Annotated in this window: 53 protein-coding genes and 1 pseudogene (1 of these 54 running past the window's edge); 22 read left to right on the top strand and 32 right to left on the bottom strand. The window is 59.0% G+C overall.

What is annotated here, in order from left to right; all coding sequences use genetic code 11:
* On the top strand, window positions 1-10 hold the end of the coding sequence (locus NKJ75_RS30005; RefSeq protein ID WP_023687765.1) for a GGDEF domain-containing protein. 743 nt of this gene lie to the left of the window's left edge; only the last 10 of its 753 coding nucleotides appear in the window; its start codon lies beyond the left edge, outside the window; it ends in the stop codon at window positions 8-10.
* 102 nt (window positions 11-112) lie between these two features.
* Entirely contained in the window at window positions 113-352 is a 240-nt protein-coding gene (locus NKJ75_RS30000) for a hypothetical protein (protein ID WP_023696398.1), read from the top strand.
* Here NKJ75_RS30000 and NKJ75_RS29995 read toward each other — a convergent pair.
* The 3 genes from NKJ75_RS29995 to NKJ75_RS29985 form a co-directional block, all read right to left on the bottom strand.
* Window positions 251-595, bottom strand: a complete 345-nt coding sequence (locus NKJ75_RS29995) for a hypothetical protein (protein ID WP_352500545.1) — start codon at window positions 593-595, stop codon at window positions 251-253. The genes NKJ75_RS30000 and NKJ75_RS29995 overlap by 102 nt on opposite strands.
* Before the next feature lie 52 nt (window positions 596-647).
* Window positions 648-998, bottom strand: coding sequence for a hypothetical protein (locus NKJ75_RS29990; RefSeq protein ID WP_352500542.1), 351 nt, complete (start codon window positions 996-998; stop codon window positions 648-650).
* Window positions 999-1,930: 932 nt separating this feature from the next.
* Window positions 1,931-2,152, bottom strand: a complete 222-nt coding sequence (locus NKJ75_RS29985; RefSeq protein WP_023744445.1) for a hypothetical protein — start codon at window positions 2,150-2,152, stop codon at window positions 1,931-1,933.
* A gap of 73 nt (window positions 2,153-2,225) precedes the next feature.
* On the opposite strand from NKJ75_RS29985, the gene NKJ75_RS29980 reads away from it, so the two are divergent.
* Both NKJ75_RS29980 and NKJ75_RS32905 read left to right on the top strand, forming a co-directional pair.
* The gene (locus NKJ75_RS29980; protein ID WP_245265753.1) at window positions 2,226-2,501 is read left to right on the top strand and encodes an SOS response-associated peptidase family protein; all 276 of its coding nucleotides are present in this window, start codon (window positions 2,226-2,228) and stop codon (window positions 2,499-2,501) included.
* A gap of 704 nt (window positions 2,502-3,205) precedes the next feature.
* Window positions 3,206-3,368, top strand: a pseudogene (locus NKJ75_RS32905) (sunset domain-containing protein); the annotation flags it as partial.
* Here the strand turns inward: NKJ75_RS32905 and NKJ75_RS29975 are convergent.
* The 4 genes from NKJ75_RS29975 to NKJ75_RS29960 all read right to left on the bottom strand — a co-directional run bounded on the left by NKJ75_RS29975 (window position 3,296) and on the right by NKJ75_RS29960 (window position 5,470).
* Window positions 3,296-3,472, bottom strand: coding sequence for a hypothetical protein (locus tag NKJ75_RS29975; protein ID WP_155929682.1), 177 nt, complete (start codon window positions 3,470-3,472; stop codon window positions 3,296-3,298). The pseudogene NKJ75_RS32905 and the gene NKJ75_RS29975 overlap by 73 nt on opposite strands.
* A gap of 1,161 nt (window positions 3,473-4,633) precedes the next feature.
* Window positions 4,634-4,879 carry a hypothetical protein gene (locus tag NKJ75_RS29970; protein ID WP_023714697.1) on the bottom strand — a complete coding sequence of 82 codons (246 nt, stop codon included), beginning with the start codon at window positions 4,877-4,879 and terminating at the stop codon, window positions 4,634-4,636.
* Between the two features lie 37 nt (window positions 4,880-4,916).
* Window positions 4,917-5,066 carry a hypothetical protein gene (locus NKJ75_RS29965; protein WP_023815062.1) on the bottom strand — a complete coding sequence of 50 codons (150 nt, stop codon included), beginning with the start codon at window positions 5,064-5,066 and terminating at the stop codon, window positions 4,917-4,919.
* Window positions 5,067-5,173: 107 nt separating this feature from the next.
* Window positions 5,174-5,470: an ATP-dependent DNA ligase gene (locus NKJ75_RS29960; protein ID WP_023701099.1), complete on the bottom strand. Its 297-nt coding sequence runs from the start codon at window positions 5,468-5,470 to the stop codon at window positions 5,174-5,176.
* Window positions 5,471-5,649: 179 nt separating this feature from the next.
* On the opposite strand from NKJ75_RS29960, the gene NKJ75_RS29955 reads away from it, so the two are divergent.
* Window positions 5,650-6,162, top strand: coding sequence for a response regulator (locus NKJ75_RS29955; protein WP_023753040.1), 513 nt, complete (start codon window positions 5,650-5,652; stop codon window positions 6,160-6,162).
* A 1,129-nt stretch (window positions 6,163-7,291) separates the two neighbouring features.
* Here the strand turns inward: NKJ75_RS29955 and NKJ75_RS29950 are convergent.
* Window positions 7,292-7,762: a pyridoxal phosphate-dependent aminotransferase gene (locus NKJ75_RS29950; RefSeq protein ID WP_081726094.1), complete on the bottom strand. Its 471-nt coding sequence runs from the start codon at window positions 7,760-7,762 to the stop codon at window positions 7,292-7,294.
* A 481-nt stretch (window positions 7,763-8,243) separates the two neighbouring features.
* Here NKJ75_RS29950 and NKJ75_RS29945 point away from each other — a divergent pair, with 481 nt between their 5' ends.
* A complete protein-coding gene (locus NKJ75_RS29945; protein WP_023821907.1) occupies window positions 8,244-9,674 on the top strand; it encodes a coiled-coil domain-containing protein in 1,431 nt (476 codons plus the stop codon).
* Between the two features lie 289 nt (window positions 9,675-9,963).
* Here the strand turns inward: NKJ75_RS29945 and NKJ75_RS29940 are convergent, their stop codons facing one another.
* The 9 genes from NKJ75_RS29940 to NKJ75_RS29900 form a co-directional block, all read right to left on the bottom strand.
* The gene (locus NKJ75_RS29940) at window positions 9,964-11,301 is read right to left on the bottom strand and encodes an HlyD family type I secretion periplasmic adaptor subunit (RefSeq protein WP_023701101.1); all 1,338 of its coding nucleotides are present in this window, start codon (window positions 11,299-11,301) and stop codon (window positions 9,964-9,966) included.
* A gap of 26 nt (window positions 11,302-11,327) precedes the next feature.
* The gene (locus NKJ75_RS29935; RefSeq protein WP_352500541.1) at window positions 11,328-13,040 is read right to left on the bottom strand and encodes a type I secretion system permease/ATPase; all 1,713 of its coding nucleotides are present in this window, start codon (window positions 13,038-13,040) and stop codon (window positions 11,328-11,330) included.
* Window positions 13,041-13,375: 335 nt separating this feature from the next.
* Window positions 13,376-14,290: a class I SAM-dependent methyltransferase gene (locus tag NKJ75_RS29930; RefSeq protein WP_023805942.1), complete on the bottom strand. Its 915-nt coding sequence runs from the start codon at window positions 14,288-14,290 to the stop codon at window positions 13,376-13,378.
* A gap of 70 nt (window positions 14,291-14,360) precedes the next feature.
* Window positions 14,361-15,620 (bottom strand): polysaccharide biosynthesis/export family protein, encoded by a 1,260-nt coding sequence (locus tag NKJ75_RS29925; RefSeq protein WP_023701104.1) that lies wholly within the window; start codon window positions 15,618-15,620, stop codon window positions 14,361-14,363.
* A complete protein-coding gene (locus NKJ75_RS29920; protein WP_023753035.1) occupies window positions 15,607-16,884 on the bottom strand; it encodes a hypothetical protein in 1,278 nt (425 codons plus the stop codon). The genes NKJ75_RS29925 and NKJ75_RS29920 overlap by 14 nt, the downstream gene beginning before the upstream one ends.
* Window positions 16,881-17,885, bottom strand: coding sequence for an SDR family NAD(P)-dependent oxidoreductase (locus NKJ75_RS29915; protein WP_023681044.1), 1,005 nt, complete (start codon window positions 17,883-17,885; stop codon window positions 16,881-16,883). Before NKJ75_RS29915 ends, NKJ75_RS29920 begins: the two co-directional genes overlap by 4 nt.
* Before the next feature lie 44 nt (window positions 17,886-17,929).
* Window positions 17,930-18,574, bottom strand: coding sequence for a sugar transferase (locus NKJ75_RS29910; protein ID WP_352500540.1), 645 nt, complete (start codon window positions 18,572-18,574; stop codon window positions 17,930-17,932).
* A gap of 26 nt (window positions 18,575-18,600) precedes the next feature.
* Window positions 18,601-19,752 (bottom strand): DegT/DnrJ/EryC1/StrS family aminotransferase, encoded by a 1,152-nt coding sequence (locus NKJ75_RS29905; protein WP_023670904.1) that lies wholly within the window; start codon window positions 19,750-19,752, stop codon window positions 18,601-18,603.
* A gap of 49 nt (window positions 19,753-19,801) precedes the next feature.
* Window positions 19,802-20,530, bottom strand: a complete 729-nt coding sequence (locus tag NKJ75_RS29900) for a nucleotidyltransferase family protein (RefSeq protein ID WP_023681041.1) — start codon at window positions 20,528-20,530, stop codon at window positions 19,802-19,804.
* 634 nt (window positions 20,531-21,164) lie between these two features.
* Between NKJ75_RS29900 and NKJ75_RS29895 the strand changes: the two genes are divergently transcribed.
* Window positions 21,165-21,842, top strand: coding sequence for a LuxR C-terminal-related transcriptional regulator (locus NKJ75_RS29895; RefSeq protein WP_023670902.1), 678 nt, complete (start codon window positions 21,165-21,167; stop codon window positions 21,840-21,842).
* Window positions 21,843-21,943: 101 nt separating this feature from the next.
* Here the strand turns inward: NKJ75_RS29895 and NKJ75_RS29890 are convergent, their stop codons facing one another.
* A complete protein-coding gene (locus tag NKJ75_RS29890) occupies window positions 21,944-23,662 on the bottom strand; it encodes a PAS domain S-box protein (protein WP_023824741.1) in 1,719 nt (572 codons plus the stop codon).
* 254 nt (window positions 23,663-23,916) lie between these two features.
* On the opposite strand from NKJ75_RS29890, the gene NKJ75_RS29885 reads away from it, so the two are divergent.
* Together NKJ75_RS29885 and NKJ75_RS29880 are read left to right on the top strand one after the other, a co-directional pair.
* Entirely contained in the window at window positions 23,917-24,594 is a 678-nt protein-coding gene (locus tag NKJ75_RS29885; protein WP_023689781.1) for a helix-turn-helix transcriptional regulator, read from the top strand.
* 159 nt (window positions 24,595-24,753) lie between these two features.
* Window positions 24,754-25,890 carry an NAD-dependent epimerase/dehydratase family protein gene (locus tag NKJ75_RS29880; RefSeq protein ID WP_023830092.1) on the top strand — a complete coding sequence of 379 codons (1,137 nt, stop codon included), beginning with the start codon at window positions 24,754-24,756 and terminating at the stop codon, window positions 25,888-25,890.
* Between the two features lie 49 nt (window positions 25,891-25,939).
* Here NKJ75_RS29880 and NKJ75_RS29875 read toward each other — a convergent pair whose 3' ends face one another.
* From NKJ75_RS29875 to NKJ75_RS29850, 6 genes are all read right to left on the bottom strand, one after another.
* Window positions 25,940-27,145 carry an acyltransferase family protein gene (locus tag NKJ75_RS29875; protein WP_352500539.1) on the bottom strand — a complete coding sequence of 402 codons (1,206 nt, stop codon included), beginning with the start codon at window positions 27,143-27,145 and terminating at the stop codon, window positions 25,940-25,942.
* Between the two features lie 220 nt (window positions 27,146-27,365).
* Entirely contained in the window at window positions 27,366-29,534 is a 2,169-nt protein-coding gene (locus tag NKJ75_RS29870; RefSeq protein ID WP_352500538.1) for a polysaccharide biosynthesis C-terminal domain-containing protein, read from the bottom strand.
* 69 nt (window positions 29,535-29,603) lie between these two features.
* Window positions 29,604-31,799, bottom strand: a complete 2,196-nt coding sequence (locus NKJ75_RS29865) for a GumC family protein (RefSeq protein WP_352500537.1) — start codon at window positions 31,797-31,799, stop codon at window positions 29,604-29,606.
* Between the two features lies 1 nt (window position 31,800).
* Entirely contained in the window at window positions 31,801-33,798 is a 1,998-nt protein-coding gene (gene asnB, locus NKJ75_RS29860; RefSeq protein ID WP_023821914.1) for an asparagine synthase (glutamine-hydrolyzing), read from the bottom strand.
* A 1-nt stretch (window position 33,799) separates the two neighbouring features.
* The gene (locus NKJ75_RS29855) at window positions 33,800-35,056 is read right to left on the bottom strand and encodes an O-antigen ligase family protein (RefSeq protein WP_245260328.1); all 1,257 of its coding nucleotides are present in this window, start codon (window positions 35,054-35,056) and stop codon (window positions 33,800-33,802) included.
* Window positions 35,056-36,282: a glycosyltransferase family 4 protein gene (locus NKJ75_RS29850; RefSeq protein WP_023834090.1), complete on the bottom strand. Its 1,227-nt coding sequence runs from the start codon at window positions 36,280-36,282 to the stop codon at window positions 35,056-35,058. Before NKJ75_RS29850 ends, NKJ75_RS29855 begins: the two co-directional genes overlap by 1 nt.
* A 999-nt stretch (window positions 36,283-37,281) precedes the next feature.
* Between NKJ75_RS29850 and NKJ75_RS29845 the strand changes: the two genes are divergently transcribed.
* Both NKJ75_RS29845 and NKJ75_RS29840 read left to right on the top strand, forming a co-directional pair.
* A complete protein-coding gene (locus tag NKJ75_RS29845; protein ID WP_023701115.1) occupies window positions 37,282-38,760 on the top strand; it encodes a M10 family metallopeptidase C-terminal domain-containing protein in 1,479 nt (492 codons plus the stop codon).
* A gap of 87 nt (window positions 38,761-38,847) precedes the next feature.
* The gene (locus NKJ75_RS29840; RefSeq protein ID WP_023670889.1) at window positions 38,848-39,060 is read left to right on the top strand and encodes a DUF768 domain-containing protein; all 213 of its coding nucleotides are present in this window, start codon (window positions 38,848-38,850) and stop codon (window positions 39,058-39,060) included.
* A gap of 79 nt (window positions 39,061-39,139) precedes the next feature.
* On the opposite strand, the gene NKJ75_RS29835 is transcribed toward NKJ75_RS29840, so the two are convergent.
* A complete protein-coding gene (locus NKJ75_RS29835; protein WP_023670888.1) occupies window positions 39,140-39,865 on the bottom strand; it encodes an AAA family ATPase in 726 nt (241 codons plus the stop codon).
* Window positions 39,866-40,207: 342 nt separating this feature from the next.
* On the opposite strand from NKJ75_RS29835, the gene NKJ75_RS29830 reads away from it, so the two are divergent.
* The 5 genes from NKJ75_RS29830 to NKJ75_RS29810 are packed head-to-tail and all read left to right on the top strand — an operon-like array spanning window position 40,208 to window position 47,837.
* Window positions 40,208-42,958: a non-ribosomal peptide synthetase gene (locus tag NKJ75_RS29830; RefSeq protein ID WP_023744430.1), complete on the top strand. Its 2,751-nt coding sequence runs from the start codon at window positions 40,208-40,210 to the stop codon at window positions 42,956-42,958.
* Window positions 42,955-43,935 (top strand): NAD(+) synthase, encoded by a 981-nt coding sequence (gene nadE, locus NKJ75_RS29825; protein WP_280790677.1) that lies wholly within the window; start codon window positions 42,955-42,957, stop codon window positions 43,933-43,935. Before NKJ75_RS29830 ends, nadE begins: the two co-directional genes overlap by 4 nt.
* A gap of 6 nt (window positions 43,936-43,941) precedes the next feature.
* Window positions 43,942-45,969, top strand: a complete 2,028-nt coding sequence (asnB, locus tag NKJ75_RS29820; protein ID WP_023744429.1) for an asparagine synthase (glutamine-hydrolyzing) — start codon at window positions 43,942-43,944, stop codon at window positions 45,967-45,969.
* Window positions 45,959-47,515, top strand: coding sequence for a class I adenylate-forming enzyme family protein (locus NKJ75_RS29815; RefSeq protein ID WP_031247038.1), 1,557 nt, complete (start codon window positions 45,959-45,961; stop codon window positions 47,513-47,515). Before asnB (NKJ75_RS29820) ends, NKJ75_RS29815 begins: the two co-directional genes overlap by 11 nt.
* 55 nt (window positions 47,516-47,570) lie before the next feature.
* A complete protein-coding gene (locus NKJ75_RS29810; protein ID WP_023670883.1) occupies window positions 47,571-47,837 on the top strand; it encodes an acyl carrier protein in 267 nt (88 codons plus the stop codon).
* A gap of 54 nt (window positions 47,838-47,891) precedes the next feature.
* Here the strand turns inward: NKJ75_RS29810 and NKJ75_RS29805 are convergent, their stop codons facing one another.
* Window positions 47,892-48,584, bottom strand: coding sequence for a N5-glutamine methyltransferase family protein (locus NKJ75_RS29805; protein ID WP_023689767.1), 693 nt, complete (start codon window positions 48,582-48,584; stop codon window positions 47,892-47,894).
* A 509-nt stretch (window positions 48,585-49,093) separates the two neighbouring features.
* Between NKJ75_RS29805 and NKJ75_RS29800 the strand changes: the two genes are divergently transcribed.
* Together NKJ75_RS29800 and NKJ75_RS29795 are read left to right on the top strand one after the other, a co-directional pair.
* A complete protein-coding gene (locus NKJ75_RS29800; protein WP_023670881.1) occupies window positions 49,094-49,465 on the top strand; it encodes a response regulator in 372 nt (123 codons plus the stop codon).
* Between the two features lie 370 nt (window positions 49,466-49,835).
* A complete protein-coding gene (locus NKJ75_RS29795; protein ID WP_155921622.1) occupies window positions 49,836-50,039 on the top strand; it encodes a hypothetical protein in 204 nt (67 codons plus the stop codon).
* A 173-nt stretch (window positions 50,040-50,212) separates the two neighbouring features.
* On the opposite strand, the gene NKJ75_RS29790 is transcribed toward NKJ75_RS29795, so the two are convergent.
* Entirely contained in the window at window positions 50,213-50,398 is a 186-nt protein-coding gene (locus NKJ75_RS29790) for a hypothetical protein (RefSeq protein WP_023681021.1), read from the bottom strand.
* A 188-nt stretch (window positions 50,399-50,586) separates the two neighbouring features.
* Window positions 50,587-50,781, bottom strand: coding sequence for a hypothetical protein (locus tag NKJ75_RS29785; RefSeq protein WP_352500536.1), 195 nt, complete (start codon window positions 50,779-50,781; stop codon window positions 50,587-50,589).
* A gap of 597 nt (window positions 50,782-51,378) precedes the next feature.
* On the opposite strand from NKJ75_RS29785, the gene NKJ75_RS29780 reads away from it, so the two are divergent.
* On the top strand, window positions 51,379-51,615 hold the full coding sequence (locus NKJ75_RS29780; RefSeq protein ID WP_031247035.1) for a hypothetical protein: 237 nt from the start codon (window positions 51,379-51,381) through the stop codon (window positions 51,613-51,615).
* A gap of 1,051 nt (window positions 51,616-52,666) precedes the next feature.
* Here the strand turns inward: NKJ75_RS29780 and NKJ75_RS29775 are convergent.
* A complete protein-coding gene (locus NKJ75_RS29775) occupies window positions 52,667-52,798 on the bottom strand; it encodes a hypothetical protein (protein WP_023707393.1) in 132 nt (43 codons plus the stop codon).
* 313 nt (window positions 52,799-53,111) lie between these two features.
* Between NKJ75_RS29775 and NKJ75_RS29770 the strand changes: the two genes are divergently transcribed.
* Window positions 53,112-53,267, top strand: coding sequence for a hypothetical protein (locus tag NKJ75_RS29770; protein WP_023744425.1), 156 nt, complete (start codon window positions 53,112-53,114; stop codon window positions 53,265-53,267).
* Between the two features lie 205 nt (window positions 53,268-53,472).
* Here the strand turns inward: NKJ75_RS29770 and NKJ75_RS29765 are convergent, their stop codons facing one another.
* The 3 genes from NKJ75_RS29765 to NKJ75_RS29755 all read right to left on the bottom strand — a co-directional run bounded on the left by NKJ75_RS29765 (window position 53,473) and on the right by NKJ75_RS29755 (window position 54,742).
* Window positions 53,473-53,685: a site-specific integrase gene (locus NKJ75_RS29765; protein WP_245265752.1), complete on the bottom strand. Its 213-nt coding sequence runs from the start codon at window positions 53,683-53,685 to the stop codon at window positions 53,473-53,475.
* A complete protein-coding gene (locus tag NKJ75_RS29760; RefSeq protein WP_245265751.1) occupies window positions 53,682-54,227 on the bottom strand; it encodes a hypothetical protein in 546 nt (181 codons plus the stop codon). The genes NKJ75_RS29765 and NKJ75_RS29760 overlap by 4 nt, the downstream gene beginning before the upstream one ends.
* Window positions 54,228-54,514: 287 nt before the next feature.
* Window positions 54,515-54,742, bottom strand: a complete 228-nt coding sequence (locus NKJ75_RS29755) for a hypothetical protein (protein WP_155923509.1) — start codon at window positions 54,740-54,742, stop codon at window positions 54,515-54,517.
* A 518-nt stretch (window positions 54,743-55,260) separates the two neighbouring features.
* Between NKJ75_RS29755 and NKJ75_RS29750 the strand changes: the two genes are divergently transcribed.
* Both NKJ75_RS29750 and NKJ75_RS29745 read left to right on the top strand, forming a co-directional pair.
* Window positions 55,261-55,734 (top strand): hypothetical protein, encoded by a 474-nt coding sequence (locus NKJ75_RS29750; protein WP_155923510.1) that lies wholly within the window; start codon window positions 55,261-55,263, stop codon window positions 55,732-55,734.
* A gap of 10 nt (window positions 55,735-55,744) precedes the next feature.
* On the top strand, window positions 55,745-56,630 hold an 886-nt coding region (locus NKJ75_RS29745; RefSeq protein WP_352500535.1), incomplete at its 3' end, for an Ig-like domain-containing protein.

Below are 56,630 nucleotides of genomic sequence, written 5' to 3'. Positions count from 1 at the left end.
CCACAACTAGCTGAAACAAGTCGTTGCCGGAGGAACACCGCCGCAAATGTCTTGCCGCACGGCTGCGGCAGCGATCATCTTGGCCCTTGTTGCCAAACCGGACGATTGACCCATGGGCGGTTTCAACCCGTGGGAGGTCTGGTTCCTGACGGTGCTGACGGCATCGCCGCGCATCGCTGGCAGTATTTGCCGGACCGACCAAGTTCTGGTTGCCGCTGGTTGCAGCAACCTTGATCGCCTTGATGGCCGGCTATCGGACCATGCTGCTGCCGCCGAACTCCTGACAGGTCGAGACACCCGCCGCGCGAGTAGCATCAGGTTCGGCGCTCAGGGTACGAGCGACAAAGCTTGAGGCACACAGATGCTGGATCCCCACGGCTCTCTCTTCATCGGTGGGGATCACAAGCGCGTCGACGTCGGAACCAGCAAGGCTGATGACCTCGTCGCCTCGCCCATTCAGCTTGTGGTCGATATTAACCGCAAGCCAGCCGGCCACAGCCCCGGCCCTCTCTCGAATATATGGCGCGTTTTGGCGTATGCCTGCCTTGAACACCAGCGTGTCCAGTCCGCCTATCGCAGCGGCCAGCGACCCGATCTCGCGTGCGATACGATAGACGAAGAGATCGACTGCTTCGGCGGCAAGAGGATCATCGGAGTCGATTAGCGTCGCATATCACCGGATATCCCCGACACTCCGAGCAGGCCGGATTGCTCGTAGAGAAGGGTGACCAATCGTCCGTCTGCAGCTTCCGGTCATTCAGCAAATGGAGGGTGACGCCAGGATTGAGCGCGCCGCAACGCGTGCTCATGACGAGGCCGTCCAATGTCGAAAACCCAACACTTATTCCAGCATTCATGGCGCACAGACTGGCACCGCTGCCGAGATGGGCGACGATCACCTTGCCGCCAGCTGCGGGTCCGTAGCGGGTCCGAAGCTGCGAAGCGATATGGCTATAGGTAAGCCCGTGAAACCCATAGGAAATGCCGGCATCGGTCATCGCATGCGGAAGGCCATAGATCTTGGCGATCCGAGGCCGAGCGTATTCTTATGGATGACGATCTGGATGCGCCCAGGTAGTCGTCTTCATACGTGTCCTCGCCATACGGAGTTCAGAACCCGCCTAATTGCACGTGGTTGCCGCCGATTACCGCACGCATCGTTGCAGGTTCTTTCGAGACCGGGAGGCTTAGCTACTGTGACAGGCGCCAACGAAAGACCGACAAATTGACGAACAGGCCCAAAGCCATTTCACTCTAGCGGAAAGACTTAGCCAATAACGCTCAATTCAAACTTTGAGAATTAAGCGTAATCCATTGATGTAGTAAGTTTGTGGGCCCGGAGGGTCAGCGTTTTCTACAGGAAATCAGTACGTTAGTGGATGGTTCGCCAAGCCGTTTCTCTCGTATTCTCTCGTATGGTCTGGCGAACCAAAGGCCCAAGAAGACAACTAGTTCCATGCGAGCTGTATTTGAGCATGGTAGTATGAGCGCTGCCGCATTTGGCCGGAAGCTGACTGGCCGCTTCTGGCGCAAAACGATAACGGACGTTTAACCTGGTCTGGTTCAAGTACCGTTGTCGGGTTCAAATCGCGTGACCACGCCAATGGTACTCCAGTATGGCGCTTCGGAACCTCCAGGTTGCGGGGCCTTGTGATCGCAAGTAAACAGTCGCGGAATTTGGTCACACGAAATGCCAACCGCCGGTTTCGAACGTCCGCAATTCGTGGCGTCAACGATATATTGCACACCGACGGGACCTTACTGACCGATGCCGGCCTGCTCGCCTGGAGGCTGGGGAGGAGCGGCCCGGGGAGTCTCTGGGCCGGCGTCGGTCACCGCTGGCATTACGCTGTTGCCGGCGGAAGCTGACAGTCATTGTGATAAGGGCAATTCGCCCACCTCGTGGTCAAACTGCGCGGCCGTGAATGACCTACTGCATTCCGCGGAGGGAATTCACGTCGGCGCAGAACTCGGCGTAGGGCTTGCTCATTGCCGCGTCATTGCATTCGCGCATGATCATTTCGCGCATGGCCTTAGGCTTGGCCATGAAGACCGCCTTGAACTCGGGCATGGACTTCAGTGTCTTCATCGAGGCATCGGTGTAGAATGGCACGATATTGTCGACGACATCAACCGCGCCGGCAACTGCCATGCTCCCCAGATTGCCGGCCGAGCACCCGCCGCGTGAACGTGCTGCTCAGGGAGAACAATAGCGAACGCGCTCATTGCCTCTCCCTTCGCTGCCCCAGCCAGGCCACGCGCCTTTCTCGTTCGCCGGGCTTTGGGCTTACAATTCCAATCTCGACATAACCAGCTGCACCATCATCACAGAGCCTGCCGCAGAACCGATGAAGCAGTTGCATGATCAACAGCCTCTCATTCTCTACCAGGCATACTATGACGTCTGGCTGGACCCGGGGACCAAAGGACCAGCCTCAAGGACATTCTCAGCCACGACATCGACGGTCAGCTGCAGTTCAACCGCGTTGGACGTGAGGTGAACACGAGCGCCGTCAACAAATTTCCCAACGACCATCCCGGCCTGGTCGGGCGGAGCCGGCGACTTTTTCTGTTCGCCGAAATCGTCAAGCACGCCCCTGCTGGGGCGAAGCTTTCTAAAGCACGCTCCGACCACATATTTTAGGAGGGCGGGATGACAGAGCGTGAGCAAGAGATCGTCGCGAATGCATGGGCACTGGCTACGGGCGCACAACAAATCCTAGAGGCGCTTCTCATCATGCTGAAAAAGTCGGGAACGTCGCGCGAGCTTCGATTGCCGGGTAGCCGGGAAGTGGACCATCAGTTAGGGGTCCGTAGCTAGAGCGTGATAAAGCAGCAAACACACTATCATAGAAACGGCGCTGCCTAGCAGCTGGTCTGCCGTCAGGCCGGAAAAATAGACAAGATGAAACGCCACCAACGCTCTACCAATCACGGTTCGGAACACTGCCGAAATAACCGTTAGTCGGCGCTAATGTTCCGGTCGGGACTCGCTACCGCTTTGGAAGCATTCTGCACTCGGGGGAGAGGGCGTGGGCAAAGTCCAGCGTCATCAAGGTGCGGATCAGGCCGACCGCTGGCGCAAGAACGCAAAGCGGCGGTGGATGTGGCGACGGCAATATCTGCCGGCGCTGGTGATGGTTCCCTGACCGGCTCATCCCAGCTGGCTGGCTGAGTGGCACCCGCACGGCCGGCGCGGGGAGCCTGCGATATCAAGGGCAACATTTCCACCAGTACCGATGAGCGATTTATCACGTTCCAGGGCAGGAGCATTACTGGAAGACGACGATCAGTTTCAGTACAGCGAGCGCTGGCTGTGCAGCGAGGCAGAGGCATGGGCCGCCGGCTGGCGCAAAGCAAGGCGGTAGCGCGGTAGCCACCACCATGTGCAGGCCCACCAGCCCGTCATCATGGTCCGAACCTGATCGCACCCGCCGACCTTGGTCTCAACGTCGTTGATTGGCACTGCCACGCGGCTTTCCTTCATTCGCATGGTTCGCAGAGATTAGCACGATCGCATACTCTCATCATCCGGCGTCGTCTCCCTCACAAAGCAGCGCCGGTAAGGCTCGGCGCCCTTCTTGTTTGTCCCGTGTGCCAAAGGAGGTCGCCGGGCCTGCCGTTGCTCATCTTTGCGGGTTGCTCCTGATGGCTCCGCTTGGCGCCGTGGCCCTGCGTCTTCCTTCGGGTAAGGCCGGCGAGGCGCTTGTCAGACGGCCTGGCATGTAGAATTATGGTCCTCGTTGCGGCGACGCCCTCAATGGAGAGCGCCAATGGCCAGAACAAACCTTCCGAACAGCTTTCCCGGGCTGAAATCGAGCGCTTCCTGGCGGCAGCCGAAGCGCTGCACAAGAGCATCGCCGGGCCGCTCCTGGCGTACCACAGGGAGCACTGCCAAGCTCTACCTGAGGCCCATGGACCCCTGTTGAAGTCGATTGAGACGGTCACCGGTCAGAAGGCGCAGTTCATCCGCTGGAACGGGACAGGACCGGCACAGCCCCGGAGAAGCCTCCGGGCTGGTTCTCCTCGCGCAACTCTCGCGCCGCATCACCTCTAAGAGCAGTTCGAAGACGCTTTCGATTTCGCCGTTGATTTGGTCGGCAGGGATGCCAGGCTTCTCGGCCGCTGTCGTCAATTGGTCTGCTAAGTCGCTGGCGGCGATCGGATCGCCCTGCGCCACAATCGCGGCGCGGAGGGGTTTTATTAGCTCCCCCTCATCTTGACGCCGGCGCCGGCTGCTCCAAAGTCTTGGGCATGGCTCGGGGAAGTATCAAAGTTGGCGACGAGGTCGCAGTCACGGCGATTGTGCGCGGCCGGGTGACGCCCGATCGCATAAGCGTGACGATCCCCTCCTACGACTTCCCGCATTCTGTTGTCGATTCGACTTGGAAGGCTGTGATTGGCCAGCATATGGAATTGATCGGCCCTGTCACACGCATCGACGGGGACAAGGTAACCGTCAGCCTCCGGCCATTGGTGACTGTCGACGCCGAGCACGTGCGCCTGGTCGAAAGCAACGTGGCGCTTCCGCGAGCGCGAAAAAGGCCGCTCGTTGACAAAGTTTAACTTGCCTGCCCACCCAAGGAACGGCCAGTGAAACTTTCCCCATCACATCGGCTCTGGTCGCCTCCCGCTAGCTGCCGGCGCGTTGCGATATCGGCGCAGTAGACGGGTCGGCATTTTCCGAACTTTCCGACATCTCGTCGCGATGACGTTGGCGAAGGCGCTTCAGCAGTTCGCGTGAGGCTTGGATCGCCCTGCGCGATTGATCCATGTTCTGGCGAAACGTGGCGCGTTCCTCCATGGACTTCTGCCACTTCAGCAAGGTAGCCGTAGTCGCAGTGGCCGCTTGAGCGATATCTATGGGCGTTGCAACCATCGCATCCTCCCAAAAAAGGCAATGGTAAACGCAATCTTTATAGGCCCGCCGAAACCCTTTCTTCAATCAAAAACGACCGTACAGATTCATACACCAAATGGTATTCGTCGGGGCGCTCGACGGCGGCTTCGTCGACCTCGGCCTCCATCTCGTCGTTGACGGTTTTGGTCTTGCCAAAACCGTCCATCGCCACACCGTCAAGCCCTGCAGCCAGCTGGCACCTCACGCTCCTTGCCATCCTTGCGCGCTTGGGCGCCGTACATCCAAGCGTAGGTGGCGCGTTCCTGATCTTTCTTAGGCATGGCCATTTGCATCATCCTCCCGGAAATCCAGCAGCCTTGCGTGCCCCAGCTTCTCTTCGCCTTTGAGGGTCTTGACCCAGCCAACCAGTCCGGGCTTCAGCCACTCGGCCTTGTCCTTTTTATGCCCCTTCGGGACCGGGCCGCCAACCTTGCCCTGGACGCGATCCCAAAGCGCTTGCCGCTCATCGGCACTGAAGTTGACGAGTGCGCCGCCTTTATAGAGGCCCTTTTCAGCGATGATCACCTGGGTAGCTTTGCCGCGCTCGCGCTGTGCACCGATGATTTGCATTTCCTTTTCCTCAAAGCACTTGATCTTGCGCCAAGCGCTCGTTTGCCGCTGCGATATGGGCTGCCCTTGAGCTTCGAGACCATGTCTTCTAGCCCGTCTCGTCGACCAGGTGGTAGACGGCGTCACCAGTGCGGCATCGCTCCGCTGAATTGAATGCGCCCGCCGGCAGGGATCATTTCGTGCAGGATCTCGCCGCGATCTTCGGTCGGCATCCCGCGCAGGTCATGATGCGTGGAACCCTGCCGGTTGCTGACCGTTCTCCGTCAATGGAAGCCCCGAACCAACAGAGCCAAACGATCCTCGTGGTTGACGGCGACGTCATCGCCCGATGCGTCATCGCGGACTATCTCCGCCACTGTGGCTACAGGGTGATTGAGGCCCATTTCGCACGTGAGGCGCAACAAGCGTTGAACTATGCGGAGTTCGGTGTCGACACCGTCTTGTGTGACGTTGACCTGCCGGGCAACATGAACGGGTTCCAACTGTCGAAGTGGGTTCGCGAGAACAAGCCCGAGGTCAAAATAGTGCTTTCCGCCGCAGTAGAACGAACTGCGATCGCGGCGGGCGACCTTTGTCAGGAAGGCCCGCACCTTGCGAAGCCGTATGAGCCGGCCAACGTAGTGGACCATATCAGGCGACTGCAGCGTGTTTGGAGCTTACGATCCAGGAACCCTGGTGCAAAGCGCAATTGATCTCTGTCCAGACGCCGAGAGGCTCGTCTGCATACCAATGGTGATTTAGCCCTGCGAACTGGACGCCGCTCAAAGGAAGAACGGCGTATAAGCCGCAGTCCTGCGTGCGGCCGCAACAGTGGACGGTTGTCGCGCGCAGGACGGAGGAAATTCGCCCTCCTGCGCGGGCGGTGAACGGGATACCGTAGGAGCGTCAGCATAGCGCCGGCCACAGGATGGGACGCGGCACCGACTGTCCCCGTCCGGTAGTCCGCATGTTTTGGTCGAAGCCGACCGGCTGAGATCGTGCGCATTTTGGTTCTCGACGGTACGGCCGCTGATCGGCGATGATGCGAGGACCGAGTTGCCTGGAAGAAATCGATCTGGTCTTGCACCTTTTTTGCTTCCTCATTCGCGGGGCAGCTTGTGATTTTCCAGCCTGACAGACCCTCCCCTGTCTATAAGAAATTTCCCGACGCATGAGCGCACGTCCAACACAGTGCGGGCTCCAATGCTCACCGGCTGCGCGAGAATGGTAACCACCTACCTTGAGGGGAGCGCCACGTGCGTAGTCAACGATGCAGGCGCTGCCAACCTCGGCATCCCCGGGAATAGCAGGCTTATAAATGAATATATCGTTGATCAACGCTATCGGCGCAGCCGCCGGGAGATGGACAGACCGCGTTCCAGCTAGGGGTATCGATGTTCCAGGCTAAAGGCATTGGCATGCCCGAATTAGAAAAAAGACCTGAATCCCGTAAAGCAGCAACAAAATGCCGAAAGCTATCCAGAAGCCGGGTCGCGTAAGCAATGCCAGATCTTTTCTTAGCTGCTCCATTCACATCAACTAACATGGCCAAGCGTCGTTCCCGTCCGCTGGGGACAAATTTCAACTAAGCTGATCGTCGCATAATGGCCGCGCCACTGCGGATCGAGACACCTCAGCGCCCCGCATGAGCACGCGCAACTCGATCGGAGGCGCAAGGAGAAAGTTCGGAACGGTTCCAAGAACCCCAAGCAAATTGAGCGCCGCAGCGGACGATAAGGTTCACGCATATCCCCGGCGAACATCCGCACAGCATTGGTCAACATCAACGGCAGAAGGGCGTCCGAAAAGAAACGCATCTCTGCGTCACCGCCTCATCGAGAGTCACCGCTGCGGCATCCTGAATACGGTCGGCGATCCGAAGAGCATGCATTGCGCAAGATTTTCCAGATGAACTGATGCCGAGACCGGCCCAAGCGTCCACCCTAGCCTCCAGCCGGTCATTGCATGAGACTTCGACAGGCTGTTCACAATTATCGTCCGCTCTCTCATTCCGGGACTGAATGCTATTGAGAGGAACTCGCCGTCGAACACTGTGCTGCGGTAAACCTCATCGCTGATGATCCATAGATTGTGCCGCTCGGCAAATGTGGCAATGGTTTCCAGATCCTCCTTGCCGAACACATATCCGCCGGGATTGTTTGGGGAGTTCAGCAAGATCGCCCGCGTTCGATCTCCTACCGCTGAACGGAGAATATCCTCGGATGCCTTCCGCCGCGCATTTTGCAGCGATAGTTTGACGGGTCGGACCACTGCTCCATCGGCGCGTATTGCCGCTTCGTATGTAGATACCAAGGCTCAAGGCAAAGCACCTCGTCGCCAGCTCCGGCAACGGAAGCTTAGTGCGATTGAGCGGCCAGGCGGCCGGTCCCCAATTCGTTCGAATGATGCGCTTGCCTCGCCAATGTCGCATGGTGAGTCAGCCGGCAAACCAAAACACTCAACCGCCGGTTAGGCCCGGCCGCCTGATGCGCCCCACAAGAGGCTGTGCCGGGCCGTTCGTCGGGGCTTCTGCACCTGAGTTGTTAATGTGCCCAGGCAACACACCATTGACGCCAAGACGATGGCAAGAAGGGGAGCCGCGCAGTCCTCAAGAATAAGTCAGCAGGCACCTAGACCGATGTAGGGCCTTCCGATCGCAGCTCTCGGCTCCTCGCGGCGCCGGCGCCCTGGCATCGTTTGATTGAACGAAGACGCTGAGTTGAGCTCTCGATACAAAAGCATCTCAGTCCTCGTGCCTCAATGGTCCGGGCATGCGGCTGCAGGGGATGAAGTCATGAAGTTCAGGGATTTGATCAGACGCGCCGAGGACAATGTGGAGAGGTCGTTCGACGATCTCGAAGCTGACTTGGCTAACGCTGTCGACCAGTGCCTCGATTTGGAGGATGTCGCCGACGTGCCAAACATGGCAGGCGAAAACAACGAACAGGATGACAGCGTACCAAGCGAGGACGGTGCCGGCGACGACGATGATAGCTCGCCGATACCAGCGCATCGGATGACCTCACATACGCAGAGCCGAATTGCTGCCGTGAGCTCGTTTAACGGCTTGTTCCACGATGCCAAGCTCCATTTCGAGGAGATCAACGCAAAAATCTCCGAAATTACAAGCACATGTCAACTGACGTCCGAGTTTTTTCACATCCTTCACGCGGACATTCTCCGTGCCAACGAACTGGAGTTGGCGAATCAAAATCTGATCGCAGATCAAAGGAACTTGTCGGAAACACTCAATGACCTGAACAGACGGTACTGTGAGCGTCAAGGCACCGTCGAGACATTGCAGCAGCGCCAGGCAAGCCTTGTTCAGGAGTGTGAAGTGCTCCGTGGCGCGTTGGCCGCGGCAAGGCTGGAGCTGGTCGAAGCGGCGAACACCACCACAAAGAACGAAGCGGAATTTGGCGACCTCACGAACATGCTTGCCGCCGCAAATGTCGAGGCCGACAGGCGCTCCCGAGAGAACAAACAGCTGCGTGAAAAGAATGTGAGCCTGTCTATTGACCTGGAAAAGGCCATGAAGCGGGAGGAAGAGGCACGGCATAGGCTGGATGCCTTCTCCACGATCCATGCCAACGAAGCTGCGCGAAATTCCGAAATGCTGAGTGCGCTCGGCAAGAGCGAAAAAGAGGCAATCAAATTGCACACCTCACTCGAGGTTGCGCAGGCGAAGCTATGGGAGGTGACCGAAGCAGCCAGGATTATGCAGGCGGACATGGATGGCGAGCTTAAACGCTGCCAGGCTGAGAACCGAGGATTGCGCTCAGAAATTCAAAGTCTCCAATCGCGCTTCGAACTCGCCTCAAACGCAAACAACGAGGCCGCGGCCGAGATCGCCAGGCTCCAGCTACAATGGAGCGACGCCCTGGCCGAAAAACAGGTGACCGACGAAAGGTTGGCCGCACTCACCGAGGAGGCCGAAACCAACAAGGTGAACCTTTCCAAGATCGCCGCAGATTTTGCACAGCTGTCCATGCAGCAGGCGTCCGATCAGATTGAACTCGATGTGAGACGGCAGGAATGCGAGGACTTGCGGGTCGAGATTGCCTCGGTCAATGCTCGGGTCAGGGAATTGCTGCCCTACAAGAGGTCGCATGGAAGCGCGAACGCCTTGCCGCATACATCTGACGTGGCAAATGTAGCGGTGACTGCAGACCGAACGGTGCATGCCGCACGCCGTGTCCGCCGCAGGGCCCTCGCCGCGTCGTAGGAGCAAAGAACCTCTCCTCGTGAGGCAATTGCCCATGTCGATGATCGTGGAACGGTATGCGCTGTTTGTTGCGCAAAAGATGACAGGACACTAACGCTGTTGTCGGGGCAGGACTTGGTGAGGCGGCCAGGAAAATCCTGTTGGGGCATCCTTGTAGCCGGGACAATGTCCCAGACGAGCCTCGCGCGTCGGCCGCAGGCGTCACCCCTGTGGCATCACGTCGCCTACCCTAATATGTCAGCAAGCACGCCTGCCGTGTTCCCGCGGTCGACCGCTCACAGCCGCCATGTCATTCCCGGAAAGCCCTCGACATCTGGTCGGTAAGCGGCTTCAGCAGATAAGACCAGACGCTGTGTTCGTCCGTACTTATGTGAACCTCCGCTGGCATACCGGGTTTGAGCACTTTGGCATCGGTCAGACAGGTGGACTTGTCTTCGACATTGATGCGCGCCGAGAAATAAGAAAGCTGGCGCTGTTGATCTTTTATCAGGTCCGCCGAGATGCGCTTGACAGACCCTTGGCAGGCAGGCGTAGTGCCGGCGTCGAAAGCCGGAAACCGGATCGAGACCCGCTGACCTGGACGAACGTCATCTATGCGCGACGGCGCAATCAGCGCGTCGACGACAAGGTTGCCGGTGTCAGGGACAATCATCATGAGAACCTCGCCCGCGGCAATCACGCCGCCGATCGTGTGAATGGAAGATTCCTGTACCGTTCCCGATTGCGGAGCGCGGATGGTGGTTTTGGCCAGTTCGTCCTGTGCCACAACCTTGCGCTCGCTGAGTTCGGTTTGCTTGGCTTCCGTTTCACGAAGTTCGCTCGTTACGTCACTACGCCTTTGTTCATCGAGCTGAAGAATCTGCAATTCGGTCTCGCTGATCCGGGCCTGCGCCTCGGCAACTGCCGCCGCGAGGCGCCCTGATTCTCCGTGCGCCCGGGTGGCATCCAGTCTGATGTTGCTAAGTCGCTCTTTGGACACCAGTTTCTTTGTAAAAAGCGCCTGTACATCGACAAGATCGCCATCCAGCAGGACCACGGATTGTTCTTCCGCGGTCTGTTGCGCCTTGAGGCCCTCAACTTGGCGTTCGAGTTGCTTTGAGCGGCTTTGCAATTGTGCCTTCTGCCCGTTGAGGGCCGTAGCGCGGCTGTCGAACAGCGTGCGCTCGCCGTTCACCAGCGCAGCCAGCTCCGGCTCGCCCATTCGCGCTTGAAGGCTGAACGGAAGCTGCATCTCCGACAGGCCTTGCCGCTCTGCCTCCAGCCGCACAAGCCGAACCGTTGCCCGATCAAGATCCTTGCTAATTATCTGCAGATTGGCCCGTGTCAGTGTGTCGTCCAACCGTGCCATCACATCGCCGGCCCGTACATGATCCCCATCTTGCGCGAAGATGCCACCTATCGTGCCGCCCGTCAGATGCTGCACCTTCTTTATGTTGCTCTCGACCACCACGGTCGCCGGCGCAATTACCGCGCCAGCAATCTTGGTCAGACCGAGCCAGAGCCCGCCGCCGGCAAGCAACATAACCGTGACCGCCGCACCCAGGATCAGGTTGGCCCCGATTCCATCGCGCGTGCCCGAAATCGCGTTGCGCCGGCTCCCATTGCCGATCGGGGCCGATGGAGCCATCGTCGCCTCAGACAAAAAAATATTCCTCATGCGTGACCGCTCACCCCTTTGTGCATCGCGACGGCCGCTGCCGGGCGTTCAACCGGCGCAGCAAAGGGGCGGATGACGTTGGCCAGGACCTCCTCGCGTGAGCCGAAGGCGTGAAGCATCCCATTGGACATTACGAGTACCCTGTCGATGTTGGTAAGGGCAGAAGGACGGTGCGCAACTACGATGACGATGCCTCCACGTCTGCGCACTGCCAGGATCGCGCCGGCCAAGGCGGTATCGCCATCGACGTCCAGATTTGAATTCGGCTCGTCCAGAACGACAAGAAACGGATCGCCGTAAAGTGCCCTTGCAAGCCCTACGAGTTGCCGCTGTCCAGCCGACAAGGCTGTTCCTCCCTCGCCCATGCGTGTTTGAAAACCGTTCGGCAATCGCATGATCATTTTGTCGACGCCCGCTGCCTTGGCAGCTGCCAGCACGCCCTTGGCGTCGCCCTTCCCGCCAAATCGCGAAATGTTATCGGCAACCGTTCCATCAAACAGTTCGACGTCCTGGGGCAGGTAGCCAATATGTGCGCCAAGACGTTCTTGGTCCCATTGGTCAAGCGAGGCGTCGTCCAGCCTCACCGTGCCGCGAAGTGGCTGCCAGACGCCCACCAGCGCGCGCACAAGCGTGCTTTTGCCAGAGCCGCTCGGGCCGACAACGGCCATTCCCGTCCCTGCAGCCAGGCGGAAGTTGACATTGGCTACCGTCGGTTTTTGCTGGCCCGGTGGCGCTATGGTCAGGTCCTCGACCGCAAGCTCCGCTTGGGGGCGCGGAAGTTGCATATGTTCGTCCCGGTCAGGAAAAGCGGCCAGCGCCGTTGCCAGTTGCGAATAGCTTTGCCGGAACGCGGCGAAGCCTCGCCAGTTCGCGATAGCGGCGTCAACAGGAGCCAATGAGCGACCCAGCAAGATGGAGGATGCGATGATCACACCTGGCGAGGCTTCGCCTCCTATCACCAGGTAGGCACCCAGTCCAAGAACGCAGGACTGCAAGGCCAAACGCAGTGCCCTAGAGAGTGCCCCGGTGGCGCCGACGACGTCGGAAAGCCTCTCTTGGTGCCGCAGATATGCGTTATTGATCTCGCCCCAGCGGTGGGCAAGCCGTGCGGAAAGGCCCATCGCGCGTACGACTTCCGCGTTGCGGCGTCCGGATTCGGCGAGATTGCGTTGCGACACCAGCGTCTCGGACGCGCGTGTCACCGATGTGCGGCCAAGAACTTCCGCCATGACCGTGAGCAGCACGACAATGATCGCACCGCTTGTGGACAACAGACCGAGCGCAGGATGCAGGAAATAGATGATCAGCAGGTAAAATGGAATCCACGGAGCGTCGAATATAACAGTCGGCCCCATTCCGGAAAGGAAGCCGCGTAACTGATCGAGATCACGGAGGGGCTGTATCCGGTTCGCATCCTGCCCGCCAATGAGCGGCAAGGACAGCGAGAGGCCGAACACCCTCTGCTTCAAATTCCTATGGACACGATTGCCCACTCGAACCAGCAGGCGCAGCCGCACGAAATCCAGCAGCCCGTAGACAGCGTAAAGACCCAGCATTCCGATCGTGAACCCGACAAGCGTCGGAACGCTCTGCGAAGGTAAAACGCGATCGTAAATTTGCAGCATATAGACCGAGCCGGTCAGGGCGAGAAGGTTTATGACTGCCGAGAAGACGGCGACGCCTACCAGGCCAGGCACGGTCCCAAGCATTGCGCCTCGCAAATCCGACGAACTCCTTCCACCAGGGTTCATAGGCTTCGACCTCCCGTGAGAGATCGTTGCGCAAGCTCACTGGCCCCACTGGGCACCGACAATCTCTTGCTGTTCAGGAGCGTATCCCCTTAGCCTTCTAATATTACGCCCCACTAACATGCTTGGACTTTAGTCAAAATGTAGCAAAATCGTGGCGCTGCCCTCAGAAACCCGGAACCCACATGTCAAATCGGGGGAAAACTGCCGTTCCATGGTATTTGGGCGGGGCTTCATGCCGGGCGGAGCGGCCCAAGAAAACCACCCCCTGCCCTTTTTCGGGGCATTTTCGCGCTTTAGCGCTTCCTCGCAACAACCAGGAAGTGTTGCGCCAGCTGGCCAGGAACGCAAAGCCTTCTGCAGGCCTTCTCGACAGGCTGCATCATCATTTCACAGAACCCTGGCAACAGGTTTCCCGGCCGAGGCAGGTAACCGTACGGTATCGTCTGCTCGACGGTGAATCCCGAGGCAGTCAGGAGGGCCTTGAACCTCGCCGCGCTCAGCGTGTGGCGAATTGTGCGTCCAGACACTCGATTGAGCAGCCGGCACGCCAGGCCGACGGGCGACGTCGCATTCATGTGAACGTTGCACACAAGCCGCCCGCCATCTTTCAGGTGCTCATTGATCGCTTTCAGTGCATGCCATTTCAGTTCATCCTCTGCGTTCAGGAAAAAACGAAATGCGGTTACCACATCGAACGTCATACCCAACTTCTCCCTTGTCACGTCGACGTGACGCAAACTCACATTGGGCGGTACTTGAGCGCTGTCGAGCATAGTTCTGGAAACGTCGGCGCCAACCACCTCGCTGAAGAGGCCGGCGGCTACCTCGGCGATGCGACCTGTTCCGCATGCGAAATCGAGGCAGTTTCGGCTCGCTCCGCTCAAGGGGCGAAGAACGTTGAGGATCAGGGGCTTTTCGATGTTCTCCCAAAGCGCGCCATAATAGCCGGAACTGTGCGTTTTGTTGTAATGTAGGCCGTAGCCGGGCGCGCAATGGCTGGTCCTATAGCCGTCCGACACCCAGCCGCCCTGCGCATTGCTCTCCTTGCTGGACGTAAATTCCTGCCAATTTCCGGACTCACCGGCGCGCGACCTGGACCGCACAATTCGCGCTGACGGCATATGGGAAGCATAACTTGCAGACTGCGTCATCTGATCCGCGTTCGTTGAGGGTGTCAGGGTCGCTCCCTGGTTGAAAATGCGCCTCACCTTGGATCTCCGTTCAATTGGGTTGCCCCCCCGATAGAACAGTAAGCTCCGCACGGACTGCGCTGACGCCCTATTGGACTGCCACACTTTGCAGTTCACTGCTGAATCTGGCTTCGAGAGTATCCCCCGGCAGCACAATCGCATCTTCGTCAACCAACAGCTTGCGCCATTCATTGCCGATCTTGCGCACGATGGTCACCTGGGCCCGTACCGTTTCGCCGGCAATCGGCAATGGCTGTGTGGATGCTCCGGTCGGCTGCAGCTTCTCGCTGGCGGCATGGAGCCTGGCGGTGACATCCGCCAGCCGGGCGTTGGTGTCCTTCAGATCCGTCAGCAGGCCAATCCTCCTTTGATTGTCGTTGCGTTCGTGCTGTCTGACAAAGTCCTCCTGCTGGCGCCGCGCCCTCATCAGTTCGACCGAGGTTTGAAGCGCGCCGCTTGAAGATAAAAGCAACGCGCGCCTGACATCCGCGAGCCGGGTGTTGGTCAGATTGCCTGCATCGAATGCCTTCGTCACTCGCGCCAAATCTTGCTCATCCGCCTTCACGCTCTCGCCCTCGACTCGTTCGCGTTTCTGCAAAACGCCAATTTGCTCGGCAGCGTCCGTCCGGCCCTTCTCCAGAAAATCCTGCTCTTGCCGGAAATCACTCAGCGCAACCTTTAGCGCCTCTGCTTCAGCCTGAGCCATCGCGGCTACAACGCTCGGCGAAAGAGGTGATCCCTGTGGTGTCTTCTTGTCGAAATCCGCCTGGCCCTGAAGCTCGGCGCGAATGCGGGCAGCGTGAAGGTATTCTTTCGTGTAATCTCCCCAGAGCATTTCGTAATCGCGCTTGAGATCGACCGGATCAGGCCCGGCCTGGCCCGCCCGTGATCGCAAAAAACTGAAGCCGCCGGAAACGGCCAGCGCCTGCCGTACAGTCATGAGCGGACGGTAGGCCTGTTGTCCTGGGGTGAGCACATCGCCCGTTACATAGATCGGGCGATAGTCCGCTATGATTGCTGTGACATCGTCGGGCTCGACAGTAACTGTCTGCTCCCGCCCGTCAGTCAGACGCACGTGAAAAATCTTGCTTGGCAAGAGCTCTTGCATTCGCCTTTGCAATTGAGACGCCGTCAGGCCTGCGACCATGATCATCCCCGCCTCCGGAAGGGCGATATTGCCATCCATCTGGACTACGGCGCGCTGCGTCCGATCAGGGATCGGCGCTATTCCTATCTCGACCGTATCGCCAGGTGACAGTTGATAGGGCTCGACCTCGCCTGCGCAAGCCATCGAGGTTAGCGACATCATCACGACTGCGCCAAGAACGTATCGTCTACTGAAGGTCATTTGCGACAATCTCCTTCCGGTCGAACACCGGCTTCAAAGGCCATTCAACACGAGTAACGAAATCGTATACCGGGCCACCGGGCACGCCCCAGTTGCTGGACCAGACCACCTGGGTGCCGTCTGGAGACGGAGAGGCATGCGTCTCGCTCCAGTAGTCGAAGGGCGCGTTGTGCGTGTCTGCGACACGGCGGACCTCTCCACTGCCGTCTAGACGCAGCGCAATGACTTGCTGAGCGTAAGGCGCCCAATCCGGGTGCTGCGATAGTTCGGCTGGCGTGCCGCCATAACTCAGAAACACCCAGCCGGGCCTGCCGAGCGACCTGAGTGACGCATGCATGGCCTCGCCATATTTCATCAGCGAGGTAGCCTTGCCATCAGCCAAGCGGCGCTTGATCACCTGATATTTGTCAGGATCCGATTTGCTGATCCCGACATAGATTTCGCTTCCGTCGGAATCGACCGTCATGTCGCCATGGCCTGGTCGATGGTGCTCCATCCACTTCTGGCGCAATATGCCGTCTATGGAGAAGACGAAACTCGCTTCGATTCCGTCCGGTAATTGCTGGGAACACAATATGTTGATTCCGAGTGGTGAGATTGAGCAGGAGCCGGTTGTTCCCGGGAATTCGGCAAGATCGATATCGGGGAATTTCTGCCGTAGCTTTAGATCGTAGCCAAAGACCACCGCTCTGCCGTCATTGTTCGTTGCACGCACCGCAATCCGGCTGCCGTCGCGGCTCGGATTGCCTTTGTTGGGTCCAAATTTGAGGTTGGAGTACGCTGCGGAGGCAAACACGACGTCCTCATGATCGGTACGTGGCGCCCATGTCGCAATCTGCCGGCCCCCGACGCAGATCATCAACTCGGGATCAGTGGGATGCCATTCGCATTCGGTAGCGCGGTTGCGGTGGAACAAAGGCAAGTAGGTTTGTCCGTCGAGAAAGCACAGGCCACCGCAACCATTGGCGATCAGGAGCAGGCTCTGGTCGGCATTCCAAGCCTGTGCGCTTGAGTAACGGTGGGTGCAGTACTTCTTCCCGCATACACCTGCCCGGCCGAGAACGCCCGGTCTGGTGATCCGTGCGAAAACCATGCCAGACCAAGGATCCCTTGTTTCGTGCACATAGCCCGGCAGGTTGTCCACAACCGCTGTGGCCGCCGCCTCCGCTGCCTTGCTTTGACGGCCGCCGGCAACGTAGATGTTGGGAGATATGGCACCGGCAGCCAGCAACAGCGCCAACGCATGACGGCCGCCCAGGGTCATGTCATGTAACCCACTTCGCGCCGTACCCGGCCTTCACTAAGGCGCTCGCGCCACCACGTGATTGTTCGCTCCAGCCCATCGCGCAGGCTGGTCTGTGTCCGCCATCCAGTCTCACGTTCAAAGCGCGAGGAATCGGCGAGCAAGGCGCGAACTTCGGAATTTTGCGGCCTCAGGCGGCTTTCATCACGACGGACCGGCTTTTTGCAATCGGTCAACTCAAGAACAATGGCCAATACGTCCGAGACGGTCGCAGCGCGTTGGCTGCCAGCGTTGTAGGCGTGGCCGAACTCGAGCTGGGCGAGACCTGCGGTCAGGAACGCTGTCGCGGTGTCTTCGACATAGGTCAGGTCGCGGATCGGGCTGGTATCCCCGACCATGATCGCAGGACATTTCGGGTCGAGGACTTGCCGGATAATGGTCGGCACGATGGCGCGCTCACTCTGGCGCGGGCCATACGTGTTGAAGGGTCGCATGATGACCACAGGGACATCGAACGACCTGGCGTAGGACTCCGCCATCATGTCGGCGCCGATTTTGGATGCCGAATATGGTGACTGTCCCTGCAGGGGGTGTGTTTCGCCGATCGGCATGGTTTGGGCAGTTCCATAGACCTCGCTCGTCGAGGTATGGATCACCCGCTCCGTCTCCCATAGGCGCGCCGCTTCGAGGACATTCACCGTGCCTAAGATGTTGGTTTCCACATAGGACTGGGCGGCGGCGTAGGAGTATGGAATCGCAATAAGCGCCGCCAGATGAAAAACCGCGGCTTGGCCGCGCATGATCCGGTTAAGGAACGCACTGTCGCGGACGTCACCACGGACGAGCCTCAACTGGCTGCGGATGGTGTCCGGCAGATCGTCTAGCCATCCATGGCTGTCGAAGGAATTGTAAAGGGCAAGGGCTGTGACATCTGCCCCGTTGCGAACAAGCGCCTCCGTGACATGCGAACCGATGAATCCGTCCGCGCCGGTCACCAGGACTTTCTTTCCATTGTAGCTCATCACTGCGCATTCCTTTGGCTGTTTGGAACGCTTCCCTTGGATATTCAAACGTCGATCGGCGGTACCGGAACCCAACCGACCACTGCCAGCACTCCCCGCACCATCCACGCGAGGTCGGAGACGATGGTGCGTCGCGGATAATATGAGAGGTCCAGTGTTGCCTTGGCGGGGAACATGACCTCCCGGTAGAACACGATCGGATCTTCGGATTGGGGGAAGTAATGCGCTTCGTGCCGAAAAACGACCTGGGCTGGTCCCAGCAGGCCTGGCTTGTATTGCAGCACGGCCCTAAGCTCGCCCCGGAAACAATCGGCGAAAGCCAGGCTCTCGGGCCGTGGGCCGACGATCGCCATTTCGCCTTTGAGGACATTCCACAGCTGCGGTAGTTCGTCCAGCTTCGTCGCTGCGAGAAAGCGGCCAACGGTGGTCATGCGTGTATCGCCCACGACCGTCAGCGCAAGGCCTTGAGAGCCGCAGTTCACACCGAATTTGCGAAATTTGTACATGCGGAAGGTTCGGCCGCCGGCCCCGATGCGGGTCTGAGCGAACAAGATCGAGCCACCGCCCTCGAGCAGAAGCGCTCCGGCGATCAGCAGCATCAATGGCGCCAATGCGACGGTAGCGATGCCCGCCACCGCAAGATCGATTGCGCGTCTCGCAAAGCCGTGATCAGGATTGGGAACGAACATCCGGTGAAAGGCAGGGTCTAACGCATTCATGCAGCAGTTCCTCTTTGGGCGCCTGCTTTGAGCGCGCCTGTTTTGAGCGCGGCTGCCAGGGCAGCCACGACTGATTCGGCGGCGGCGGAAGTGATCTGGGGGTGCAGCGGAATTGTGAGCTCTCGCTCAGCGAAATCCTCTGTTCGGGGCAAACTCACGCCGGGAAAGCGCTCGCGGTAGAACGTCATTTGGTGCACCGGCGGGTAGTGGATGGTGGTCTGTATGCCCTGTGTCCGCAGCTCGTCGATGACATCCTGCCGGCTCGCGTAGCGCGGCAGGACGATCGGCATGATGTGGTAAGCCGACGTCCGGGGTTCGCTAAATGGAATGACAATGGCTGGGCAACGGTCCGCGATCAGGCGTCGGTACAAGACAGCTATGATACGCCTGATTTCGTTCCACTCTTGCAGGTTCTGCAACTGAACCAGCCCTATTGCCGCTCGCATCTCGTCCATTCGGTAGTTGAACCCGAGCATCGTGACATCATATTGCGGCGTACGACTGTTCAGCCGCTGATGCGTCCCCGTGGTCATTCCGTGCCCGCGGGCCAGGCGAACCCTGTCGAGCAGATCGGGGTCACGTGCAATCACGGCGCCCCCTTCGGCCGTTGTCATGTTCTTGTTGCCATAGAAGCTGAACGCGGCCGCGGCGCCGAAGGTCCCGACTTCCCTAAGCCCGGGCGCGTGCGCAGCGTCCTCGATGATATGCAGCCCGCGAAGCCGGGCGAACCGCTGCCATTGTTCCCGATCGGCGAGATACCCGGCGAAGTGAACGAGAATGACCGCTTTCGTGCGCGTCGTGCACCGCGCTTCGGCTTCCGCAACCGAGATCAACGGCACGTCGACGGACTCGATGTCGACGAAGACCGGCGTCGCCCCTACATACAGCACCGCATTCGCCGTCGCCACGAACGTCAGCGAAGGAACCAGTACTTCGTCGCCAGGGCCGATGCCCAAAGCATGGAGGAGAAGATGGAGCGCTGCGGTGCAGGAACCAACCGCGACGCAATCTCGCGCGCCATGCATGCTGGCAAAGGCCTGTTCGAACTCTCGTACCCTGTCCCCCATCGTAAGCCAGCCGCTATCAATCACCTGCGACAGGGCTGCCTTCTCTGGCACGCCTAGGATCGGGGCGCTCACCAAGAGCATCTTGACCTCCTGAAAGCCTTGTTAGTGGCTAGACCTCTGCATCAGACTTTCATGCGGCTGCAGCGGCAGCCGCGACCTCGATTGAGGACGACTGATCTTCCCAGGCAATTGCCTGTGCATTCTGGAAGTCATCGACACGACCGATGTCGAGCCAAAGACCGTCATGCTTGTAAACATGCACGGTCGTGCCGCCCTGCATCATCTGCAGCATCAGGTCATCGAACCCAAATGGGATCCCGGACGGAATGAACCGCAGGACATCTGGGTTCATGCAGTAAATACCCATGCTGACGAGATGGGAAAGCGTCGGCTTTTCCCGGAAGAGCTGGACGGTATTGTCGATCTCGTCGATGACCCCGAAGTCCATCTTGATATGACGGCACGCCGTGGCGATCGTAACGGGATCCCTATGCAAGCGGTGCGCGGCTACAAACCGGCTCAGGCTTAGATCTGTGAGGACATCGCCGTTCAGAACGACAAATGTTTCGTTCAGTTCATCCCTAATCAGAGAGAGAGGTCCGACGGTGCCGAGTGGCTCCATTTCCTGGGTATATTTGATCTTCAAGTTCCATTGCGATCCGTCGCCGCAGACGCTCCGGATCAAATGTCCTAGATACCCTGTCGTAATATATACCTCTTCAATGCCGTTGCGCCGCAGCCACTTCAAAAGCAACTCAAGAACAGGCCTGGCCCCTATCGGCATTAATGGTTTCGGCAGGACCGATGTAAACGGTCGAAGGCGCGTACCCATCCCACCACATTGAATCACCGCTTTCATTCGATCCTCCTGATCTGCAGTTGGCTTTGTTCGGGATCGGTGTTCCATTGTCCGGCCAGGGCACACCCTCAAATCCGGCCAAACCTCGGCGGCAATCCGAACATCATATGCGAAAAGGTATGTGACAGCCGGGGCGGCTGTCGTCGTGCATTCGAATGGTAGGGATTCAAAACGTTCAAGGTATTAGATGGCCACGAGATCAACAGCCGATAGAAGCGCGATTGGGCACTGATCATGACGCCGATAAAACGAAAGCAGTTGCTTTCAAGAAAGCTGCGATCCGCCAGGGCCGGACCGGCCTACAGGTCCGGCGACAGCGGGTGGCGACATAACAGATGTCACATGATTACGATGGTCCTGAACAGCTGGCTTTGGACCCAGAAATGGGAAACCGGCATCGTTTTGCGGACGGGCACCGCACGCCAGGGTTAAAAATCTATGGATGAGCTTCGCAATTTAGTATTATATTAGACGTTCTGGATGTGCGTGGATGGGACGCTGCGGACATCACTGTGATGCGTTGACCAGTGGATGGCCGCCATTTTAGGACCACCACGGATTGTCGATCATAGGCGAATGGGAGGTTCCAGCGGGTTTTCTCGTCGGGAACCGAGTAACGCGTTGGGGTAGTTGCATGGCTCGGATCGTCATTGCCGACGATCACGGCTTATATCGGCGTGGTCTCCGGCTGGCTCTCATGGCTGGAATTCCAAGCGCCGAAATATTCGAAGCTTCGTGTTTCGATGCCGCGGTCAATCTTCTAGAGGAGCAGGCTTCCATCGATCTTGCGATCCTCGATCTGAACATGCCTGGGCTGTTCCATCAGGAAGTGCTCAGCGACTTTATGGCTGCCTATCCTGACACTCGCTTTGCGATCGTTTCCGGGGATGATTCCCGCTCGGAGATACTGACCGCGCTTTCGATCGGACTTCACGGGTATATCGTCAAATCGCAGAGCGACGAAGAAGTCGTGCTGGCTGTAAACGAAATCCTCGCTGGCCGGATCTATGTGCCATCTCTGCTATCTCGAACGTCTGCCGACCAGAGATCGCATGCCCCCCCACCTCCGGTTCAAAATCCCAGCCGCCGGCACGAGGGCTCGGGCGACGTCGCTAGGCTGACGTCTAGACAGAAGGACGTCCTCAAGCTGATGGCAGAGGGGTACTCGAATAAGGAGATTGCCCGTAATCTGGACATTGCCGAGGCGACAACGAAAATCCATGCCGCAGCCGTGCTGCGTGAGCTTGGGGTTAGAAACCGTACCGAAGCAGCTGTGTTGCTCCAAAGCTGGCTGACGAGACAGGCGAGTTGACGTATGCCCCTCGAACCGGCCCGAGTTTGCTTGCAGGAAATCGCAGCAAAGGGCCCACACCATCGGTTAATTGGCCAATTCGGCTTCGACTTGGAGGGGCTCTATTGCAATCCAAATTCCTCAATTTCTTTGCGCGATACACGCAGCGAATATCGAAGGCCATCTTCGGTTATTTCCATATTCGGGGAATGCCCGACAAGCGGCGTGCTGTCCACACCGATTATCAGTGACCCGAACCCGCGGCGTACGACTTTTGAACTCTTCCGTCGGCCCGATTCCACCCAATCGAACACGAGGTCGTCACCTTCGTCCTCGGATGCAAATCGCCACTTAACTTCGACCTTGCCATTCGGGTCACCCAGCGCACCATGTTTCACCGAGTTTGTCGTCAACTCGTGAAGGATCATCGCCAAGCCCTCGGCGGCGCCGCTTGGCACAGTGAGGGAAGGTCCACTGATCGTAATGTCGCGTGTCTCCTTGAAGGGCTGCAATTCCCGGTCCACGAGTTCATGGAGCATCCCTGACAGGTTGGCATGACGAGAAAGGATGCGATGGGTCGCCTCCAGTGTTCGAATCCAATCGATCAACATCTCCTTGTATTTGGCAACATCATTGTCGGGAATATCGATCATGTTGACCAGAGCTCTAATCACTGGAAACACATTGCTGAACCGATGGCGCTCTTCGCGCATTATGCGCTCGCGTCTCTTTACGGCGGCGCGAAGCAAAGTTGTTTGTCGACGTTCGGTCAGATCCGCCGCCACCCCGATGCGCATTTTGCGGTCGCCGTGCTCTTCCTGCCGTCCACGCAATGCAATCCAGCGTGTGTGACCATCCACTTGCCGGACGCGAATCTCGACGTCAAAGTTCAATGCCGATGAAGGCTTTGCCGAGGCGGACAACTTCGGCCAGTCGACGGGATGGATTACGGCCGAGAGTTCTTCCAAGCGGCGGACTGGGGCCGGAGGCAGACCAAGGATGTCCCAGAACTTGCCGGAGCCGGCGACTGTCCCATCCTCAATGTCTATTTGCCATGTGCCCAGGCGCCCGGCAGATACGGCGAGATCGAGCCATTCCTTCTGAGCCCGAAGGGCCTCGCGTGCCGCTTGTCGCTCGGAAATATCGTCAATCACCGCGAATACGCTCTCATTTGGCGCCTCTTCCGGCCGCGACGAAGACAGGGCCAGGTGAGCCCAGAATGCCGTGCCATCCTTGCGCAAAACGCGGATATCCGTAGCAGACGCGGTCCCATTGCCCAAATCTTCCAAAAGTTTCCGCACAGTACCTCGATCGTCGGGGACAATGAGTTCCTCCAGCTTGAGTTGGGCAAGTTCCTTGTGCGCGTAGCCGGTCATCTCCAAAAGCCGTCTATTCGACTGCAGCAGTTCGCCATGGCGATTGGTATTAGCAAAGCCCAAGGCGGCAGCGTCGATGGCACCGAGCCTCGCTTCTGCCACCCTGAGCGCACCATGCAGATCTTGTCGCAGGCGGTGGAACACAGCTGCGATCAGGCTACCCGAACCCAGAAGGAAGACGGCCCCGGTCCAGTCTCCACCAGTGAGGTGACCGTCCAACAGGTGTCGCATCCACAAGCCGGCGACCGCCATCAGAAGCGTTGCTGCGATGGCAACAAAACGGCCCTCAAGATACACGATGACAACGGTTATGGGGATAAACGCAACAAGCGGCAACGGCTGGCCGCCATATACCGTACTTATCGCCTCGAATGCTATCGATGCTGCAAACACCAAAAGCGAAGCTAGATGAGCCCACGTAGTGCTCGACACATTCGATTTGAGCCAGCGCAGGTCCGAACCCATGCGCAAAGACTACAACTTTCGGTCTAGTCCGTCGAGACTAGGCCGAAGGGGTGGCACCTAATCCCAATGCCCGATTGCCATGACTTTGCCGGCGAATAAAATCATGGTGTCAGGAGCGCTCTTCAGAAAGATATATCCAAGAGACGCTGCGGAAAAACCATTCGCAGATTTCTCGCAGTATGTGGAAATTCAAGTTGAAGCAGCAACTTCATCAGATTTGATTTGCGTCAGTAGCAATGGGTTGGGTGGAAGCGATGACACTGATTGAAACGCGAAACGATGCGCTTGCAGGCAGGCAATACATTGTATTGAACGATACCCGCCACGAAAGGCCGATAAGCCTTGTGGACCGACCGGACGCAAGGGTCGGCGGATCTCGACGACGCAGCCTGGAATCCATCACCGGCATGCTTGATCGTATGGGTTGCGGCTATCTCGTCCTGGACCGAGACAAGAAAGTAATAGAATGGAACGCTGCCGCTCGGGACACCCTCGCACGCCAGGGCGAAGCAACTGATACAGCCGTCGAGCTTGCTGCCGGGTTGAGGCGGCTGGTCGCGAATGTTCCGGTCCACCTCCAGCCGGGCTCACTCTCATGGGTAGTGATCCACAGCAGAGGCGACAGGCCGGTGACCATGAACGAGACGGGGGTCGTTACACCGGACGGGACAACCGTCGTCGCATTGCTGGACCGGGATAACAAATCGGCGGCCAACCCTCGCACGTTGCAAAGGATGTTCGGTTTGACCAGCGCGGAAACGCAGTTGGCGCTACGCCTGGCCCATGGCGACGCGCCCCTGGAGATCGCCCGCAGCTGGCATCTCAGTCGCACGACTATCCGCTCTCAGCTCGCCTCGCTGTTCGCCAAGACCGACACGAGGCGTCAGGCGGAACTAGTGGCTCTTTTGGGGCGCATTTCGGTTTTGCCATGAGAAATCGACTGCTGTCTGCATCCGCTTTGATTCAGACAGCGGCGGCCCGCATTGAGCGCGCTGTCGCGTAGATCACAAGGCCGGCGGCGCCATTTCCGATCGTTCAGGCGCTGCCGAGATAGCGCGGAACGCGGAACCTGGAAACGGGAGTGACTTGCCATGGCCGAGGCAGATTCGAAGGTCAACAAGCTGGCGGATATCGTTCACGCGCTGCAGGATGGTGCTGCGTCGAACCTTACGCACACGGGGCCGATCATCGTCACGGGCGCCGCTGGGTTCATCGGATTTCATGTTGCGTCACGCCTTTTGCGGCTCGGCGCCGAGGTCATCGGCGTCGACAACTTCACGCCTTACTACGACCTGAAGCTGAAGGAGGCGCGATTTACACGGCTCTGCGCCGAGCCGAGGTTCACGCCGATGCGCTTCGACCTGGCGGACCGGTCGCTGGTGAAAGCGCTGTTCTGCGAATTCCAGCCATCGCACTTCGTGCATCTGGCCGCCCAGGCCGGGGTACGTCATTCGCTCGTGGACCCGCATGCCTATGTGGAGTCAAACATAGTCGCGTTTCTCAACGTTCTGGAGGGCTGCCGACACGCCGGCGTCAGCCATCTCGTTTATGCCTCGTCGAGCTCCGTATATGGTGCCAATCGACGCATACCCTTTTCCGAGCATCATGGTGCCAATCATCCGGTGAGCTTCTACGCCGCCACCAAGGCCGCCAACGAGTGCATGGCGCATTCCTACAGCCATCTGTTCGGCTTGCCCGCAACCGGACTGCGCTTCTTCACCGTCTATGGTCCCTGGGGCAGGCCCGACATGGCTGTCTATACTTTCACCCATGCCATCGCCGAGGGCCGAACGATCGAAATCGCCAATGCCGGGCGCGTATGGCGGGATTTCACCTATATCGACGACATCGTAGAGGGGGTTGTTCGCGTGCTCGCCAAACCACCGTGTCAGGATCCCGATTGGGACGGTCGCGCTGCCGATCCTGCCACCAGCTCGGCGCCGTATCGGCTCTACAATATCGGCAATGATCGGCCTGAAGAAATCAACCATCTGATCGCGCTCATCGAGACGGCCCTTGGCCGCCGCGCCCTTCGCGTCAACGTACCTTTACCACAAGGTGACGTCCTGGAAACCCGCGCCGATGTCAGGGACCTCCGCCGCGCCGTTGGCTTCGCACCGGCGACAACACTGGAGGACGGCGTGCAACGTTTCGTGGAATGGTATCGGGAATTCCATGCATGCCCCGTCGGACAGGTGCGACCAACCGGCCTTACGGCAACGGCATAGTGAGCACAACAGCGGCATTTCCTTGGTGTGGCAGGGTCGCGGCTCGCCTTCAATCTGTCTTGGGATACGCCGGCAATGGAAGGGACCCAAGCTGCCGTCCTGTGCCGTGCCCGACCCCCAAAAGGCGCCGCGCATAGCGGGTGAGCGGCTTCTCGAACAGACGGTGGATGATAAATGCCACGCCCAGGGTGATCGCCAAGGCGGAACCGATGAAGGCCCACGGGCCGAGCACAAAGATCAAGCCTGTACGCCAGAACAATATGCGCATGGCGCGGATCACGAATGGATGCATGAGGTAAAGAGCGTATGACGCATCGCCAACGCCAGCGGCCCACCTCGCCGCCAGGCTGTCATGCCTCAGTTTACCCGGCGGTGCCAAGGCAGCACTCCAGACAATTAGAGACGCCGGAATGCCATACACGACAGAGCGACCAAAGCCGGCCGAGATATCAGGAAACGCCGCCGCAAGCATCAGGGCACCCAGTCCCGTTGCGGCGACACAGGCCCTGATTGGGCCGGAAGGCCGCAGGCCCGAGGCGCACATGACCCCGATCATCGCGCCGAAAGCGAATTCGAGGATGATCGGATTGGTCCAGAAACCCCAGGGCTCAGGCAAAGGAGCCGCAAGAGCGCCCGAGAGCACCATCCCAACCAGGATCGTGAGCAGGACCGTAACTGCCCACCGCATGGGCAGCACGATCGTCGCCGTGAACAACACGTAAAAGAGCATCTCATAATTGAGCGTCCAACCCAACTCGTAGACCGGCTGAACGACGCCGTCAGGGCGACTGGCCGGAACGAATAAGTAGGATTCGACTACAAACCTGAAATCGACGTAGCTCTGGTTGAGAAGATTTGGGGCGGCCACCGCTACCGCAATGTAGAGCGAGGTGAGCGCCCAATATAGCGGGACAATTCGCGCGATCCGGCGGGAAATGAAGAGACGCGCGCCCCCGGGCTTTGCGAACAGCTGTCGCGACGTATGCACCATGATAAGGCCGGAAATCACGAAGAAAATATCGACTCCAGCGCTCCATGGTATCGGATTCCAGCTCTGAAAGGTGCGGCCGGCCTGTAATTCCAGGGTGGCCGCATCATGCTGGGCGTGTCGCAGCGCGACCGAACTAGCCGCGAGGGCGCGCAGGACCTGGACCTGGGTGAGGGTTTCGCGTTGGCTGCGCTCGACAGGCGTCGATCTCTCCGAGCGACGGCGCACTGCAGGCGCCGAGGCGCTCGCCATTCGGGCTTGTTCCATGGATGCTCCGCAGATTGTGAGCACACCGTGGTGCACCTCCGAAACTGATGCATCCTTCAAATGACGGACACCGCCCGCAAAGTATCAGCTGCCCGCGGGGAGCGGGTGTCCGGAACAGGTATACGCCGAAGCGTCTGCGCAGCCCTATGGCCTTTGTGCGATCCGGGCTTCGTGACTTCCTGCCCGAACGACGGCGATCACCGTAGCGAAAACAGTGGTCTCATTTGCTCGCCCTCAAGAACCAATGCCATTGACGGGCATCGACCGCGCTCGGCCTCATCGACAGCAAGGCAAAAACCAAGCCTGGCATGATTTTCAGTCGCTTGCGGATATAAACGGCCATGGCAATGCTCCAGATGCTCAGTGCAAGTGCCACACCCACCGCAGCGCCAAGCAGGCCGTACACCGCAACTCCGGCTGCACAGGCAATTATATTGGCCACAGCACCCGCTACCATCGTCGTTGCCGCAGCCCATTCATTTCCAGTCATGGTCAGGAGATTCTGTTGGGGCCCGCACAGCGCGACAAAGACATATCCCAAAATCAGAACCCGTGCGATCGGCGCTCCCGCGCTATAACCCTCACCGAAATAGCTCAAGAACGGCTCGACTATCACCATCATTGGGACGGCCACCAGGATGGCACCGCCAGCAGAAAGCAGGGTTGCGCGCGCGAACAGCTGTTGTAGGCCTCTGCGATCGCCTCTGACGTAGAGATCGGCTGCTGTTGGCGAAAACATGGTTGCCACGGCGATACGGGACAGGCCCACGAGCATCGCGACATTCAAGGCCAGCGCGAAAATACCCGCTTCAGCAATATGGCTTGTCCAGCCCAAAACCAGGACTCCTGCCCGACTGACGAAAACATCGAGCCCAGTGATGAGCATGAGCGGGGGGACGGCAAGCCACCATTCCCTCGAGGCATAACTTGGCTTGGCGTGTCCCAGGCCGGGTGGTTCAAACCTCCTAGCGATGATGAACACCAGCGCCGCTGTGAAAGCGGAACTCACAAGCACCGCCAGCGTCACCGAGGGCGCATCCACTGTTCGAAATCCCGACAATGCCAGGAGCGCTACCAACACGAGCAGGAGCCCGTCTCGCATGATGCGCTCCGGCAACAACGCCGAGACAACGCCGCCGAAAGCACGCACAAGCGTGGCTCCGAGAGCATAGGCCGTAACCAAGGGCACAGCCATCATGCCGAGCACGATGCTTGTCTCAAGCCCTCTTTCCGTTGGATCTGAAAGGAACAGGACGGACGCAGCGCCGATCATCCCGAACAAGGTTGCCGCTATCAGCGATCTCTGCAGCGCAAATCTTATCACGCCGCGGGCCAGATCAAGCCTGCCACTGGCCCTATAGGCCGGGAGGAAACGCAACAATGATACATTAAAACCAAGCGTTGCCAGATAGGCGAGCACTGACGTCCAAGCCTGAACGTAGGAATAGATGCCGTAGTTGTGAGGTCCGATAAGGCGTGCAATTGCCAACTGGGCAAGACTGGTCAAACCAGCGCCACCAATATAGATCAGCAAGGCGAATATGCTTGCCCAAGCGAGCCGCGAGCCCATGTCCTTGTTGCGCGGCGGTGCGGTTGCTGAACCAGTTACATCTGCGCGATGAGCTGGCAACTCAATTTGCTTTTCGCCGACCGCCCTATCGAAGCGCGACAATGCAGAAAGTATTTGTCTCTCAATCCGACAAATACTTTTAAAGGTCGATGGACCATCGGTGTTTTCGACGGAGATGATTTCCCGGCCAGATGTTGTCAGGAGGTCATGCATCGCTTCAAAAACGGCGAACGAGCGCATGTTCACGTTCAAGTCGGCCTCGAAAATCCGTTCCGCCGGCGGCTCAAGCTCCATCCGCCGACGAAGGCGACTTTCCACGACCGCAGCTGGCACCAAGAGCCTGACGGTGAGATCGGCCGCCGGTGCGAGGCTGAGCGCCTTTTCCAGCGCTCTGGGGTTGGTGCTCCCATTGAACATCGCAAGCGAACCAATCGCTTGAACATATCCTTGATCGAAAATTATAATTTCGGGCGATTGCTCAGCAGACTTCCAGCAACGCGAAAGGTGCAGGATGTATCGCCAGATTCGCGCGCGCCAAATTCGGTTTCTTGGCGGTATCATCCTCACCATTGCAAAGGAATTGGAAATATCATCGGCTCGCCCTGCCGAAAAAAGCAGTATTCTGGAGGTTGAAAATATCGCCGATACGATCCGTGATATGAATAGCAAGATTCCGAGGTCATATTTGGCGGCCCTGGTGCTTGGCTTGTAGCTGAGAGCGACCTTGGCGTGATAGCCTTTCCCGCGCAGCTGCTGCGCAAGCGCATGTGCGAAGGTTGTTTTGCCGGATCCTGGAGGTCCGAAAAATTCAATGATCATCGTGTAGCTGGCTCGATTTAGGGGCGCGATCGCTCCCTGGAGCTTCTGTTGAAGATCGCACACGCATCTTCAAACCCTCTCCAACAGAAGATCGGCGTTGTCTCCGAGCCTGGAGCCGGCTAGCCTCTTCAGGTTCACCCGGGTGAGCACACTCCCTACTGGAACGGTGGCGGATCCGCCGGCCCCTATTGCATCCAGAGCACCACGGGCAATGCTGCGCCTCGTCCTTGCCCAGCGAACGGCAAAAAGCACCGAATCGGCCCAGCGCTTAAGCAGCCTGGTTTCAGGCCCCCCGAGGCCCAGGGGACCGTTCATGATGACCACGTCGTAGGCCGAACGCAGCTCCTCGGTGAACTGGCATTTGTCGACGGTGGACAGAAGCGTCAGGAGATCATCGGAAGGTGCTGGAGCGGCCATGAGGTCGATACCGATTTCCGGCATCCTCGTAATTGCATCCTTCAGCACGCAACGTTCATTCACATAGTCGCCGAAGGAGTTCCGGGCCTTGTCGGTGCTGAATTCACCACGAAACCCGTTCGTGAGCCGTACATCCTTGCGATCGAGATCGAGGAAAAGCACTCTTCCTCCCAGCCGCGTTGCCGCCAGCGCCAGGCTCCATGCCAACTCGGTCTTGGCATCGTCCTGGATGCTGGACGTCACGAGAATGATATGCGGCGGCTGCCCCTTCCCCTGAGTTGGCGCCGCAGTGACGAGCAGCGAAGTCACGGCGCGGCTGAACGGCAAGTTCTGCTGGCTCAGAACCAGATGCCGCAGCTTTCTGGCATTAAGTCCCGCAACCCTGGGAAGCAGTCCTACGCACGGGACCCCAAGCTCGGCCTCGGCTTCGGCTTCACTGCGCAAGGTTTGGTTGAAACCGTTGCGGACCAGGACAATGACCGCCCCCATGAGACCAAAGACGACCATGCCGGGGGGAATCAGGAAAATTGGCGACAATGTCATGGGGGTCGACGGCGGCCAGGCGGTCGAAAGGACCGCTACGCCTGGGGAAGGAGCGGCGATGCGACGTGTCAAGTCCTGCTGCCGGCTCAGGAGTTCGTTGTAATGCTGCGTCACGATGGCTACCCGAGGCTCAAGGGAACGCAGCCCCGAAAGTTGGCTCGCCGTGTCGGCCACGGCCGCGTCGAGCATCGCTTTGCGACTTTCAAGAGCCGTAGCCTGGGACCGGTAGACATTTGCCTCGGCAGCGATTCGGGCAACGCTTTGCTCCATTTCGCGGGCGATCGCGTTGCGCAGATCGCCGTCGGCACCCGACTGGCGTGTCACCAGGTCCGTCAACACGGGCGACCCGATTTCTTCAGCGATGGCCGTGACCGGGGCGCCCGCCTTGCGCAGGTCCTCAATACGGCGAAGGCGCGCTTCCGACGCGGAAAGACTGGCTTTCGATAGGAATATCTGCCGGCCGAGTTCCGCTGTCTCACTGGCTGCGTTGTTGGCCGCAGTCTGATCGACGGCGCCATGCGTGAGCCGGTATGTCTCCAGCCGATCTGTCGCTTCGACAAGATCCCTTTGTACTTGCGGAAGGCTGGCGACTATCGAATCCAGATGAACCTGATCCGATGCCCGGCTTTTTTGTACCAGATCTTGAATGTAGACCTGGGCAAACGTGTTCGCGACAAGTGCCGCACGCGCCGGATTTGGATCGGTGAAGCCGATGGTGATGACGCGCGATCGCAGCTCTTGTCCGACCCTCATTCCGTTGCGTAGCGCCTTCAGCTCGGGCGCGTCCGCTGCGTCCGGATTTTCCGCCACCGTGTTATCCTGTCTCCAGGCCCTGTTCAGGAGATCGATGAGGAACGAGCCAGCCGCGGGCGGGACGGCATTGACGACGGTCTTTCCGTTACCGTCGACTGGTTGGGCTTTGCGCAGTGCTGCCAAGACCCGACGCAGGTGGCCTTGCGAGGAGAGCATCGTCAGATGATCATCGATGTTCGATTCCAGCGAGTCCTGGGCGGATGCCACGCCGCCCGAAGCACTGCTGCTCGGGGCATCGATAATGACCTGGGTCGTTGCCTCGAACAGCACCGGGCGGGTGAAGCCTGCCAGTCCGGCCAGGATGCCGCCCAGAAGGGCCATGGCAAGCAAGAACCATTTTCGCGTCGTCAGGATGATGACGAGCTGGTGGAAGGGTGACGATTGCGTTGGCTCGCGTGGCGGCCGCATCAAGCGCAGATTGGTTTCAAGCGTCCCAACTTCCATCTGCTTGGCGCGCGGACGCCGGGCGCGGTTGGCTATGGAACCTTCCATCTCAATCCCCTGTCAGTTCGATATGGTAAGAAGGGTGCGTGGCGACCGTCGATGGCCGCATGGCTTCGTTGCGCCACGCCTGAAACATGAGCACCGGCCACAGGTCGCGGAAATTATCTTGGCTTCCATGCAGATGATTGCGCCAGCATGCGTCAACCTTCTCACGGTCGATGACCCCGTCCCCGGAGCGGCCGATCGTGGCAATGATATCGGTTGCCCAGCCGCGCAAGGGCCCTTTCAACCAAGTCCCGACCGGAACGTCGAAACCTTGCTTGGGCCGGTCGACCAGTCGGCGTGGTACATAACGATCAAGCAGTCGTCGAAGCAACCATTTGCCCTTCCCGTTTCGGACTTTGGCACGGGCTGGCAACCGCCAGGCAAATTCAACGACGCGATGGTCCAGGATCGGGCATCGCCCCTCAAGGCTGTTGGCCATGGTGGCTCGATCGAGCTTCACCAAAATGTCGCCCGGTAGATAGCCTGTCATGTCGGCGAATAGGAGACGCGAGAGCAGGCCGTCGAGCTTTGTGGTGTCGGTAGGTGCTGTCGACGGCTTGCGATGAACAAGGTCGTTGGCTGAAGATTTTGTCAGTTGCAGAAAGAGTTCGTCCTCATCTCGCGCCGCGAGCAGGCGGGCAAGGCGAGCCAGGCGGTCACCGCGCAAGCCATGCCGCATATTCGCCGAAAGCGGCAGATTGCCGAAGATATCTTTCTGAGAGGCTTGGGCCAGCAACCCAGCCCCCGATGCCAACAGCCGGCGAAATGACAATGGCAGCTCATGCTGCTTTGTGAGGCGGGTTGCCAGGAAGTGTCGAGAATAGCCTGCGAAGCACTCGTCGCCGCCATCGCCTGAAAGCGCCACGGTTACGTGTTGCCGCGCGAGGCGCGACACCAGCAGCGTCGGTATCTGCGATTCATCGGCAAACGGCTCGTCCCAAATCCGGGGCAGCTCCGGAATGACCTCAAGCGCGGCAGCCGGCGAGAGATGAAGTTCCGTATGATCGGTGCCCAGATGCCGAGCAACCGCGGCCGCATGGGGAGCTTCATCAAACCCACCTTCCCCGAACGCTATGGTGAACGTCCGAACGGGGTTTCGGGACTGTGCCTGCATCAGGGCGACGACAGTCGAGCTGTCGATCCCGCCCGACAGAAAGGCGCCCAGCGGCACATCTGCAATCATTCGTTCCTTGACGGCCAGGCGGAGCAGGCTGTCGAGCTCGGTTGCGAGGTCCTCGTCGCTGGCAGCTATCGGATCGCGCTGTCCCTTGCAGGCGACATCGGCCAGCGACCACCAAGGGTGAATGCGATGCGCAAGCGAACCGGTGCCTCGGGCGTTGGCGAATTGCGCCGCAGTGACCGACAGGACTGATCCAGGTGGCAGCTTGAACACGCCTTGCCAAATGCAACGGTCATCCGGCACCCAGCCTTTGGAAACCATTGTCGTCGCCGCATCGACATCGAGTTCCGGGGTGAAGCCTGGGAAGCGAGTGATCGCCTTCAACTCCGAGGCGAAGACGAGCGCATCACGTGTCAGGGCGACATAAAGTGGCTTCTTCCCCATTCGGTCGCGGGCAAGCTGAAGCGTTCGGTTCTTCAGGTCCCACAGCCCAAAAGCAAACATGCCAGCGAAGCGCGCGAGGGCTGCATCAAGGCCCCAGCTTTCGATCGCGCACAGCATGACCTCCGTGTCGCTGGCGCCGCGGAAATGATGGCCCGCCCCTTCCAGTTCACGGCGCAGATCGCGAAAATTGTATATCTCGCCATTGAAGGTGATGACATACCGACCGCTCGCGGAGAGCATTGGCTGGCGACCCGCTTCGGACAGGTCGACGATCGCCAGTCGCCGGTGGCCGAAGGCTACCCCCCCTTCACGGCTCACCCAGAAGGCCTCACCGTCAGGTCCGCGATGACGAAGCGCCGTCGCCATCGGTCCGATGGCCCTGAGCGCACTTGCGTTGGCTGCATCGGGCGCCAACAAAATTCCGGCGATCCCACACATTCTAGCATCTCCTCTGGCGAACAATCGCAGGGATCGCTTCCGGCGTCCCAGCGGCAAGGCAGAGGGTCAGACAGAACCACACGATCGGATGGCGGATGACCAAATGCGGAGCACTGAAAACGGCGATCGATGCCACGAGCGCCACCAGAGCGTCCAGCTTCGCCCGCCAGGCGGACAACGCAGCCGAGCCGAAGATCCACATCAGGGCTAGAACTGAAATCAGGCCGCCCTGAGTGTAGAGATCCAGGATGGTGCTGTGCGCCTCGAAGGGCCGCGGCAAAAACTGTTGATTGACCACGGGCGGACTATCTAGGTGCGGGCCCGGACCCAGTCCAAGCGATCCCGATCGTGCCCCCTTCTCCAAGGCTGCATTCCAGAGGTAGAGGCGAAGCGCCGCGGTTTGGGCAGTCGCTTCCCCGCCCTTGTCTTTGGTCAGGCTCTTGGCGAAGTCTTCGGCGCTGGAGGCCTCGCTGAGGGCATAGGGCGCTATAGACAGGGCCAGCGGCAGGAAGCCAACGGCCATCAAGACGGCAAGCTGCCTTGAAAGGCTCGCCTTATTGCCGTCGCTCGTCAGCCAGGCCCGGACCCGCAGCCCGAGAAGGATCAGACAAGCCAGGACCGTGGTATAAAGGTAGGTATCGCTTTTTGTCAGCCTTCCGACGTAAACGGTGAATATGAGGCTGCATAGGGCAAGGCATCTTCCCCATTTATTGCTGGTGGTTGTGGCAAGATGCAAGGCCAGTGGACCGAGCAGGGCGCAGTAGAGCGCAAGCTGGTTCGGATTGTCGGACCATCCGCAGAAGCGGTCCCAGTACCAGGGCTCGACCCCAGCCTGATGGAGCCAGCCGAAGCCAAGCCCTACCTGAATGATGAAGCCCGCATTCGCGATAGCAACCATCCACCAGGCGATACGACGCAAACGGAAAGACGCGTTGGGCTCCGCAGCGGCCAGACAGGTGACGCACGCCAACAGCACATAGGCCAGCGTGTCGTGCAACAACGGATCCAGGAACAACGTGGTTGTCAGAAAACCGATGATGTAACCCACGCCCATGGCAAGCGCCAGGATCAGCCAGAAAAGCCCAAGCTTGGCCAGGGCCGGCGTAACCTCCAGTTGGCCGCCAGCAAGGATTCGCGTCATCGACAGCATTATCCAGAGCGTGAGGCACAGTTCGCTGTAGCCGAAGGGCAGCCCTGGGATGCTGAGTTGCGCCGCGTAGGACATCGCGACGCCGAAGGCCAGAAGCGCATCACGCATCATTGCCGCGCCTCACCCAGTCGATGGGGGCTTGGCACCGCCTCTTCCCTCGGATTCGCCTGCGCAGCTTGAACAAGCCTGCTGCGATATCTGCCACCCAGGATTGTCTTGTACAGGTCGCAATACTGGTCGATCACCCACGACAGCGAGAACCGCTCCCGCACGAATCCGACGGAACGGCTGCCCATCGTCTTGCCACGGGCGGGGTCGGAAAGAAGATCGACTATCCGGGAGGCCAAGCCATCCGCATCGCGCGGCGCCACGAGATAGCCGTTCCAGCCATCCTCAACCACATCGTTGCAGCCCGGCATATTCGAGGCGACGATCGGCAATCCGGACAATCCCGCCTCCAGCAGGACACGCGGAATTCCCTCGCGATATTGCGTCGGAAACGCAAAGATATCCGCCATGCCAAGGAGGGCTGGAATGTCGCGCCTTGGCCCCAATGCGACAACGTGGGGAACATGGCGCTCGATATCGGCTCTGCTGACGGCAAACGGACCTTCGGAGTCTTGCGGGCCGACAAGTACGAAACGCGCGTTGGGCCTCTCGCGGATAACGCGAGGAACCGCCTCGATGAGGGTTGGAATCCCCTTCTGCCGCGTGAGCCGACCGACAAATATTATGACCTGGGCCGATTGTAGGCCAAGTTCCTCGCGCATCGTGGCAGCCGAAGGACCACGATACCTTGCCATCGAGAATGCATCGGGGTCGATGCCAGAACTCCGGATCAGTCGCCCTTTGCCGCGAGCCACCAGCCGATAGCGCTCGAAGAAGGCCTGATCATCACTATTCTGGAAGACGGTCATGGCTGTCCAACGAGACGCCACCCCCTGAAGGCCGCAAAAGAAAGGACGCAATGCCAGGGCCCGCGGCTCCCGCGACGAGAATGTCCAACCAAGCCCGTTGATGGTGCGAACGACGGGAACGTGCCCGCGCACCGCCAGTGGAGTTAGGATATTGGGCTTGGTGTCGAAACTTTGAATGATGTCCGGACGCAGTTCGGACATCAGTTCACGGATCGCGCTTACAGCACCCCATTCTGCACCGCCGCTGCCAAAGCGGTCGAACCCAAATCGGCGATGGGCAATGCCATGGGGTGAGAAGGCGGCTCCGAGATCACTCGAAACGGCAGTGACTTGAAAACCCCTTTCGCGAAGCGCCAAAAGAAACGGGATTCTTAGTCTATGATCCTCGCCTCCAACGCAAACCAGATGCGGACTCATCCTGTCGCTCCTGGATGCGATACCAATCGCGTAAAACAGCTGATCCTATCCGCGGTTTCCATGGCCGGTTTCATCGCCCCTGAACACACAACAGCCAGTCCCACGCTAGGAGCAGGCTTTCGTGCTGTCCTCGTCTGTTTGCATGAAGCAAGCTGATCAACGAAGCGGCAATGCAGCCACAATCGCTGTCGCCTCGGTCAGTGAGTTGGATTCATCCGGTCTGACGGTGCAAGGACGACATCTTCGCGTACGACACGGCGGGCCGGATATAAAAAAGGGCTGTGTTCGAAAGGTCCGCGCGCCGCGTTCAAAGCAACTTCCGCCCGCCTTCTCTCGCCGGATCAACATCGCGACCAGGCGGTGTGATGACTCGCACCGCCAGTTCTCCCGATCGCTTCGTCTGGAAGCAGGCTTTCACCCGGTCTCTGGATATGGTCGGACCCACCAGCCGCCTCTTCCCGCGGATGGGCGACCGCGTTGCCATGCTCGCCGTCATCCGGACCGGCACGCCCGCCTTTCCGTTGAACCCGGTGGGATCCAGTTCAGTGCCTCTCCGCAATTGCCAGCGGCGCGCGCCTCGCATGACCTTGTGGAGTACTGCCTTGCTCATTTTGGCGCCGAGGCTTTTTACGAGGAGCATTGAGCGGCTGCAATGGGAGGCTTCGCCAGGGCGCGGTTCCTTTGCGGTCTGAGCTCGAATAAATCCTGCGGAAGCGCGCATTTGGGCGGTGGCTCGCGCAACCCAAGCGCGCATTGGCCGATTGCCGCCACTGCAAACGCACAAGGCGCTCCGGCAGACTTCCTGCAATGCTTTCGTTGCAGGCTTGAGCACCCCATACTTGGATCATCTACATACCTCTGCGTAGCATCGAGGCTGTTGTGTTTTCCGGAGTATGATCAAAGATTCTATCAAGGGGCGCCGGTATTTGATTTGTCGCTAATGGATCCTTTCCCTAGGCAGGTGTGGGGCGCCTACCGAATCGGACGAAGGGTATGTCAATGACAACACTCCATTACGCCTCGGGCGGGTCGGCCTCCGAGGTCGCGAAAGCCGGATTCAATCTTGTTGATGTATCTTCCTTGGACCAGCTCAACGCCTTGCCGGCCGGCCAGAAAGGCCTGGTGTGGCTCAATGAAGCAGATGGTGCAACCTCCTCCTTTATCCAGAAGGTCACGCCCTTCATCGGCAATCCGAAAGTGTTTGGCTTCTTCCTCGTCGATGAGCCGGACCCGACCGGCAAATGGGGAACTTATGCCACCGCCGCTGATCTGAAGGCGGAGTCAGACTGGATCCACAGCCACCTGCCCGGCGCCAAGACCTTCATAACCATGATGAACATGGGGTCTTCCGCTAACCCCGACTTTTCAAACACATTCAATCCTGCCAACACGCATATCGACTATTACGGCTTGGATCCCTACCCGGTACGGACCGGAACAAGCACGATTGACTACAACATGATCGACAGGACTGTGGCGGCGGCCGTCGCCTCGGGCATCCCGCTCAGTCAGGTCGTTCCCGTGTATCAGACCTTCGGCGGCGGCGACTGGACGACCGACACGGGCGGTCGCTATGTCCTGCCCAGCGTTGCTCAGGAAAAGACCATGTTGGACCACTGGGCCAAGGTAGCGCCTTCGCCCGCCTTCGACTATGCGTATGCTTGGGGTTCTCAACAGGGCGACACGGCGCTTGAGAGCTCGCCGACGCTGCAGGCTCTGTTCCTTCAACACAACCAGAGCACCGCAAGCGGTCCTTCGGCCAGCGAACCGACGCCGCCGCCTACCAGCACAGTGCCTCCGCCCACAAGTGTCCCTCCGACCAGCACCGGCGATCACATTTTCTACGGCACGGGTAGCGCGGATGTGCTTCGCGGCACCGCTGGCGCGGACACGATGATGGGCCGCGGCTACAACGACACCTACTATGTCAACAACGCCGGCGACAAGGTGGTGGAACTGCGGCACAGCGGCAACGATAGCGTGCTGGCATCGGTCAGCTACGCGCTGTCGGCCGGCTCGCAGGTCGAGCATCTTGCGACCACCAGCAAATTGGGAACTGCCGCCATCAAGCTCACGGGAAACGAATTCGCCCAAACCATTGATGGCAATTCCGGGAGCAACACTATCAACGGCGGTGGCGGGAGAGACGTTCTGACGGGACATGGCGGCAACGACGTCTTTGTCTTCGATTCGGCTCTCAAGGTCGGCAATATCGACAAGGTCACCGATTTCAAAGTGGGCCACGACAAGATCCAACTCGACCACACCGTGTTTGCCGGCCTGCATACAGGCGCCCTTCCCTCTTCGGCGTTTTACGCCGGCAGGGCCGCGCACGACAGCGGCGATCACATCGTCTATAACAGCACGACCGGCGCGCTTTCCTTTGACAGCGACGGCTCGGGCGGCGCACATCAGATCCAATTTGCCACTCTATCGCCACATCTGGCTCTGACGGCGTCCTCGTTCATCGTGACGTGACCGTGGGAACGTCAGCTGAGCAAGATGGTCTGACGTTCTTGAATATGGCTGACGGAACCAAGAAGCCCCGCCGAGCTTGTACTTGGTATGAGCGCGCGCGGCATCGAATTCCTGCAGAAATGGGTAGAGGACAAGATCCCACTCTACACCAAGGCCGATCCGGCTCTTGCGGCGAAACTTGCGGACCAAGCAACGGCGGATGCCATCAGAGCGGGAATCCGCCCCGAGGAAATCTCTGAGGAAGTCGGAAGCATGTTGACGACCATGCTCGAAGTGCTCGATCAGCACGATTCGACATGATTGCGCGCTTGGCGGCAGATGCTGCCCGGCTTGGCGCCAAATGCATAAATGTGTCGTGGATCATAGGTCATGGGCCAGCCTAGGCAGCATGACCAACATGCTCTCCCAGAACGCGCGCGACGACCCCGTCCACGTCGTGAGGTTCAGCACCATTGACTTGTATCAACGGCCATCGGTCCTGGCGCAGGCACTCGCCGACCTCTCTTGAGATTTCGGCCTGCCTTAATCCTTTGTCCACGCCAAGTTCGAACAGCATAACCTCGAGGAGCGGTTGCTGCGCATGCCTATCCACAAGACGGCGGCGTAACGTTTCCTGGGGCGCGTCGAGTTGCACAACGAGATCCGGCCGCGGCAGGAACGCCAGGCACTCGCGGACCGCGTCGAGGCTTGGAGTTCTAGCCAGCACACCCAGCGCACACAAAGCCTGAATCATGCCCTCTTCGAAGATGAAGCAACCGGGCGACTCCCGCGCTTGGCGCCAGGACTGGCACAGTTGGGCGATGTCGACCTTCATTCGCCATGACCACACGCGGCTTCGAAGAGGGATCGATGCCAGAAGCCGGGCCGCGACACTGTCCTTTGGCAAGGTCGACAGCAAGATAGGACCGGATGTGGCAATCTTTTTGCCAATTCTTCCTATGCCATGGCGGATTTCCGGAGCGTCATCCTGAGCCGATCCAGGTTCAATCAGGCGATACCCATTTACTGTCTTCACATTGATGCCGTGTCTCGCCAGCCCTTGGCAGAGGCCGCGAAGCAGCGTGGTTTTACCCGCGCCAGGCGGCCCAAACAACTCGATGATCATATGCTCAAGCGTCTCCGAACGAGCAGTCATTCCCCTACGGATCAAGCTTAGCCGGATTTCAGATCACACCAACGTTCATTTGAATGATTGTTCCAGTCAGTGAATCTAGGCACCGAGCCCGGATTCTGGCGGAGATGCCGATCGCATCCGTTCGCCTGGGCAAGCCGTCTTGCGCTCCACGGAGCTTGCAAGGAAAAACGACCGGTGCTGGACACAAATGGCAAAACTTCTGAAGGACGCTCGGGAAGCGCTGGCTAGGCAAGATCGAGGCATCATCCGAATGATTGATGAAAAGATCTCCGTGGCGAGCGATGTTCGACCGACAGCTTGGCGGGGCCCTGAATGTCCTCAGTGTGTTTGCATTCGGAAGTGGCAAATCAAAACCTACAGGTGGATCTGCGACCCACCCGAAGGTGGTCAGTCGTTCCCGAATATGACCTTGACCAAGGGGGGCCAGTCTGGCGCCGTTACCGACAGATGGGTGCCAAATTTGCAGACATTCCAATCTTCGACCACCTTGGAGATGTCGCCAGGCGGCATCCTGACAAGCTCGCAATCAGCGACGGCGCGAACCGCCTGACTTTTTCTGAGCTTTTCCGGGCGGTCGAGACGCTGGCAACTCATATCGCTGCCGTCGTCCCCGAAGGGCAGGCCATCGGCATCCTGCAAGCAAACTCCGCTTGGTATCCTGTGGCGATGTTGGCGACCATGGCGGCGGGACGGCCTTCGGTTCCGCTCAACACAAGAGATCCCGCCTCTCGCATTTTCGATATAGTCAGTGCCGCGGGGCTCGGCGCGATTATAGGCGCCGAAAATGTTCGCCCGGTCGAATTGGCCCAAGAGATCATCTGGATCGAAATTGCGGCCGCCGTGGCGTCCAACGATCAACACCCAGAACAGCAGCATAAGCCCCCTATGGTTTCGGTCGATGCGCCCGCATTGGTGCTTTACACTTCGGGCAGCACCGGGCGCCCCAAGGGAATCGTCAACAGCCAACGCAGCCTGCTATGGCGGGTCCGGCAATATGTCGATGCGTGCCATATCAGCGCGGATGACGTTTTCCTGCCGCTGACCGGGCCAGCCACGATCGCCGGTTGCCGGGAGATCTTTGCGGCGCTGCTGACGGGCGCCACGTTGCATCTTCTCGAGGTGGAGGCTGTCGGCCTGCGCGCTACGCGCGCTCGATTGCAGTCCGAAGGTGTGACGATCGCCTATCTTGTGCCGGCACTGCTTCGAGCCCTCCTGGCTGAGGCGCCCGCCGACGCTTCCTGGCCGCTCAGAGTGGCCCGGATCGGTGGGGAGAAAGTGTCATGGACGGACATCGCTTTGCTGCGCAAAGCCGTTTCGGACCAGTGTCTGATCCAGATCGGCTACTCATCGACTGAAACCATCGGTTCGCAATGGTTCTTGCCGCCTGACTGGCCCGAGCAAGACGCGTCGGTTCCCGTCGGCAGGCTGCTCCCTGGTATGACATTCGCTATCGTCGACGAAGCGGAGCGCAATGTAGGGCCAGGCGAAAGTGGAGAGCTTCTTATCAAAAGCCGCTATGTCCTGCTTGGTCATTGGGAGAACGGTGTGGTCGTTCCCTCGCAGCCGGACCCCGACGATCCCGAGGCTCGGCTTTTTTCGACCGGGGACCTCGTTCGGCTCGACGATGATGGCATCTTGAGGATCGTCGGCCGCAAAGGGCGCCAGATCAAGATCAATGGTCGACGCATCGAGCCCGCCGAACTCGAACGGGTCTTGCGTTGCGCGCCTTCGGTGGCGGATGCCGTGGTGATGGTAACTGCCGCGCAGGAACTCATCGCCTTCGCGGTTCCCCAGCGCTTCGCAGGCGGCGCTTTTGCAGACGACCTTCGCAAGCTCCTCAGAATGACCTTGCCGGCACCATTGCGTCCCTTGCGATTGCACACAGTTGACGCAATCCCACGCCTCTCGGGAGGTAAGGTCGATTTGGCAACACTGGCCGAGATAGATCGTTCGCACGGAAGGAGGGCGCGAGCCGCCCGGTCGTCCACTCTCGATGCTCCGCCCGCCGGAGGAGCAAAGGACACGCGTCAAATAGTGCAGCACGCGTGGACGCAGGTTCTCAACACAGGCACTGCCACGGGAAACTGGGATGATGCTGGAGGAGATTCGCTGCAGCTGCTGCACTGCGTCATGGCGATCGAAAACGCCATCGGGCAAGAGCTGGGCCTCGAGGCATTCACCGTCGGCATGAGCTTGGACGAGATGGTTGAGGCGGTCGTCTCTGCACGGTTAGGCGAAGGGCGCGAAAAGAAGCACCACCCCCCGATTCTTTTCCTGTTTCCAGGGTCCGTTGGCTATGGTCCGAGCCTGGCTGCGTTCGCAGCCGCCATGGGGAAAGTCGCCCGTGTAAACCCCATCCGATATCCGAGCCTTGCGGCGATACTGGACGGACACAACACCCTCAGCGCCATGGCTGGCGCCGCACTCGAGCAGATAAGCCGCATCCAACCTGCGGGCCCCGTGCGACTTCTCGGCCATTCTCTGGGTGGCGCGGTTGCATTCGAGGTTGCCGCACGGCTCATGAAGGCCGGGCGAACGGTGCGGTTCCTGGGCATCCTCGACACGAGCCTTCTGGACGAGCCGAGCAACCATTGGGAGACTCTTACCCGTACGTTCTATCGTATTCGCACCAACCGCATATCCGCGCACCGGATGGCTTGCAGAGCCCTTGCGAAGATCACCGTCGCCGTGGGCGGCGAAGCGCGTCTGGCCAGGATTCTGGACAGATTTGCCAATGGAGAGTTCAACCCGACGATCTTCAGGACCAAACTGGAACTGCAGGAGGTTTTAAGGGCGAAGTCATTCTTCCAGTGGCTTGAGGCACCGAAACCGGCTCTGCCCCTCTCCGGTACCTTGTTCCGATGTCGCAGGGAGGGAATGCCGCGGGCCTTGGGCTGGGACAGCGTCTTGGCACACCTGGACGTCATTTCGATCACGGGCAGCCACATCGACCTTGTCGTCGAACCAAACCTTGCCACCAACCGTCCGCTTATCGAGACGGCCATCGTGCAGACCTATTCCCCCGCCGAATCTCGCAAAAGGGAGGACTTGTCATCGACATAATTCCGGAATTCAGCAAGGACATGCTGACGCTCGATGCCCGCGCGGAGGTCGATCGCATCGTTGACACCTTGCGCACTCAGGTTCTCGGCACCCTGCATCGTCGCGGCGTGGTTGTCGGTCTTTCCGGCGGTATCGACAGCTCCGTCGTCGCGACCTTGTGCATGCGCGCGTTCGGGAAAGACAAGGTCCTGGGACTGTTCATGCCGGAGCGGGATTCTTCCGGCGACTCCCTGAGACTTGGCCGCCGCGTCGCGGCACAGCTTGGCATTGAAAGCGTCCTTGAGGACATAGCACCGGCACTGGAGGCCATTGGCGCCTACCGCCGGCAGATCGATGCGATCCAGACCGTCGTTCCCGACTATGGGGAAGGGTGGAAATGCAAGCTGGTGATCGCGTCGGTTCTGGAGAGCAGCGGGCTCAATATAACCCGCCTCACGGTCCAGGATCCGCAGGGTAAAGTAGATACCGTGCGTCTGCCGCCAGCTGCCTATCTGCAGATCGTTGCTGCGACAAACTACAAGCAGCGCCTGCGCAAGATGACGGAATACTATCACGCCGACCGCCTCAAATACGCGGTTGTCGGCACTCCAAATCGCCTCGAGTACGACCAGGGCTTTTTCGTCAAGCAGGGCGACGGAGCCGCCGACGTGATGCCGATCGTTCACCTTTACAAAACCCAGGTTTATCAACTCGCGGAATATCTCGAGGTGGATGATGAAATCCGGCAGCGGCCACCGACCACCGACACCTTTTCCATGACCCAAAGCCAGGAAGAATTCTATTTCGCGCTGCCCTATCACCTGATGGATCTATGCCTCTACGGCCTGAACCACGGGGTCGCCAGCAATGAGCTCGCGGCGGTTGCTGGCCTCACCGAGCCCCAGCTTCAGAAAGTGTTCAAGGACATCGAAGCGAAACGAAGGGCGGCCCACTATCTTCACGCGCGGCCTTTGCTGTCCGCGGAAGGCGGAGATTGACCGAGCATGTGCGGCATCGCTGGAATCGTGGCGCTGAATGCCACAGCGGCTTCTCCTTCGCGGCAGGCGCTGATGCAGATGATGGGCGCGCTGGCGCATCGCGGCCCCGACGGGCGCGGTCTCTACCGGGACAGACGCGCGGGGCTGGCGCATGTGCGCCTGTCCATCGTCGATCTTTCCAGTGGCCAGCAACCGATGGCGGACACAGGCGATACGACGTGGATCGTGTTCAACGGCGAGATATTCAACTACGTCGAATTGCGTGAAAAACTCACGGCGCTCGGCCACCGCTTCCGAACCCGCAGCGACACGGAGGTCGCGCTACACGCCTATCGTGAGTGGGGAGAAACGGCCTTCGAGCGGATGAACGGCCAATGGGCAATTGCGATCTGGGATTCAGTGGCCAATCGTCTCATATTGTCGCGCGACCGCTTCGGCATTTGCCCGCTGTATTTCAGCGAGCATGCGCACCGGCTTTATTTCGCCAGCGAAGTGAAAGCCATTTTCGCGGCCGATCGAACCATACCTCGCGCCCTTGATCCAGCCGGCATCGATCAGACGTTCACGCTCTGGACGGTCGTTCCGCCGCAAGGAGTTTTCCACGGAATCAACGAACTCGAGCCGGGTCATGTCCGCATCTATCAGGATGGCACCGTTCGTGAGCGGATTTTTTGGCAGCCTTCCTATCCCGACAAGTTCGGATCGCGGCCGGGCGAGTTCACCGGGTCCAGCGATGACGCGGTGGACCGCGTATCTAGCGCTCTTGAAGCCGCGACGGCGCTCAGAATGGCGCGCGCAGACGTGCCTGTCGGGTGCTACCTCTCCGGAGGGCTGGACAGTTCGCTTGTGGCCGCGCTCGCAAGGCGCTTCGCGGGCGAGCGCTTCCAAACCTTCTCCTTGCGTTTTGCTGACGCCGAATATGACGAGACCCGCTTCCAGCGTATGGTTGCCGAGACGATCGGCAGTGAGCACCATGAAGTGGTCGTTTCGCGCAGAGATATAGCCGGAATCTTTCCGGAGGTAATCCAACACACCGAACGCCCGATACTGAGGACTGCCCCGGCGCCGCTCTTCCTGCTCTCGCGCCTGGTGCGCGAGCGTGGCATCAAGGTCGTGCTGACCGGCGAAGGCGCTGACGAAATGTTCGCCGGCTACGACCTGTTCCGCGAAGGCAAGGTCCGCCGCTTCTGGGGGCGCCACCCGACATCGACACGCCGCTCTCGGCTCCTGGAACGCCTTTACCCCTATCTCACCCGCTCGCCGGTGCAACAGCAGGCGATGGCGCGTCAGTTCTTCGGGCGAAATATTCAGGCTTACGACGCGCCGGGCTTTGCTCATGAAACGCGCTGGCAAACCACCAGGGCCATCAAGCGCTTGTTTACGACCGACATGCGCGCTCAAACGCAGGGCCGCGACGCCGTGTCCGAGTTGCTCGCCCGTCTGCCCGCGCAGTTTGCCCGTTGGGGCCCTCTTGCGCAGGACCAGTATCTCGAGGTCCAAACACTGATGTCGGGCTATCTGCTCTCCTCGCAAGGCGACAGGATGCTGATGGCTCACTCCGTCGAGGGGCGCTTCCCGTTCCTGGACGATGAACTTGTGAGGCTCGCGAATTCGCTGCCACCCTCCTTCAAACTCCGCGGCCTCGACGAAAAGCACGTGCTGAAGCGCATGGCGGCACCCATCCTGCCCTCCGAGATCGTAGCCCGCAAGAAGCAGCCCTTCCGCGCGCCCAACGCGCTTTGCTTCGTCGGCGCAGACGCTCCGGATTACGCTCGCGAGGCCGTTTCGCAGACGGCCCTGCGCGAGGCGAATGTCTTCGATCCAAAGGGGGTCACGCACCTGCTTGCCAAATGCCAGGCCAGAACTGGCGATGGCGACCTGTCCAATGCCGACAACATGGCGCTGGTCGGCGTGTTGTCGACCCAACTTCTTCATCAGCAGTTCGTCGCGGGTTGTCCCAGTGCAACGCTCGAATGCACGCTCAGCGTCGACGTCGACTGCGAACATCGGGAAGAGCGCCTGTATGTTGCATGATGCCATACCACTGCTACATGACTACCTCGCCCATTCCGCCGTCCGACACGGAAGTAAGGTGGCGCTGGTGTGCAACAGGCAGCGTGTCACCTACCTCGAACTGGAAACGCGAGCCAACGCGATCGCCCGGGACCTGGCCGCATCCGGAGTCGTCCGCGGTGATCGCGTGATGATCTTCGCCGACAACACCGTCGAGACGGTGGTTAGCTTCTGGGCGGTGCTAAAGGCGAATGCGGTGGTGTGCATCGTCAACCCGCTTACCAAGAGCGACAAGCTCGATTATCTGCTCAACGACTGCCGGCCGACGGCGCTCATCACGGACGGCCATCTGCACGCGATCTTCCGCGAGCCGGCGCGCGGCTGCCCGTCACTTCTGCGGGTGATCGTATCGGGACCGATCGACGACGTCGAACTCGCCCAGCTGCCGTTTGCCGTGCGCTGGGACGCCGCCCTCGCCAATGGCGCGGATACGCCGCCGGCACGGCAGTGCATCGATGTTGATCTGGCAGCCATCATCTACACGTCCGGGTCGACGGGCGAACCCAAGGGCGTGATGCTGACGCACAGAAACATGATGGCCGCGTGCGCGTCTGTCGCTTCCTACCTGGCGATTGCCGAGGACGAGGTGATCCTCAATGTCCTACCCCTCGCCTTCGATTATGGACTGTACCAGATGATCATGGCTTTTCGTACCGGCGCCCGGCTGGTGCTCGAACGCTCGTTCGCTTTCCCGGCACAGATCCTCGGGTTGATCAGGCAGGAGGGAGTTACGGGCTTTCCCGGCGTGCCCACAATCTTTGCCGCACTCTCCGAACTCAGGTCCCTCAAAGACCAGGATTTCTCGAGCATCCGCTACGTCACAAACACTGCGGCAGCCCTGCCCCTCAAGCATATTTTCATGCTTCGCGAGCTGTTTTCGGGTGCACGCATCTATTCGATGTACGGTCTCACCGAATGCAAACGTTGCACCTATTTGCCGCCAGAGGACCTCGAGCGAAAGCCATTGAGCGTAGGGATCGCAATCCCGAATACGGAGATGTGGATCGTTGACGAGCATGACAGGCGGATAGGCCCCGGCGTTGTCGGCCAACTCGTCATTCGCGGCGCAACGGTGATGAAGGGGTATTGGGGCAAGCCCGAGGCAACGGCCAGGAAACTCAAACCCGGCCCGTTGCCCGGCGAGCAGGTCCTATACACCGGCGACTACTGCCGGATGGATACGGAGGGTTACCTCTACTTCGTTGGCCGTGGGGATGAGATCATAAAGTCGCGAGGCGAGAAGGTGGCGCCAAGGGAAGTGGAAAACGTACTGATGGACATTCCAGGAGTCCGGGAAGCGGCTGTCATCGGTGTTCCCGACGAGCTCCTCGGGCAAGCGGTGAAAGCCTTTGTGGTGATGGAGCATGGAAGAGCCATTGGCGAAAGGGAACTGCAGAAGGAGTGCCAGAAGCGTCTGGAAAACTTCATGGTCCCGAAATCCATCGTCGTTGTTGCGAACCTGCCGATGACGGACACGGGAAAACTCAAGAAAACGGCGCTGTCATGATGCGGGGCCAGAACCAAGTCGCTGATTTAATGGCGTCGCTACGGAGGACGAATTCATGTTGACCATCAAGGAACGCACCGGAATCTACAGCGAGCAGATTCGTAGTTTCTTGGTTTCAAATTTCTACGTCAGCGACGTCAAGGCATTGCTGGATGACGCATCCTTGCTCGATCAAGGCATTGTCGACTCGACGGGTGTGCTTGAGATTATCGGCTTCATCGAGGAGACCTTTGGCATTACCGTCGAGGACAGCGAACTTCTGCCTGAAAACCTCGATTCCATCCAGGGGATCGAGCAATACATCATCCGCAAAATGAACTGATGGGTGAGCGTAACGCCCAGAGCAGCCCCGTATTTGGTCTGACTGTCGCAGGATTCATGCCTGCGTCTTGACTTGCCCCAGAACCACCCGGCCCTCGCCCGCTTCGTTCGAGACCGAACGGATGTTCTCGAATGCCTTGCTGCGTTCCAGCAGACCCGCTACCTGTCGGTCTTGGCCAAGCCCGACCTCGAAGAGCAGGATGCCGCCACGCCGCAGGTATCGCGGTGCGTCTTTCAGCACGCGCATATGAATGCTCAGGCCGTAAGGGCCGGCTGCGAACGCCTCGCGCGGCTCAAGCTCGATCAGATGGGCGCGGTCGCCCTCGAGCCGCTTTTCAGAAATGTAAGGCGGATTGCAGACGATTACGTCGATAGTTCCGTCTAGCCCAAGGCCGATGAGAGAGTCGAACAAGTCGCCCTGAAGCACCGAAAGACGCTCAGCCATGCCGTGATGTGAGGTGTTGCGGCGTGCCGTTTCGACGCATTCATCGGTGAGATCGCTTGCCCAGACAAGGGCGCTGGGCACATGGTAGGCGATCGCGCACGCCAGATTCCCAGTGCCGCAGCACATATCAACTATGCGCGGAGCCGGCAGGTTCATCTGATGCAACACACCAAGCGCGGTCTTGCCGAGCAACTCGGTCTCAGGTCTGGGGACGAGCGCACCGGGCGAAACCAGCAGTTCAAGTCCCATGAACATGGCGCGGCCGGCGCCATAGGCATCAGCTACACTGAACTCTTTGCTCATGGCCGACCCCATCGCTTGATCTCCCCAGTATAGATCTGCGGCGCTCATGCGCCAGCCAAACCTGCTCCGAAATCATGAATTCTCAAGCCTTTCCTTCGAAAAACTGCAGGCACAAACTCGGTGCATCGCACTTCTGACGCTCATTGACCGACCGCAATCTCAGGTCGCCCAAGATGGAGAGAGAGAGAGAGAGAGAGAGAGAGAGAGAGAGGTGCTGCTGATGCTTTGAAGAGCCAATGGCGTGATACGGAGGCTTTTAGATTTTGCGGATCGTGGAGAGGGTAAATGCCTATCCAACTCTGATGGAGCGGAGGCGGACCGCAGCTCCATTGACGCGCTAATCTTCGGCTCCGGTAATTCAGCAAGTGGTCGGTGGAAGCGCCTCCGCTCCAGCATCAGCCTCACCTTGCTGCATGGAGAGGTTACCTATAGGTTTGCGGACATGTCGAAACAACTGTCCGAAGGTCTCGGATCGACATCTCATTTCCGGTCAATCGCAGAGAGGGGCCGTGAGCGAAAGCGTGAGTGTTCTGATTGTTGAGGATCAATGGCTAGTCGCGCAGGACACTGCCGCGCGGCTGCGTCGCGCCGGTTATCAGGTGGTCGGACCTGTGCCGTCGGTATCCGCCGCTCTGCGTCTTGTCGAATCGGACAAGATTGACGTGGCGTTGCTAGACATCCAGCTGAACGGTGAAACGGGTCTGCCGGTGGCGAGGATATTGCAGGCGCGAGGCATCCCCTTTGCCTTCTTGTCGGGATTTGGCCCCGCCGACGTTCCCGCGGCTTTCCGCGACTGCAGATTCCTGCCGAAGCCGGCAACCGATGCTGTCATCCTTGCTGCTGTCAGCGAGTTGGCGTCCCTGCGCACAGCTTCGCGCTGACATTCGCTCCGACCGTAGCATTACCGGAGTTGCGCCCTGGCGACCTGGTAGGCCGGGCGAGGTCAGTTTCACAAAAGGCAACATTGGCGCTTTGGCCACGAGGACGGCGGACTACGACCGGCGAGGACGGAAATTCAGCGTTCAAAAAGCATCCGCCGGGTTCCACTTCTCGGCCTGTTGGCGGCGATTTGGACTTAGGTCCGATCCCGTCGCCAGAGGTCGGATTGCGGAACATCTGCCAAGGACCCACGTTCGGGGCTTGAGCACGGAGGTGCCGGCCGATCTCGAAGCGCAAGTTTCACGGGCAACTGTTGGGGAGTGTCGTAGTGCCGATTTCAAACGATATGGGCGACGAGTACCTGGAACTGGAATGTCCAAACTGTTCTCATGTCATCATAAAAAAGGGATCGTGGTTGAAGGTGATATCCAACTTCAACTGCACCCAATGCCATGCAAAAATCAGAATTGGTTATATGACCAAGCTCGCGCTTTTCGAGAAAAAAAGGCAAAGCATGAACCCGGCTGCGCAGTGAGCGTCCTGGCGGCCCGACAGTCGTTTGGGGTGGTGCGTTGAACCGTCGGGCCTGACCGGCCCGATGGCGGGGGAGCCAGGCCGGCTGGGTGAATCGTATACATTAGATCGTGCTTATCAAGCCCAAATACGCGGCGCGACATCGCCTGGTGACGCAACGGTGAACCCCGCGCCCGTATACGCGCTAGCAGGAACGTCGGCGGTCAACATGCCGCTCATTCGTAGAGAGTGCGAACAGCTTCATCAAACAGCTCCACCTCGGCTTCAACCTTTTCAGCCGCTTTATCGACCTTGTCGAAACGCTTCAGCATTCGATTGTGGAGCATGGACAAGCGTGCGGCATGGTAGACCACGCTGCGCTTGTAACCTTCAGAGTCGAGTGGTTCGAACAACATTGTCATGGCAGAAATCCTCAATGTTTTTCGTCCTGCAATCCTTCCCTAGTAAACCGCCAATTAACTCTTTCGTTCCGCTGGTGATGCGAAGGCGCCCGAATGAATAACTCGTTGCGCTGTCTCCAGACTGCACGAGCGTGCTTCGTCTGTCTGAGGTTAGGCCCCAAGGCTTGCGCTTGCCTCGCCTGTTCGGCTCATGCTGCGTCAGTCACGACATCGACGGCCAGCTTCAGTTCAATCGCTTTGGGCGTGAGTTGAATACCGGCGCTGCCAAGAATTGCCGAATGATCATCCTGCTGCGCTGGGACCGCCGAACCCGTCAGGAGCGACGAACCGAGCCGGCTTGGATAGTCGCCCCGCCGCAAGGACGCGAGCGGATCGAAGATCACGTCGGCAGGTGCTCTGCCCTCTCTGGGAAGCCGGCGCCGCGCACACTTACTGAAAAAAACCAAACAGAATAAGAGCGAGAAAGGCAAACAGCAGCGCTGCAGCCGCTAGCAACACACCTTTGTTGGAGCCCCGCCGAGGTTGAGGGTCAGCCACGAGTTTTTTCCGGTTTGGGAGTTCATCCATTGGAATTAATTTGCGGCTGCAAATTAGGTTCCGCTCATGCTTGAATGCCTACAATGCCGCACCACAGCGCCCTACAGGCCCACGACCTTCGCTAGCCCTAGGCGTATCCGCTGGCCTTCTGCAAAGGACAACGCGAACGATCCTGATTGAATGACCGGGCAATTTCCTGATCTTTCTCAACCACGCGGACGAACCATTCGCCGCAGGTTTCTGTCACTTCGACGCAAGGCACGGCCTTGCGAAATGGAACCACGTTATCCATCACAGCCGACCTACGAGCAATGGCAACATCGGTCTTATAAGGCCACCGAATTCGGGATTTCAATAAAAAAGTCGGTACGTGATCATGTAACTTACGGGATCAAGTAATTAGTGAGCAGCGGATCGCATTTGAAGTCCGCTAACGATCACCTATGTGCTCACCGAAGCATTGGGGCTCGGCCGACACGGTGATTTTGAACGCCTACGGCAATTCCTTCTCGGAGAGGTCGCTGACCGGCATGATGGCGCACTGGAGCAAGATGGCGAGCATGGGGCCCGGCTGCACGCTGCATGGACTTCGGAAGACGCTGGGGAAGTACTGGCCAAGGAGGGCGCGACCCCGAAACAATCGGCAGGCATTCTCGGCCACGACGACCTGGACCACGTAGAGCTTTACAGCAAGGACGGAGCAGGAGCGGCTCGCCGTGGATGGAATGGCGAAGCTTCTGAAGCGGTTTGTCTAACCCACTGTCTAACCAGGTTGTCTACCCTCGACGCAAAGCCTTGTGCATGAAGGCGACTGGTGGGCCCGGAGGGTGTCTAAAAATCGTTGATTTTATTAGTTTTTTCTTGGGCCAAAATCAGAAATCTTCCCGTATCGTTCCGTATGTTTCCCGTGACGCTATGAAGTCCACTCCAGCTAACCTCGTTTGAGAACGTTCTGAGGCACGCTCTAGAACGGCCGCAGTGGTGCGGGAAGCATTACGAGTTTTTGGACGTACCTGCTGAGGCAGTTGCTGCGTTCAAAGCTGCCTTGCCAAGGGCGTCTATTTTAACAGCCACATCCGCAATCGTTATGCAGTCCGGCTCGCGCCAGAGCGCTGACATCTGGAGACGCCGGGCTTGTGCAGGGATGGCCCGCGCCTGCTTCCGAGCGCGGGCCGACCATGATGAGTGAGGGGCCATCTTGGTCACCGGCAGGGACCGCTGAGAACGAGCCGGGTGTGACCGAACAGCCTCGGAGCGGGGATGTTCCCGGCTGACCCAAAAAGGCCGAAGGGCGCAATTAGCACCGACTTAATTAGGTCCGGAAAATTTTAACGAATCGTTGACCGCGCTGTCCCAGAATAGGACGGCGCGGTCAAACCCCAACCTTGGCTGCGCAGGCGGCTTCGGCACTCAGTTCCACCCCCGAGCTGTCGGAGCCGCCACCCACCCCACACTTATACCAGCAATGGTTGAATCAACCGTTACTGCACGTGCTTTCATGGCGCTTCCCTGATCGTTAGACTTTGACGGATCAAACAGGGGATTCACAGATTCGGAGACTCGACCGATGGAAACGATCTTCGATGACGTCGGCAACGGCCTCAGAGCGCCCGCACAGACGCATGGCGCCCTGTATGCGCCTTCGCATCGACATGGCCGGCAAGCTGTTCCTTGGCGTCGCAATCGGCCTGGGCCTTGGCTTTGGAATGGCGAACGCGGGTTAGACCCGACCTATCGGTTCGGGCGGTCCGTAGCCAAAACGTTGTAGAGCACCAAACACGCCAGCAACGAAATGACGCTGCCCAGCAGGTCGCCTAGGGTCAGGCCGGAAAAATAGACAAGATCGAACGCCAGTACCGCCATCGCTCCAGCCAATCATGATTCGGGACACTGCCGACATTAACCGTTAGTCGGCACTGTTCCGGTCTGGACAACCTGTTCAATCTTTTCGTTGAACTTGCGCCATTCGCCAACAATCCAAAGTTAGGCGAAGCAATCAAGCTTGCGAATGAATACGCCTCGGGAGACGTCCCCATCGGCCAAGAGGTTTTCGAGGCCATCGGAGCGTCGCGGAAAGAAATGATAGAGAGTTGGCGAAAGAGGCGGAACGCTATACGGTCTGGCAAGCTCGCTCCCACACCACGCAACCTAATCCAAAGTACCGCGAGGAATAGGAATGGCTAAAGTCCGCAAGCGCACCCTGCCCTCCGGTGAAGTTCGCTGGCCGGCAGACTACTTCGATGCCGGCTGCAATCGCCGCGCCAAGCAGTTCGACAAGCGCAAGGATGCCGACGGCTATCCGGTAAAGGTGCGACGTGACCTGCAGCTATGATTCGAATCCAGGTTCCCCAGAAAGCGATTTTTCCGTTTGATCATTAGAACATTTCGTGTCAGTCGGACGCACGGTCGGTAATTTTTGTTCCCGTTTCGAGCTTGCGGATGGCGCTTTCGCCGAGCGCCGGATCTCGGTTGAGGAAGGCTGTGGCCGGTGATCGTTGCGATTTCCGGCACCCAGGCCTCGACGAGCGCCAGGCGCGTTACAGCAGTCCCGCGAATGTATTGAGGGTCACTCCGACCACCCCGGCCGAGGCGCAGGCCTTGCGCCACGATGATCGAAAGCCATCTGAGGTCCATGGCACGCCGTCGCTGTTCAAAAGTATCTGCCCGACCTTGTCGCGCAACGCCTTGAGCGGCCCTCCGACGGGAATGACCACACGAGTTCCGGTCTTGGATTGCTGCAGGCGGATCACCTTGCCGTCATACTGCTGTCAAGTGAGCCGCAGCAGGTCGCCCTGGCGCCGGCCGGTCCACAAGGCCAGTGTGAGCGGCAGATGCAGGTGCGCGGGAGCGCTGGCATAGAATGCGGCCTCGTCGGCGGCAGTCCAGACGTTAGCCACCCTGGTGCCGCGATAGAGGCGCCCGCCCTTCTCGCAAGGATTGGCTGAACAAGGCCGCGACCGTGTCCCCAGGACAGGATCCTCGCCAGCACCTGCCAGCCATAGTCTGCCTGTCGGCGCGATGCCTTGGCGCGCTCGTCGCGCCACTCCATGAAGATGCCGTGCGTGCGGCGGTCGCTCATGCCCGACAGCGGGAAGTCACCGAATTTCTTTCCGATAACCTTGATCAGCTTGACATAGTCGGCTTGCTTGCGCGGCGCCAGGTCATCCAAATCCGAGCTGGCCTGAAATTCATTCATCACGGACAGGAGCGCGCCCTGGCGCGGCTTGGCCTTGGTCGCGGCGGCAGCTTTGTAGGCCGCGATGAATTCGGGATCTCCAGGCTTGCCAGGCAAGGTGGCCCGCCCTTCCAAGCCCACTAGTAGGTGACGAGGCTGCCGTCGGCGAGTTGTTTCGTGCGGCTGTTCAGCCCCTTAAGACGAACGCGCATGATTTTTTATACACTGGTCGATGGGGTTTTCCGGTTCGCTCGTATGTGTAGCGGCGATGACCACGATCTTGCCCGTCGCCTCTACCCTGCCAGGCTCCATGTTGCCTTAGCGTGCGCTCTTGATCCGCGCGCAATATCGGCAATTTTGAAGGAGATCAGTGTGCCGGCCATTTTTGGGTTGCTCCCGCCTTTTCAGCCGCCGCGTTTTCCAAAAGATTGGTGAGGTTTTGGATTAACTGCTTGGAGCAGATCCTTGACGGGCAGCCCCATCACCTTCTCGATGCCAATTAAGACTTCCAGGACAATTCGAGCCGGCCTGAGAATGATCGAAACCGGATATTGATCGCGCCTAATTACCTCTCCTACCGGAGACGATGCATCGAAATCAGACCATCCCTGCCCTTCCTGGTCGAAAGACAAGGCCAAGGTGCGGAAATTCGGACTCTTGGGACCTTCTCAGATGGTTACAGCAACCGACACAGTGAAACGCAATTGTCCATGAGATCGGCGGTTGCTGCTACACATTCACCTGACTGGGGCATGCGTTTCTGGAAGGCGGTCCGCAGCCGGTTCCGTGCACGTTTTATTTTGACTGTTAACTGTCACGCTAGTCGAATGTTGACGACTCCCCCTCGGAAGAGTTAATAATCTCCTAATATAAGCATTTTCTTAAAAACATGATCGGCAGCCGACGAGTTTGCCGACGCAAGGGGAGACGCAGCGCGACGACCAATCTCGTCGCAACATCATCATCATCATCATCAACATCGAGCCGCCATCCGTAAACGGTACTGCTGAGTCAGCCGTTCGCAAGGCGTAACATAGCGGTGGCTGGGTGGGCTGACTAAGTCTATGAGCTTTGATAGCGAGTGCTTTGTCTTTTCAGTGCGGTCGGTAAACGGATGTGGGGGCATCTGTGTATGAGTAAGGGGGTTATAATGGCTGCTTCTCAAATCATAAACGCCGACGGAATGTCGACGTTGCTTCCCGATACGCCACAGGGCGGAGACTATACCTACCGCTTAGCCGAAAATGCGCCCGTCCCCATTTCCACCGTTCTGACCATTATATCTCTCGATGGGTCGAGTAGCGATCTGGCCGAAATCACACTTTGCTCTCCGAATGATGAGTTTTCCGCCTCGACCGATCCGAAGAAGCCCGCTGTTGCCTGCGCAGATTCAGCAGGCATCAAGCTGTGTTTGCCGGACTCGCGAGCGTGGGCGTTTGGCATTGGTACACATGCCATTGGTCTGGATGCGAACTCATTTGGTCCGGCGCTCTTTCCCAGGATCAAGCCGTTTGTTGGCGAAGGCGAACTTGCCCTCATAGGTTCACAATTTTTGAGCGACGCCGCTGCAAGCGGCAGGTCAATGTCGGCACTTCTCGATCGACAAGAACAACTAGCGAGATAGGGGACGGGGTATGGCAACGGCAACTGGTACAAGCGGCAACGACAATCTGGTCGGCGGTAGTGGAGACGACGTGCTTTTGGGCGGTGCCGGAAGCGATCGCCTGAATGGCGGTTCAGGCGCCGATACGCTCGATGGAGGCAGTGGTTTCGATACGGTCCTGGGCGGATCGGGAGCGGACACGCTCATCTATCGCGCGTGGGAAAATCAGTACAAGTTTGGTAGCCAAGTCTACGGCACAGGGACAACCGTCGGACAAACAGCCTTTTCCGGCTACGACACCTACGACGGCGGTAACGGCAATGCTGCGAAAGGCACTGCCGAGATCGATACGCTCGCTATCTATCTAAGCAATGATCAACTAGCCAATACGTCATTCATGACGGCGTTTAACACCGAACTTGCTCAGTTTCGTGCCTTCATTGCCGCGAACTCGAACACGAATACCGGCCAAGCAGGTCAGGCAGAATTTACATTCGCCACGATCAACCTCAAGGTCTCCGCGATCGAGCGGGTTGTCGTTCTCGATAACGCCGGGCATGTTCCTGTCTCCGTAAATATTGTCTACCCTTCCTTAAATGATGGTGACAACAACTCGGTCGTGACGTTCACTTTTCTTGGTCCGGTGACGGGCTTCGATTCTGCCGATGTTACGGCAATGAATGGCACGCTGACTGATTTTGTGAAGATTGATGCTTCGCATTATACGGCGAAGTTCACGGCGGCAGACGGTTTTGATGGTCTTGGCTCCGTTTCGGTAACGGCCAGCGGCTACACCGACCTTGCCGGCAACACCGGCGCGGCGGGCTCCGATACGGTCACCATCGACACGCTCAACCCGAGCGTCATCGTCAACATCGTCGACGGCGCGCTCAGCGACACCGACAACAACTCGAACG

This window comes from Mesorhizobium sp. M0058, assembly GCF_040323095.1.
In the GTDB taxonomy this organism is placed as follows: domain Bacteria; phylum Pseudomonadota; class Alphaproteobacteria; order Rhizobiales; family Rhizobiaceae; genus Mesorhizobium.
This window is presented reverse-complemented; position numbering and strand designations above follow the sequence as displayed.

What these genes read in the sequence shown, in the direction of transcription:
- NKJ75_RS30000 (WP_023696398.1), top strand. Translation starts at nt 113, where the DNA reads ATGGGCGGTTTCAACCCGTGGGAGGTCTGGTTCCTGACGGTGCTGACG.
- NKJ75_RS29990 (WP_352500542.1), bottom strand. Translation starts at nt 998, where the DNA reads ATGACCGATGCCGGCATTTCCTATGGGTTTCACGGGCTTACCTATAGC.
- NKJ75_RS29985 (WP_023744445.1), bottom strand. Translation starts at nt 2,152, where the DNA reads ATGGCAGTTGCCGGCGCGGTTGATGTCGTCGACAATATCGTGCCATTC.
- NKJ75_RS29970 (WP_023714697.1), bottom strand. Translation starts at nt 4,879, where the DNA reads ATGGTTGCAACGCCCATAGATATCGCTCAAGCGGCCACTGCGACTACG.
- NKJ75_RS29965 (WP_023815062.1), bottom strand. Translation starts at nt 5,066, where the DNA reads ATGGACGGTTTTGGCAAGACCAAAACCGTCAACGACGAGATGGAGGCC.
- NKJ75_RS29960 (WP_023701099.1), bottom strand. Translation starts at nt 5,470, where the DNA reads ATGCAAATCATCGGTGCACAGCGCGAGCGCGGCAAAGCTACCCAGGTG.
- NKJ75_RS29945 (WP_023821907.1), top strand. Translation starts at nt 8,244, where the DNA reads ATGAAGTTCAGGGATTTGATCAGACGCGCCGAGGACAATGTGGAGAGG.
- NKJ75_RS29940 (WP_023701101.1), bottom strand. Translation starts at nt 11,301, where the DNA reads ATGGCTCCATCGGCCCCGATCGGCAATGGGAGCCGGCGCAACGCGATT.
- NKJ75_RS29935 (WP_352500541.1), bottom strand. Translation starts at nt 13,040, where the DNA reads ATGCTTGGGACCGTGCCTGGCCTGGTAGGCGTCGCCGTCTTCTCGGCA.
- NKJ75_RS29925 (WP_023701104.1), bottom strand. Translation starts at nt 15,620, where the DNA reads ATGACCTTCAGTAGACGATACGTTCTTGGCGCAGTCGTGATGATGTCG.
- NKJ75_RS29920 (WP_023753035.1), bottom strand. Translation starts at nt 16,884, where the DNA reads ATGACCCTGGGCGGCCGTCATGCGTTGGCGCTGTTGCTGGCTGCCGGT.
- NKJ75_RS29915 (WP_023681044.1), bottom strand. Translation starts at nt 17,885, where the DNA reads ATGAGCTACAATGGAAAGAAAGTCCTGGTGACCGGCGCGGACGGATTC.
- NKJ75_RS29910 (WP_352500540.1), bottom strand. Translation starts at nt 18,574, where the DNA reads ATGTTCGTTCCCAATCCTGATCACGGCTTTGCGAGACGCGCAATCGAT.
- NKJ75_RS29905 (WP_023670904.1), bottom strand. Translation starts at nt 19,752, where the DNA reads ATGCTCTTGGTGAGCGCCCCGATCCTAGGCGTGCCAGAGAAGGCAGCC.
- NKJ75_RS29900 (WP_023681041.1), bottom strand. Translation starts at nt 20,530, where the DNA reads ATGAAAGCGGTGATTCAATGTGGTGGGATGGGTACGCGCCTTCGACCG.
- NKJ75_RS29895 (WP_023670902.1), top strand. Translation starts at nt 21,165, where the DNA reads ATGGCTCGGATCGTCATTGCCGACGATCACGGCTTATATCGGCGTGGT.
- NKJ75_RS29890 (WP_023824741.1), bottom strand. Translation starts at nt 23,662, where the DNA reads ATGGGTTCGGACCTGCGCTGGCTCAAATCGAATGTGTCGAGCACTACG.
- NKJ75_RS29885 (WP_023689781.1), top strand. Translation starts at nt 23,917, where the DNA reads ATGACACTGATTGAAACGCGAAACGATGCGCTTGCAGGCAGGCAATAC.
- NKJ75_RS29880 (WP_023830092.1), top strand. Translation starts at nt 24,754, where the DNA reads ATGGCCGAGGCAGATTCGAAGGTCAACAAGCTGGCGGATATCGTTCAC.
- NKJ75_RS29875 (WP_352500539.1), bottom strand. Translation starts at nt 27,145, where the DNA reads ATGGAACAAGCCCGAATGGCGAGCGCCTCGGCGCCTGCAGTGCGCCGT.
- NKJ75_RS29870 (WP_352500538.1), bottom strand. Translation starts at nt 29,534, where the DNA reads ATGATCATTGAATTTTTCGGACCTCCAGGATCCGGCAAAACAACCTTC.
- NKJ75_RS29865 (WP_352500537.1), bottom strand. Translation starts at nt 31,799, where the DNA reads ATGGAAGGTTCCATAGCCAACCGCGCCCGGCGTCCGCGCGCCAAGCAG.
- asnB (WP_023821914.1), bottom strand. Translation starts at nt 33,798, where the DNA reads ATGTGTGGGATCGCCGGAATTTTGTTGGCGCCCGATGCAGCCAACGCA.
- NKJ75_RS29855 (WP_245260328.1), bottom strand. Translation starts at nt 35,056, where the DNA reads ATGCGTGATGCGCTTCTGGCCTTCGGCGTCGCGATGTCCTACGCGGCG.
- NKJ75_RS29850 (WP_023834090.1), bottom strand. Translation starts at nt 36,282, where the DNA reads ATGAGTCCGCATCTGGTTTGCGTTGGAGGCGAGGATCATAGACTAAGA.
- NKJ75_RS29845 (WP_023701115.1), top strand. Translation starts at nt 37,282, where the DNA reads ATGACAACACTCCATTACGCCTCGGGCGGGTCGGCCTCCGAGGTCGCG.
- NKJ75_RS29840 (WP_023670889.1), top strand. Translation starts at nt 38,848, where the DNA reads ATGAGCGCGCGCGGCATCGAATTCCTGCAGAAATGGGTAGAGGACAAG.
- NKJ75_RS29835 (WP_023670888.1), bottom strand. Translation starts at nt 39,865, where the DNA reads ATGATCATCGAGTTGTTTGGGCCGCCTGGCGCGGGTAAAACCACGCTG.
- NKJ75_RS29830 (WP_023744430.1), top strand. Translation starts at nt 40,208, where the DNA reads ATGTCCTCAGTGTGTTTGCATTCGGAAGTGGCAAATCAAAACCTACAG.
- asnB (WP_023744429.1), top strand. Translation starts at nt 43,942, where the DNA reads ATGTGCGGCATCGCTGGAATCGTGGCGCTGAATGCCACAGCGGCTTCT.
- NKJ75_RS29815 (WP_031247038.1), top strand. Translation starts at nt 45,959, where the DNA reads ATGTTGCATGATGCCATACCACTGCTACATGACTACCTCGCCCATTCC.
- NKJ75_RS29810 (WP_023670883.1), top strand. Translation starts at nt 47,571, where the DNA reads ATGTTGACCATCAAGGAACGCACCGGAATCTACAGCGAGCAGATTCGT.
- NKJ75_RS29805 (WP_023689767.1), bottom strand. Translation starts at nt 48,584, where the DNA reads ATGAGCAAAGAGTTCAGTGTAGCTGATGCCTATGGCGCCGGCCGCGCC.
- NKJ75_RS29795 (WP_155921622.1), top strand. Translation starts at nt 49,836, where the DNA reads ATGTCCAAACTGTTCTCATGTCATCATAAAAAAGGGATCGTGGTTGAA.
- NKJ75_RS29790 (WP_023681021.1), bottom strand. Translation starts at nt 50,398, where the DNA reads ATGACAATGTTGTTCGAACCACTCGACTCTGAAGGTTACAAGCGCAGC.
- NKJ75_RS29780 (WP_031247035.1), top strand. Translation starts at nt 51,379, where the DNA reads ATGTGCTCACCGAAGCATTGGGGCTCGGCCGACACGGTGATTTTGAAC.
- NKJ75_RS29775 (WP_023707393.1), bottom strand. Translation starts at nt 52,798, where the DNA reads ATGGCGGTACTGGCGTTCGATCTTGTCTATTTTTCCGGCCTGACCCTA.
- NKJ75_RS29770 (WP_023744425.1), top strand. Translation starts at nt 53,112, where the DNA reads ATGGCTAAAGTCCGCAAGCGCACCCTGCCCTCCGGTGAAGTTCGCTGG.
- NKJ75_RS29750 (WP_155923510.1), top strand. Translation starts at nt 55,261, where the DNA reads ATGGCTGCTTCTCAAATCATAAACGCCGACGGAATGTCGACGTTGCTT.